This is a genomic window from Streptomyces sp. NPDC087844, from assembly GCF_044742785.1.
Classification (GTDB): Bacteria; Actinomycetota; Actinomycetes; order Streptomycetales; family Streptomycetaceae; genus Streptomyces.
On sequence record NZ_JBIUVD010000015.1, the window covers coordinates 171,761 to 229,178 of the forward strand.

The 57,418-nt window shown below is 71.9% G+C and carries 46 protein-coding genes and 2 pseudogenes; 23 read left to right on the forward strand and 25 right to left on the reverse strand.

Annotation, left to right across the window (positions count from 1 at the left end; all coding sequences use genetic code 11):
* Positions 1-159: 159 nt before the first annotated feature.
* Positions 160-387, forward strand: a pseudogene (locus ACIOKD_RS27160) (hypothetical protein); the annotation flags it as partial.
* Positions 388-510: 123 nt separating this feature from the next.
* On the opposite strand, the gene rbsD reads toward ACIOKD_RS27160, so the two are convergent.
* Genes rbsD through ACIOKD_RS27185 form a run of 5 tightly spaced genes read right to left on the reverse strand, consistent with a single transcriptional unit; the run spans position 511 to position 6,454 of the window.
* Positions 511-903, reverse strand: a complete 393-nt coding sequence (rbsD, locus tag ACIOKD_RS27165; RefSeq protein ID WP_402089106.1) for a D-ribose pyranase — start codon at positions 901-903, stop codon at positions 511-513.
* Entirely contained in the window at positions 900-1,799 is a 900-nt protein-coding gene (locus tag ACIOKD_RS27170; protein WP_402089108.1) for a ribokinase, read from the reverse strand. Before ACIOKD_RS27170 ends, rbsD begins: the two co-directional genes overlap by 4 nt.
* A gap of 50 nt (positions 1,800-1,849) precedes the next feature.
* Positions 1,850-3,820 carry a substrate-binding domain-containing protein gene (locus tag ACIOKD_RS27175; protein ID WP_402089111.1) on the reverse strand — a complete coding sequence of 657 codons (1,971 nt, stop codon included), beginning with the start codon at positions 3,818-3,820 and terminating at the stop codon, positions 1,850-1,852.
* The gene (locus ACIOKD_RS27180) at positions 3,810-5,414 is read right to left on the reverse strand and encodes a sugar ABC transporter ATP-binding protein (RefSeq protein WP_402089114.1); all 1,605 of its coding nucleotides are present in this window, start codon (positions 5,412-5,414) and stop codon (positions 3,810-3,812) included. The genes ACIOKD_RS27175 and ACIOKD_RS27180 overlap by 11 nt, the downstream gene beginning before the upstream one ends.
* The gene (locus ACIOKD_RS27185; protein WP_402089117.1) at positions 5,411-6,454 is read right to left on the reverse strand and encodes a LacI family DNA-binding transcriptional regulator; all 1,044 of its coding nucleotides are present in this window, start codon (positions 6,452-6,454) and stop codon (positions 5,411-5,413) included. The genes ACIOKD_RS27180 and ACIOKD_RS27185 overlap by 4 nt, the downstream gene beginning before the upstream one ends.
* A 268-nt stretch (positions 6,455-6,722) precedes the next feature.
* Between ACIOKD_RS27185 and ACIOKD_RS27190 the strand changes: the two genes are divergently transcribed.
* The gene (locus ACIOKD_RS27190) at positions 6,723-7,934 is read left to right on the forward strand and encodes a helix-turn-helix domain-containing protein (RefSeq protein WP_402089120.1); all 1,212 of its coding nucleotides are present in this window, start codon (positions 6,723-6,725) and stop codon (positions 7,932-7,934) included.
* Entirely contained in the window at positions 7,931-8,473 is a 543-nt protein-coding gene (locus ACIOKD_RS27195; protein ID WP_402089123.1) for a hypothetical protein, read from the forward strand. Before ACIOKD_RS27190 ends, ACIOKD_RS27195 begins: the two co-directional genes overlap by 4 nt.
* A 43-nt stretch (positions 8,474-8,516) precedes the next feature.
* On the opposite strand, the gene ACIOKD_RS27200 is transcribed toward ACIOKD_RS27195, so the two are convergent.
* From ACIOKD_RS27200 to ACIOKD_RS27210, 3 genes are all read right to left on the reverse strand, one after another.
* Entirely contained in the window at positions 8,517-8,651 is a 135-nt protein-coding gene (locus ACIOKD_RS27200; RefSeq protein WP_402089126.1) for a hypothetical protein, read from the reverse strand.
* 176 nt (positions 8,652-8,827) lie between these two features.
* Complete coding sequence (locus ACIOKD_RS27205; protein ID WP_402089129.1) at positions 8,828-9,022, reverse strand: hypothetical protein; 195 nt, start codon at positions 9,020-9,022, stop codon at positions 8,828-8,830.
* Between the two features lie 8 nt (positions 9,023-9,030).
* A complete protein-coding gene (locus ACIOKD_RS27210; protein ID WP_402089132.1) occupies positions 9,031-9,882 on the reverse strand; it encodes a helix-turn-helix domain-containing protein in 852 nt (283 codons plus the stop codon).
* 242 nt (positions 9,883-10,124) lie between these two features.
* Here ACIOKD_RS27210 and ACIOKD_RS27215 point away from each other — a divergent pair, with 242 nt between their 5' ends.
* From ACIOKD_RS27215 to ACIOKD_RS27235, 5 genes are all read left to right on the forward strand, one after another.
* Positions 10,125-10,604, forward strand: coding sequence for an ATP-binding protein (locus ACIOKD_RS27215; RefSeq protein ID WP_402089135.1), 480 nt, complete (start codon positions 10,125-10,127; stop codon positions 10,602-10,604).
* Between the two features lie 55 nt (positions 10,605-10,659).
* Positions 10,660-11,457 (forward strand): SAM-dependent methyltransferase, encoded by a 798-nt coding sequence (locus ACIOKD_RS27220; RefSeq protein WP_402089138.1) that lies wholly within the window; start codon positions 10,660-10,662, stop codon positions 11,455-11,457.
* Between the two features lie 137 nt (positions 11,458-11,594).
* Positions 11,595-12,785, forward strand: coding sequence for a DUF4765 family protein (locus tag ACIOKD_RS27225; protein ID WP_402089140.1), 1,191 nt, complete (start codon positions 11,595-11,597; stop codon positions 12,783-12,785).
* Positions 12,786-12,945: 160 nt separating this feature from the next.
* Positions 12,946-15,216 carry an ATP-dependent RecD-like DNA helicase gene (locus ACIOKD_RS27230; RefSeq protein WP_402089143.1) on the forward strand — a complete coding sequence of 757 codons (2,271 nt, stop codon included), beginning with the start codon at positions 12,946-12,948 and terminating at the stop codon, positions 15,214-15,216.
* 506 nt (positions 15,217-15,722) lie between these two features.
* A complete protein-coding gene (locus ACIOKD_RS27235) occupies positions 15,723-17,012 on the forward strand; it encodes a citrate synthase (RefSeq protein ID WP_398285917.1) in 1,290 nt (429 codons plus the stop codon).
* Between the two features lie 668 nt (positions 17,013-17,680).
* Here ACIOKD_RS27235 and ACIOKD_RS27240 read toward each other — a convergent pair.
* Both ACIOKD_RS27240 and ACIOKD_RS27245 read right to left on the reverse strand, forming a co-directional pair.
* A complete protein-coding gene (locus tag ACIOKD_RS27240) occupies positions 17,681-20,056 on the reverse strand; it encodes a heavy metal translocating P-type ATPase (protein ID WP_402089147.1) in 2,376 nt (791 codons plus the stop codon).
* 103 nt (positions 20,057-20,159) lie between these two features.
* The gene (locus ACIOKD_RS27245; protein ID WP_402089150.1) at positions 20,160-20,399 is read right to left on the reverse strand and encodes a heavy-metal-associated domain-containing protein; all 240 of its coding nucleotides are present in this window, start codon (positions 20,397-20,399) and stop codon (positions 20,160-20,162) included.
* 160 nt (positions 20,400-20,559) lie between these two features.
* Here ACIOKD_RS27245 and ACIOKD_RS27250 point away from each other — a divergent pair, with 160 nt between their 5' ends.
* Positions 20,560-21,615, forward strand: a complete 1,056-nt coding sequence (locus tag ACIOKD_RS27250; RefSeq protein ID WP_402089153.1) for a zinc-dependent alcohol dehydrogenase family protein — start codon at positions 20,560-20,562, stop codon at positions 21,613-21,615.
* 80 nt (positions 21,616-21,695) lie between these two features.
* Here the strand turns inward: ACIOKD_RS27250 and ACIOKD_RS27255 are convergent, their stop codons facing one another.
* Positions 21,696-21,896 (reverse strand): helix-turn-helix transcriptional regulator, encoded by a 201-nt coding sequence (locus ACIOKD_RS27255; protein WP_402089155.1) that lies wholly within the window; start codon positions 21,894-21,896, stop codon positions 21,696-21,698.
* 310 nt (positions 21,897-22,206) lie between these two features.
* On the opposite strand from ACIOKD_RS27255, the gene ACIOKD_RS27260 reads away from it, so the two are divergent.
* The 3 genes from ACIOKD_RS27260 to ACIOKD_RS27270 all read left to right on the forward strand — a co-directional run bounded on the left by ACIOKD_RS27260 (position 22,207) and on the right by ACIOKD_RS27270 (position 24,858).
* A complete protein-coding gene (locus ACIOKD_RS27260) occupies positions 22,207-22,878 on the forward strand; it encodes a TetR/AcrR family transcriptional regulator (RefSeq protein ID WP_402089158.1) in 672 nt (223 codons plus the stop codon).
* A gap of 7 nt (positions 22,879-22,885) precedes the next feature.
* Entirely contained in the window at positions 22,886-23,707 is an 822-nt protein-coding gene (locus ACIOKD_RS27265; protein ID WP_402089160.1) for an SDR family NAD(P)-dependent oxidoreductase, read from the forward strand.
* A 110-nt stretch (positions 23,708-23,817) separates the two neighbouring features.
* On the forward strand, positions 23,818-24,858 hold the full coding sequence (locus tag ACIOKD_RS27270; RefSeq protein WP_402089162.1) for an NAD(P)-dependent alcohol dehydrogenase: 1,041 nt from the start codon (positions 23,818-23,820) through the stop codon (positions 24,856-24,858).
* A 136-nt stretch (positions 24,859-24,994) separates the two neighbouring features.
* Here ACIOKD_RS27270 and ACIOKD_RS27275 read toward each other — a convergent pair whose 3' ends face one another.
* Together ACIOKD_RS27275 and ACIOKD_RS27280 are read right to left on the reverse strand one after the other, a co-directional pair.
* Positions 24,995-25,510 (reverse strand): putative immunity protein, encoded by a 516-nt coding sequence (locus ACIOKD_RS27275; protein WP_402089165.1) that lies wholly within the window; start codon positions 25,508-25,510, stop codon positions 24,995-24,997.
* Positions 25,511-25,630: 120 nt separating this feature from the next.
* Positions 25,631-25,810: pseudogene (locus ACIOKD_RS27280) on the reverse strand (2-keto-myo-inositol dehydratase); the annotation flags it as partial.
* Positions 25,811-25,932: 122 nt separating this feature from the next.
* Between ACIOKD_RS27280 and iolC the strand changes: the two are divergent.
* From iolC to ACIOKD_RS27310, 6 genes are all read left to right on the forward strand, one after another.
* The gene (gene iolC, locus ACIOKD_RS27285; RefSeq protein ID WP_402089168.1) at positions 25,933-26,907 is read left to right on the forward strand and encodes a 5-dehydro-2-deoxygluconokinase; all 975 of its coding nucleotides are present in this window, start codon (positions 25,933-25,935) and stop codon (positions 26,905-26,907) included.
* Between the two features lie 373 nt (positions 26,908-27,280).
* Positions 27,281-29,176, forward strand: coding sequence for a 3D-(3,5/4)-trihydroxycyclohexane-1,2-dione acylhydrolase (decyclizing) (gene iolD / locus ACIOKD_RS27290; protein WP_402089171.1), 1,896 nt, complete (start codon positions 27,281-27,283; stop codon positions 29,174-29,176).
* Between the two features lie 34 nt (positions 29,177-29,210).
* The gene (mmsA, locus tag ACIOKD_RS27295; RefSeq protein ID WP_402089174.1) at positions 29,211-30,722 is read left to right on the forward strand and encodes a CoA-acylating methylmalonate-semialdehyde dehydrogenase; all 1,512 of its coding nucleotides are present in this window, start codon (positions 29,211-29,213) and stop codon (positions 30,720-30,722) included.
* Between the two features lie 334 nt (positions 30,723-31,056).
* The gene (locus ACIOKD_RS27300; protein ID WP_402089177.1) at positions 31,057-33,867 is read left to right on the forward strand and encodes an alpha/beta fold hydrolase; all 2,811 of its coding nucleotides are present in this window, start codon (positions 31,057-31,059) and stop codon (positions 33,865-33,867) included.
* The gene (locus ACIOKD_RS27305; protein WP_402089180.1) at positions 33,864-34,727 is read left to right on the forward strand and encodes an ABC transporter permease; all 864 of its coding nucleotides are present in this window, start codon (positions 33,864-33,866) and stop codon (positions 34,725-34,727) included. Before ACIOKD_RS27300 ends, ACIOKD_RS27305 begins: the two co-directional genes overlap by 4 nt.
* A 221-nt stretch (positions 34,728-34,948) precedes the next feature.
* Complete coding sequence (locus ACIOKD_RS27310) at positions 34,949-36,649, forward strand: VWA domain-containing protein (protein WP_402089183.1); 1,701 nt, start codon at positions 34,949-34,951, stop codon at positions 36,647-36,649.
* 460 nt (positions 36,650-37,109) lie between these two features.
* Here ACIOKD_RS27310 and ACIOKD_RS27315 read toward each other — a convergent pair whose 3' ends face one another.
* Positions 37,110-38,870, reverse strand: a complete 1,761-nt coding sequence (locus tag ACIOKD_RS27315; protein WP_402089186.1) for a hypothetical protein — start codon at positions 38,868-38,870, stop codon at positions 37,110-37,112.
* Positions 38,871-39,014: 144 nt separating this feature from the next.
* Here ACIOKD_RS27315 and ACIOKD_RS27320 point away from each other — a divergent pair, with 144 nt between their 5' ends.
* The gene (locus tag ACIOKD_RS27320) at positions 39,015-41,006 is read left to right on the forward strand and encodes an AMP-dependent synthetase/ligase (RefSeq protein WP_402089189.1); all 1,992 of its coding nucleotides are present in this window, start codon (positions 39,015-39,017) and stop codon (positions 41,004-41,006) included.
* 59 nt (positions 41,007-41,065) lie between these two features.
* On the opposite strand, the gene ACIOKD_RS27325 is transcribed toward ACIOKD_RS27320, so the two are convergent.
* Positions 41,066-41,458 (reverse strand): rodlin, encoded by a 393-nt coding sequence (locus ACIOKD_RS27325; RefSeq protein WP_402089192.1) that lies wholly within the window; start codon positions 41,456-41,458, stop codon positions 41,066-41,068.
* 248 nt (positions 41,459-41,706) lie between these two features.
* On the opposite strand from ACIOKD_RS27325, the gene rdlA reads away from it, so the two are divergent.
* From rdlA to ACIOKD_RS27340, 3 genes are all read left to right on the forward strand, one after another.
* On the forward strand, positions 41,707-42,096 hold the full coding sequence (gene rdlA / locus ACIOKD_RS27330; protein WP_402089195.1) for a rodlin RdlA: 390 nt from the start codon (positions 41,707-41,709) through the stop codon (positions 42,094-42,096).
* Positions 42,097-42,375: 279 nt separating this feature from the next.
* The gene (locus ACIOKD_RS27335; RefSeq protein ID WP_402089307.1) at positions 42,376-42,567 is read left to right on the forward strand and encodes a chaplin; all 192 of its coding nucleotides are present in this window, start codon (positions 42,376-42,378) and stop codon (positions 42,565-42,567) included.
* 104 nt (positions 42,568-42,671) lie between these two features.
* Positions 42,672-43,436, forward strand: a complete 765-nt coding sequence (locus ACIOKD_RS27340; protein WP_402089198.1) for a chaplin — start codon at positions 42,672-42,674, stop codon at positions 43,434-43,436.
* A gap of 78 nt (positions 43,437-43,514) precedes the next feature.
* Here ACIOKD_RS27340 and ACIOKD_RS27345 read toward each other — a convergent pair whose 3' ends face one another.
* Positions 43,515-44,774 (reverse strand): NAD(P)-binding domain-containing protein, encoded by a 1,260-nt coding sequence (locus tag ACIOKD_RS27345; protein ID WP_402089201.1) that lies wholly within the window; start codon positions 44,772-44,774, stop codon positions 43,515-43,517.
* On the reverse strand, positions 44,774-46,108 hold the full coding sequence (locus ACIOKD_RS27350) for an ATP-grasp domain-containing protein (RefSeq protein ID WP_402089204.1): 1,335 nt from the start codon (positions 46,106-46,108) through the stop codon (positions 44,774-44,776). The genes ACIOKD_RS27345 and ACIOKD_RS27350 overlap by 1 nt, the downstream gene beginning before the upstream one ends.
* Before the next feature lie 158 nt (positions 46,109-46,266).
* Between ACIOKD_RS27350 and ACIOKD_RS27355 the strand changes: the two genes are divergently transcribed.
* Complete coding sequence (locus ACIOKD_RS27355; protein WP_402089207.1) at positions 46,267-47,562, forward strand: glycoside hydrolase family 26 protein; 1,296 nt, start codon at positions 46,267-46,269, stop codon at positions 47,560-47,562.
* A 28-nt stretch (positions 47,563-47,590) separates the two neighbouring features.
* Here the strand turns inward: ACIOKD_RS27355 and ACIOKD_RS27360 are convergent, their stop codons facing one another.
* From ACIOKD_RS27360 to ACIOKD_RS27395, 8 genes are all read right to left on the reverse strand, one after another.
* Positions 47,591-48,709, reverse strand: coding sequence for a GNAT family N-acetyltransferase (locus ACIOKD_RS27360; protein ID WP_402089209.1), 1,119 nt, complete (start codon positions 48,707-48,709; stop codon positions 47,591-47,593).
* A 35-nt stretch (positions 48,710-48,744) separates the two neighbouring features.
* The gene (locus ACIOKD_RS27365; RefSeq protein ID WP_402089212.1) at positions 48,745-49,407 is read right to left on the reverse strand and encodes a lipopolysaccharide biosynthesis protein; all 663 of its coding nucleotides are present in this window, start codon (positions 49,405-49,407) and stop codon (positions 48,745-48,747) included.
* Positions 49,404-50,540, reverse strand: a complete 1,137-nt coding sequence (locus ACIOKD_RS27370; protein ID WP_402089215.1) for a glycosyltransferase — start codon at positions 50,538-50,540, stop codon at positions 49,404-49,406. The genes ACIOKD_RS27365 and ACIOKD_RS27370 overlap by 4 nt, the downstream gene beginning before the upstream one ends.
* The gene (locus tag ACIOKD_RS27375; RefSeq protein WP_402089309.1) at positions 50,537-51,274 is read right to left on the reverse strand and encodes a polysaccharide deacetylase family protein; all 738 of its coding nucleotides are present in this window, start codon (positions 51,272-51,274) and stop codon (positions 50,537-50,539) included. The genes ACIOKD_RS27370 and ACIOKD_RS27375 overlap by 4 nt, the downstream gene beginning before the upstream one ends.
* Positions 51,275-51,362: 88 nt before the next feature.
* Complete coding sequence (murJ, locus tag ACIOKD_RS27380; RefSeq protein WP_402089218.1) at positions 51,363-53,243, reverse strand: murein biosynthesis integral membrane protein MurJ; 1,881 nt, start codon at positions 53,241-53,243, stop codon at positions 51,363-51,365.
* Between the two features lie 77 nt (positions 53,244-53,320).
* A complete protein-coding gene (locus ACIOKD_RS27385) occupies positions 53,321-54,673 on the reverse strand; it encodes an O-antigen ligase family protein (protein WP_402089221.1) in 1,353 nt (450 codons plus the stop codon).
* Between the two features lie 4 nt (positions 54,674-54,677).
* On the reverse strand, positions 54,678-56,180 hold the full coding sequence (locus tag ACIOKD_RS27390; RefSeq protein WP_402089224.1) for an exopolysaccharide biosynthesis polyprenyl glycosylphosphotransferase: 1,503 nt from the start codon (positions 56,178-56,180) through the stop codon (positions 54,678-54,680).
* The gene (locus ACIOKD_RS27395; RefSeq protein ID WP_402089227.1) at positions 56,177-57,376 is read right to left on the reverse strand and encodes a glycosyltransferase family 4 protein; all 1,200 of its coding nucleotides are present in this window, start codon (positions 57,374-57,376) and stop codon (positions 56,177-56,179) included. The genes ACIOKD_RS27390 and ACIOKD_RS27395 overlap by 4 nt, the downstream gene beginning before the upstream one ends.
* Positions 57,377-57,418: the final 42 nt, after the last annotated feature.

Genomic DNA, 57,418 nt, shown 5'->3' on the forward strand with positions numbered 1-57,418 from the left:
GGAAACTAAGCAGAGACAATGTGGCGGAGCCGGTGGGGATGAATATGCGGGAATCGCGGCTCGAAGCGTTCACGGATCCGCTCGGAGGCACGGGCGAGGACCGTGGGCCACGCGGTGAACGGGCCGCCGTCCGGACGCACGGCCAGCAGCATCGAACCGCCGTCGTGCGCCACCAGCCACCCTGACGGCTACCTCTGGAAACGCGACTACGCCGACACGTGGCTCGGCGACGCGCCCGCGATCTGGATCGACGACGACTTCACCGGCCTCGACCACGAATGGGCGGCGGAACGCACCGCCCAAGGCCGGGCGACCGCCCTCGTCCAGCCCGACCCCCATGTCGGACTGCTGGCCGAGCACCTGGTCGAAGTCCTGACCTGGGCGGCCATGGACGCCGTGCTCGGCGGACTGCGGACTGCGGACTGCGGACCGGGCGCGGACCGGAAGACCTGGCGACCAAGGAAACCGCAGCTCAAACGACATGATCGAAGATCAAGCCTTCTTCGTCCCCTAGAAGAACACCCCGCACCGCAGCAGCACGTTCGCGTAAGGCCTGGCCTCGCCGGTCCGTACGATCAGGCGGGCGTCCGCCGAGAGGGTCTTCAGGTCCTCGTGGGAGACGTGGGTCAGCGAGCCGGGGAAGCGGGCCGTCAGCAGGGCGGACGCCTCCGGGTTCGCCTCCCGTACCTCCGTCGCCGCCGTCGCGCCCTCCACCACCAGCTCTTCCAGCAGGCCCTCCAGGACCTCCTGGAAGGACGGCACCCCGGCGCGGAACGCCAGGTCCACCACCCGCGGGCCGGCCGGGATCGGCATGCCCGCGTCGCAGATCAGTACGCCGTCGCCGTGGCCCAGTTCGGCTGTCGCGCCCGCGAGGTGACGGTTCAGTATTCCGGCCTTCTTCATACGGCGGCGACCTCTTCGGCAGTGGGGAAGGACGCCTGCGCGCCCTGACGGGTGACGGCGACGGCGCCCACACGGGCCGCGTACGCGGCCGAGTCCGCGAGGGACTCCCCGGCGCCCAGCCGCCATGCCAGCGCCGCGGTGAAGGAGTCGCCGGCGCCGGTCGTGTCCACGGCGTTCACCTTGACGGCGGGGACACGGACCGGACCCGAGGCGTCGGCGACCAGCGCGCCCTCCTCGCCCAGGGTGACGACCACCGAACGCGGGCCGAGGGCCAGAAGCGCACCGGCCCACTCCTCGGGCGTGCTGCCCGCGTCCGCGCCGAGCACCACCCGCGCCTCGTGCTCGTTCACGATCAGCGGGTCGCAGGCGGCGAGGACCGCCGCGGGCAACTCCCGCGGCGGGGACGGGTTCAGTACGAAGCGGGCGCCGGGTCGCAGGGCGCGTACGACCTCCTCGACCGTCTCCAGCGGGATCTCCAGTTGTGTCGAGACGACCCTGGACGTGGAGAGGAGGGCCGATGCCCCGCGGATGTCGTCCGGGGTGAGACGGCCGTTCGCGCCCGGCGACACCACGATGCTGTTGTCGCCGGACGGGTCCACCGTGATGAGCGCGACCCCGGTGGGAGCGCCGCCGACGAGGACCCCGGACGTGTCGACCCCGGCCGCCCGCTGCGAGTCGAGCAGCAGCCGGCCGTGCGCGTCGTCGCCGACCCGGGCGAGGAGCGCCGTACGCGCCCCCAGCCGGGCGGCGGCGACGGCCTGGTTGGCGCCCTTGCCGCCGGGGTGCAGGGCCAGGTCGGAGCCGAGCACGGTCTCCCCGGCGCCCGGCCGCCGCTCGACACCGATGACCAGATCGGCGTTGGCCGACCCGACGACCAGCAGGTCGTACTCGAACATGGACTGTCTCCCTGTAGGGCCCGTAGTGGTGCGGGGTATGGCGTTCGGTGTCAGCCGGTGAAGTCGGCCACGTTCTTCGACGTGACCACCTTCACCGGGACCTTCACCGTCTGCTCGGTCTTCTTGCCGTCGGCCGCCCGCAGCGCGTTCTCCACGGCGATCCTGCCGAGTTCCTTCGGCTGCTGCGCCACGGAGGCGTACATCGTGCCGTCCGCGACGGCCTTCAGTCCGTCCGGCGTGCCGTCGAAGCCGATGACCTGAACCGACTTCCCGGCCTTGGAGCCGAGTGCCTTGAGCGCGCCGAGCGCCATCTCGTCGTTCTCGGCGAAGACGCCCTGGACGTCCGGGTGGGCCTGGAGCAGGTTCGTCATGACGTCCAGCCCCTTCGTACGGTCGAAGTCGGCGGGCTGCTTGGCGACGACCTGGATGCCCGGGTAGGCCTTCAGACCCTCGGCGAAGCCCGCGCCGCGCTCACGGCTGGCGGAGGTGCCGGCCTGGCCCTGCAGGATGACGATCTTGCCCTTGCCGCCCAGCTTCTCGGCCAGCGCCTTGGCGCCGAGCTGCCCGCCCTCGACGTTGTCGGAGGCCACGAGCGCGGCCGTCTTCGCCTTGTTGACGCCCCGGTCGACGCCGACGACGGGGATGTCGGACTTGTTGGCGGAGCGCACCGAGGGGCCCGCCGCATCCGAGTCCACCGGGTTGACGATGATCGAGTCCAGGCCCTCGCTGGTGAAGTTCTGCAGCTGGTTGGCCTGCTGCGAGGCGTCGTTCTGCGCGTCGGTGACGGTCAGATCGGCCCCGAGCCTCTCCGCCTCGGCCTGCGCACCTTCCTTGATCTGTACGAAGAAGGGGTTGTTCAGGGTGGAGAGGGACAGGCCGACCTTCGGCTTCGCGGACGACGAGCCGTTGTTGAAGATGCTCAGGCCTCCCACGACCGCCGCCACGAGGACGACGGCGAGCCCGTACTTGACTGCCTGCGGCCCCTTCCTGCCCGCCGCGCCCCCGGCGCCGGACGTCACCGGGGTCGCCCCCGCCTTGCGGCGCACGGTGTCGAGCAGCACCGCCAGCGCGATGACCACACCGATGACGACCTGCTGCCAGAACGCCGACACGGAGAGGAGGTTGAGGCCGTTGCGCAGCACCGCGAGGATCAGCGCGCCGATCAGCGTCCCGGACGCCTTGCCCGTGCCGCCCGCGAGGGAGGCGCCGCCGATGACGACCGCGGCGATCGCGTCCAGCTCGTAACCCTGCGCGGCCTGGGGCTGCGCGGAGGACAGCCGGGAGGCGAGCACGATGCCCGCGGCGGCGGCGAAGAGTCCGGACAGCGCGTAGATGGCGAGCTTCTGCCGCTTCACCCGCAGCCCGGAGAGGCGGGCGGCTTCTTCGTTGCCGCCGATCGCGTACATGGAGCGCCCGATGTACGTACGCCCGAGGATCACGGCCGTGACCAGGCCCAGGACGATCATCACCAGGACCGGGACCGGCAGCCAGCCGCCGAGCGTGTCGCCCAGGTGGGCGACCGAGTCGGGGAAGGCGATCGGGGAGCCCTGCGAGATCACCAGGGACAGACCGCGGCCCACCGACAGCATGGCGAGCGTCGCGATGAACGGCGGCAGCTTCCCGTACGAGATCAGGACGCCGTTGACCAGTCCGCAGGCTATGCCGGTGGCGATCGCGAGGATCACCGCGATCCAGACCGGTACGCCCTCCGAAGTGGCCGTCCAGGCCAGGACGGTGGCCGACAGCGCGGCGACGGAACCGACCGACAGGTCGATGCCCGCCGAGACGATCACGAAGGTCACACCGAAGGCGAGGATGGCGGTCACGGCCGCCTGGACGCCGATGTTGAGCAGGTTGTCCGTCGTCAGGAAGTCGCCGGACAGGGCCGACATCGCGATGACGAGAATGATGAGCGCGGTGAGCGCGCCGTTGTCGAGCAGCAGACGGCGCAGGCCGCCCGGGGCGCCACCGCCCGGAGCGCCACTCGCGCCCGTTGTGCTCTTGAGCGTGTCAGTGGCCACGGGGGTCCTCCACAGCGGTATCAGCGGTATCAGCGGTATCAGTGGTAACGGAGTTGATGGTGGGTGTGCTGACGGCGAGGGCCATCACGGAGTCCTGGGTCGCCTCGTCGGCGGAGAGTTCACCGACGATCCGGCCCTGGGCCATCACCAGCACCCGGTCGCTCATACCGAGCACCTCGGGCAGATCGCTGGAGATCATCAGGACGGCGTGGCCGGCGGCCGTGAGTGCGTTGACCAGTTGGTAGATCTCGACCTTGGCGCCCACGTCGATACCGCGGGTCGGCTCGTCGAGGATCAGCACCTTGGTGTCGGCGAGCAGCCACTTGCCGATGACGACCTTCTGCTGGTTGCCGCCGGAGAGCGTGCGCACGTGCTGCCCGAGTCCGGCCATCCGTACGCCCAGCTGCTCGGCGATCCGCGCGGCGGCCGTCCGCTGGCCCTTGAGGTCGACGAGTCCGCCGCGGGTGGCCGCCCGCAGGGTGACGAGTCCGAGGTTCTCCTCCACGGAGGCGTCGAGCAGCAGGCCCTGACCCTTGCGGTCCTCGGGGACGAGCCCGATTCCGGCGGTCATCGCCGCGTTGACGTCGTGGCGCGGCAGCCGTTCACCGGCGACCGCGACGGAGCCCCTGTCGTACGGGTCGGCCCCGAAGACCGCCCGGACGACCTCGGTCCGGCCCGCTCCCACGAGGCCCGCGATACCGACGACCTCACCGGCCCGCACCTCGAAGCCGACGTCGTGGAAGACACCGTCGCGGGTGAGTCCTTCCACGGTGAGCAACGCGGTGCCGAGGGCGGTGCCGGTGGCGGTGGCGCCGTTGCCGTTGCCGTTGCCGTCGGGCCGTTCGCGCGGGTACTGCAGCTCGATGGAGCGGCCCACCATCATGCGTACGAGATCGTCCTCGGGCGTGGACGCGGGCACCTGGCCGACGCTCCGGCCGTCCCGGATGACGGTGACCCGGTCGCCGAGGGCGGCGATCTCCTCCAGGTGGTGGGTGATGAAGACGATGCCCACGCCGTCCTCGCGCAGCTTGCGCACGATGGCGAAGAGCTTCTCCACCTCTCCGGAGGTGAGCACCGCGGTCGGCTCGTCCATGATCAGCACGCGGGCGTCCAGACTCAGCGCCTTCGCGATCTCGACCATCTGGAGGCGGGCGATGCCGAGTTCGCGGACCCGCGCGCGAGGCGACACGTGCACGCCGACCCGCTCCAGGAGCACGGCGGCGTCGGCCTCCATCCTCTTCCGGTCGATCATCCCGAGGCGGCGCGGCTGGCGGCCCAGGAAGATGTTCTCGGCGACGGTGAGATCGGGGACCAGGTTGAACTCCTGGTAGATGGTCGCGATCCCGAGGCGCGCGGCGTCCTGCGCGCCGTGGATGCGGACCTTCTCGCCGTCGACCACGATCTTCCCGGCGTCCGGCCGGTAGGCGCCGGACAGCATCTTGATGAGGGTGCTCTTGCCGGCGCCGTTCTCACCGAGCAGTACGTGCACCTCGCCGCGGCGCAGGTCGAAGTCGACACTGTCGAGCGCGACCACACCGGGGAAGGTCTTGCGTATCCCTTCGATACGCAGCAACTCGTCCGGGCTGCTGCTCACGGGTTGCTCCTTTGAGTGACGTTCGTGTGGGGGGAGCCGGCGGCCGGCGGGGGTTCGCCGCAGGAGCGGCGGACGACGAGGGTGGCCGGGAGGGTGACCGACTGCGGGGGCCGTCCCTCGATCAGGTCGACGACGGCGCGTACGGCGGCCCGGCCCAGTTCGGGGGTCGGCTGGGCGATCGCCGTGATCGGTGGATCGGTGTGCACGAACCACGGGATGTCGTCGAAGGCGGCGAGCGCGATGTCGTCGGGCACGCGCAGTCCACGCGCCCGTACGGCGTCCAGGGCGCCCAGGGCCATCAGGTTGTCGGCCGCGAAGACGACCTCCGGCGGCTCGGCCAGGTCGAGGAACTCCTCGGTGGCCCGCCGACCGCTGGCCGCCTGGAAGTCGCCCTGCCCGATGTACGCGTCGGGCAGCGGCAGGCCGTACTCGCGCAGGGCGTCCCGGAAGGCGTCGACGCGCTCGCTGCCGGTGGTGGTGGCGGCCGGGCCCGCGATGATCGCGAGCCTGCGGTGGCCGAGGCCGTGCAGGTGGGCGACGAGATCGCGCACGGCGGCCCGCCCGTCGGCCCGGACCACGGGCACCTCCACGCCCGGTATCCAGCGGTCGACGAAGACCATCGGCGTCCCCGAGCGCGCGGCGTCCAGCATCAGCGGGGAGCCGCCGTCCGTGGGGGACACGAGAAGGCCGTCGATACGGCGGTCGAGGAGGGTGCGGACGTGATGGTCCTGGAGGTCGGGACGCTCGTCGGCGTTGCCGATGATGACGCTGTAGCCGAGGGCGCGGGCCTCCTCCTCGACGGAGCGGGCCAGTTCGGTGAAGTACGGGTTGAGCACGTCGCTGATGACCAGGCCGAGGGTGTGGGTCTGGTCGGTGCGCAGGGAGCGGGCGACGGCGTTCGGGCGGTAGCCCAGCGCCTCGACGGCGGCCAGCACGCGGGTGCGGGCGTCCGCGCTCACCGACGGGTGGTCGTTCAGGACCCGCGACACCGTGGCGACGGAGACACCCGCCTCGGCGGCGACGTCCTTGATGCTCGCCATCGACGCTCCACCTCCTTGTGGATCACCTTGTGGTTCATGGCGTGGTTCATGGTGTGGTTCATGGCGTGGAAACGATTACACGCATGTTGCTGAAGCGATTGGAATCGATTACATCGACGTAGACAACCCCCTGAGACCGGATCGTGATGTGGAGGGGGTGGGGCGGCGGGAGGGGGTGCGCCCGCGGAGTGCGGGGCGCGGGGTGCGGGGTGCGTGAGGCTCTGGGTAGGGCGTTGCGATATTCGCAATGCGCGGTTACGGTGAGTGTATGTCTGATTCTGTAATCGACCGTGTGCGCAGAGTGATAGAAGCGGCCTCGATGAGTCAGGCCGCGTTCGCGGAGAAGGTGGGGCTCACGCCTGACAAGCTCTCCAAGTCCCTGGCGGGGGTGCGCCGTTTCTCGTCGCTCGAACTGGCGCTGATCGCGGAGGCGGGCGGCAGGACCGTGGACTGGCTGCTCACGGGGCGCGAGCCGCTGCGTCCGGCGTTCGCGGCCAGGACCAGTGCCGGAGCGACTCCGCGGCGGGGCCGCGTCAGCGATGCCGCGGACCGTTTCACGGCGGCGTACGAGGTGTTGGAGCTGCTGGGCAGGCCGCCCAAGCTGCCGCCGATGCCCTCGGTGCGTCCGGACATCAAGCGTTTCGTGGACCAGGGGAGGCAGTTGGCCCAGGACGCCGTCGGCGCGCTCACGGCGGCGGACGGCCACCGGACCGTGGCCGCTCTGGAGACCGACGTGCTGATCACGGCCTGTACGCAGGCGTTCGGCGTGGACGTCGCGGTCACAAGTCTTCCCGACGCCGTGGACGGGCTCACCTGGCAGACGGACACGTTCCGGCTCATCCTCCTCGGGCCCACGGAGACCTGGACCCGGCAGAGGTTCACCCTGGCTCACGAGCTGGGACACATCCTGGCCCGCGACGCCCAGGAGCTCGTCGTGGAGTCGCATGTCGCCCCGGGGCGGCAGAAGGACCTGACCGAGGTGCGGGCCAACGTCTTCGCCGCCGGCCTGCTGATGCCCGCACCCGAGATCCGCGACCGGTTCCGCCAGGTGGCGGACAGGCACGGCAGGCTCACCGTCGAGGCGTTCTCCGAGCTGGTCGTGGCCTTCAAGGTCTCGCCCAGCGCGCTGAGCGCACGGTTGAGCCAACTGCGCCTCATGGACGCGAAGTCGGAGCCCGCGGTCCACTACAGGGCTCTGACCACCGAGATCTGTCACCTGCTCGCCGGTGCGACGGACGCCTTCCAGCGGCAGCTCGCCTGGGCCGCGGCCCAGCGCTTCCCCGTACGTCTCGTGGCCGCCCTCTACAAGTGCTACGCCGAGGGGGAGACGACGCTCCGGCCCCTCGCATCCCTGCTCGGCATGGACGTGGACCACCTGCACGACCTTCTCGACCCGGCCGAGCCCGACAGTCCGGAAGCCGCTGTCGGTGAAGTGGAAGGCAGTGAAGTGGAAGAAGGGGACCTGATCTTCCAGCCATGAGACTCTGCTGGTTTCCGGACAACACCGTCCTGTGCAATTTCGCGGTCGTCGACCGCGTGCCCCTGCTGGAGAAAGTGCTCGACGGGCGCGGCCGTTGGACCGAGGCCGTGGCACACGAAGCCGAGCGGTCCGCTCGCCACATCCCCCGATTACGGGACGTCGTGTCGCTCGGCATGCTCGGCGACCCGATCGCCATCACGGACGTCGAGGAGATCGCCGCGGCCGACCGCCTGCGCCGGGCGGTCTTCGGCGGCGTCGCGTCCATGCCCACCAAGCATCTGGGCGAGGCCGAGACCTGTGTACTGATCACCATGCGCACGGGCTTCCGCGATTCGGTGTGGATCACCGACGACCGGTCGGCCGGCTCGTACGCGCGGCGGCAGGGCATCACCACCAAGGAAACCTTCGACCTCATGAACGAGGCCGTGGTCGGCGGACTGGTCAGTGCCGTGGACGGCCATGACCTGCTCCACCGGATGGTGGCCGCCGACCGTCATCTGCATCGAGTTTCCGTACGTCCCGATGAGTTGACGCGCTGAGTGCATGCGGGCGGCGCATCCGGCCAACGCGTCAGGCCGGTGCCTACGCCGCGACCGGGATCAGCTCGCACCATACGTACTCTCCCCGCTCGCCGAACCTGGCCGACGGCATCCAGCCCCAGTGCTCCGCGCAGGCCATGACGAGACCGAGCCCTCGTCCCTCCTCCGCCTCGCCCACGTACTCCAACGGCTTCGGGGGGTCCGCCGAATCCGGGGATTCCGGGGACGCGGCGACGACAAGCTCGGGGGAGCCGGCACCAACGTGATCGTCCAGGACTGACGATTCCCCACCGTCCGGTGCGAGGGCTGCGCGGTCACTTCGCACAGCCCTCCCCGCGGCGGCGCGCGCGAGCCTCAGAGGAGGTGGTCCGCCTTGCCGGCTTTGATGTCGAGGATGAGGGTGCGGAGGGCTTCGCGGGTGTCGGTGAGGGGGGTGTCTTCGGCGCCGGTGACGGCTATGTAGGCGTTGCCGTCGGGGTCGGTGCCGAGGCGAAAGCAGTTGTTGCCCTCGCCGCAGAAGGGGGCTTCCCAGGTGATGCGGTCGGTCACGACGTCTCCTACAGTTCGCGAGCAATCTTGTGGATGAGGCCGCGAGATGCTGCTGAGGCCATTGCCGCGCCGTCCATCCAGTGCAGATGGGAACGGTACTTCGTGAGCTGAGCCTCGGCGTGGGTGAATTCCGGTCCGTGTGCCGAGTCCAGTTGCACGGTGTCGAGCGAGGGCACCTCCCCGTCCGCGTAGAGCAACGCATGCCCCGCTCCAGGGAATCCGCCCACGGATGTGGGAATCACACGGACATCGACGTTCTCCCGCTCGGACTGGGCGGCCAGATGCCGGAGTTGCTGCCGGGCGGCATCCGTGCCGCCGTAGGGCATGCGCAGGGCGGCTTCGTGGACGTAGGCGATGTACGGGAGCGGGTCCGGTCCTTCGAAGACCTGCTGACGCTCCATGCGATGCGCGACGCGCAGTTCGACTTCGAGTCGTGTCAGCGGGGGCAGTACCGCTGCGAAAACAGCGCGGGCGTACTCCTCGGTCTGCAGCAGTCCCGGCGCGTGCATCACCTGAGCGGTCCGGACGCGGGCGGCATGCCACTCCAGCTCGGCGATGTCCAGCAGGCCGGAGGGCAACGTGCCGCGATGGCGCTCCCACCATCCGCGTTCCTTGTCGGCGGCCATGGCCACCAGTGCCTCGACGTAACTGTGTTCCGCGCACGCGTAGTTGCAAGCCAGAGTGCGGACGCGTTCTGGCGAGAAGGGGCGGATGCCCGACTCCATGTTGGAGAGCCGTGTCCTGTCTATGCCGAGGAGACTCGCGGCGTACTCCGTGGTGACATCCGCCGCCAGTCGCATCTTGCGCAGCTCGGAACCGAGTCGCTTCTGCCGTTGCGTCGGGGTGGTTCTGGTTGGCATTCGGACAGTCTGCCTGTGTGGAAGGGCGAGGTCCATGCACGAAGGGGGTAATTATCTCCAGCTGGATGGACTCAGTGACTCCGGTGAACCTACTTTCTGTAGTGCACCGCTCACGCACGGCGCGGTCGGCAGTGCATCACGCGAGCTTGCCCGCACCCCCTGCCCTGGGAGGGGTCGGCCCGTGTCAGGGAGACGAGCCACCGGCCGCCGTGCAGCATCCACGAAACGATGAGGAGTACCCCGTGCCCGAGACCACCTCCGCCTGCCCTGTCCCACCCCTGCCCACCACCTGGAGTTGCCACCTGCACCTCACCAACGACCCCCGAGCCCCACGCATCGCCCGCCACACCATCCGCACGGCCCTTCTCGGTTACGCCTGCGCGGCAGAACTCGTGGACACCGCTGAGCTGTTGACCTCGGAGCTGGTCTCGAACGCCGTGCAGCACTCCGACGGCCTCGTTACCGTCAGACTCCGTACCCGCGGCGGAGTCGTCCGGATCGGGGTCATGGACAACCACCCCGAACTCCCCGATCCCCTGCCCTGCACCACCGGTCAGGACTTCGGCCGGGGCCTGTTCCTCGTCGACGCCCTGGCCGACGCCTGGGGCCGCTACCCCCTCACCGCCCGCTCCCGAACGGCAGGCTGGAAGGTGGTGTGGTTCGAGTTGGCCGCACAGCCGTCAACTGCGGTTATGCGCAACCGAGTTGATATGGAAGGCTGACGCCAACCGTACGCAGGCAAGAGCCTTGGTGGTCGGCGGTCGAGAGGAGTGCAGCGTGAGTCAGGACGGCTTCCGTGCCGAGGGGATCGACACCAGCAGGCCGCACCCCGCGCGGATCTACGACTACCTGCTGGGCGGCAAGGACAACTACGAGGTGGACCAGCGGGCAGGCGACCAACTTGCCGCTGTCGCCCCCGAGGTGTGGAAGTCCGTGCGGGCCAACCGCGCCTTCCTGCGGCGTGCCGTCCGGTACGCCGTCGGCAGTGGCGTCCGCCAGATTCTCGACATCGGCACCGGGCTGCCCACCTCGCCGAACGTGCACGAGATCGCTCAGGAGATGGCACCGGACGTGCGCGTCGCGTACGTCGACAACGATCCGATCGTGAAGGCGCACGCCGACGCTCTGCTCGGCCACTTCGGCGAGACCAGCATCGTGCTCGCCGACCTGCGCGACGCGCGGGCCGTCGTGGACCACCCCGACGTCCGCCGGGTCATCGACTTCGACGAGCCGGTCGCCGTGCTCCTGGTCGCCATCCTCCACTTCCTCACCGACGCGGAGAAGCCCGAGCAGGTCGTCGCCACCCTGCGTGACGCGCTGCCTGCCGGGAGCTTCCTGGTGCTCTCGCACGCCACTGGCGATTTCGCCGACCGCGGCGAGGCCCAGGCCGTGTACAACAACGCGACCGCCTCCATGAACCTGCGGTCCCGCGCCGAGGTCGAGCGGTTCTTCGACGGCTTCGAACTGGTCGAACCCGGGCTGGCCCAGGTCCCGTTCTGGCGGCCGGAAACCCCGCCGCCGGCCGGATCGGGCGAGATCGGCTTCTACGGGGGCGTGGCACGCAAGACAGGCTGAACCACCTGCTCGGCCGGTGTCCGTGAGTGCCTGCAGAGGCAAGAACCCTGTACTGGAGTGCAGAGTTCGGGCCAGGTGGTTTCACACCCTCGCCGAGCATGGTTGAGTACCGCGAAAATTGCCGAGAGGGCTCAGCGATGCGTCACAGCGAACAGACCGATACGAAGAACGCTCACGGGAACCCGTCGAAGTTGCTGCCCAAGGCGGCGTCTCGGACGCCGCTCGCCGCCGGTGCGGCGGGCCACCGGTCCGCCGCCGACATCCCGGCTCTGCAGCGCGCCGTGGGCAACGCCGCCGTGGCGCAGATGCTGACGGCGCAGCGATCCACGGAAGAACACGAGCACGGCGCCGGCTGCGGGCACCAGTCGGTGCAGCGTTCCATGGCCGACGAGGTCCTGCGTTCCGCCGGAAGCCCGCTCGAACCCGGCAAGCGTGTGGAGATGGAGGCCCGACTGGGGGCCGATTTCTCGAACGTCAGGGTGCACTCCGACACGGTGGCCCAGCGTTCCACCGCAGAACTCGGCGCCACGGCCTGGACCTCGGGCAATCACGTCGTCGTCGGCCAGGGCGGTGTCGACGACACGACCCTGGCTCATGAGCTCACGCATGTGATCCAGCAGCGCTCGGGCCCGGTCGACGGAACCGTCGGGGCCGACGGCGTGAAGGTCAGCGACCCGAGCGACCGTTTCGAGAAGGCCGCCGAGGCCAACGCCGCCCGCGTCATGTCCCAGCCCGTCCCCAGCGTCCAGCGGGCGCGGTCGGACGAGGCGGCCACGTCGGCCGAGGCGACCACGTCGGCCGGCGGGGAGACGTCCGTGCAGCGGGCTCAGTACGCGACCACCAAAACGGATCGGGACCCGGACAGCGACAACTACGACTCGGACGAAGACAACTTCGACACCGTGGCGCAGAGCCTGACGTATCCCACGTCCTACAGCACCGTCGCCTCCCTGGTGGAACAGCAGTCCGAAAGCGGTGTCTATCTCTGGCGCGGTACCACGGCGTCCAAGGCCGACCAAATGATGAGGAAGGGGAGCGCGGGAGGCAGGACGGCCGACAGCGGTGTCGCGGCCCCGGACCGTGAAAGCAGCCAGTCCCAGGTGGGACATGGGGGTCAGCTCCCGGAGTTCACGACGAGTCCGGGGGTCGCCGAAGGCTTCAGTTACAAGAACGTGCTGGTGGTCGTGTACATCGCGGCGAAGTACCTCTCGAAGGGCAGTAGCAGCGAGCAGGGCTGGATCGCGAACCCCAAGGCGCCGCTCATGGTGGTGGACATCGTCGACCGCACGCGTGGAGCATCTCCCAGGCGCCACGGGAACGCGTCCTGAACCGGCGGCCCCGACCGTTCACCTGTTGCCCGCGGAGCCGCCCGGCGTGGCGGGTGGGGCCCGGACAGCAGGGTGGCCCCGTCCGTCGGGCTCGGTGAACGGGCACCGCCGACGACGGGCCCGTACCCGCGCTGTCAGTCCTGAACGGTAGCGTCGGATCATGCCCAATCAGACGGGGACACAGGCGGAGAGCGGGGCGCGGAATCTCGCGGTCCTCGAAGGTGTCCTGGAGCGGATCACGTACGCCAACGAGGAGAACGGGTACACGGTCGCGCGCGTCGACACCGGGCGCGGCGGTGGTGATCTCCTCACGGTCGTCGGCGCGCTGCTCGGCGCCCAGGTGGGGGAGTCCCTGCGGATGGAGGGCCGTTGGGGTTCCCATCAGCAGTACGGGAAGCAGTTCACCGTCGAGAACTACACGACCGTGCTGCCCGCCACCGTCCAGGGCATCCGCCGCTATCTCGGGTCCGGCCTGGTCAAGGGCATCGGGCCGGTCTTCGCCGACCGCATCACCACGCACTTCGGGCTGGACACGCTCCAGATCATCGAGGAGGAGCCGAAGCGGCTCGTCGAGGTGCCGGGGCTCGGTCCCAAGCGCACCAAGAAGATCGCCGAGGCCTGGGAGGAACAGAAGGCGATCAAGGAGGTCATGCTCTTCCTCCAGACCGTCGAGGTGTCCACGTCCATCGCGGTGCGTATCTACAAGAAGTACGGCGACGCGTCGATCTCGGTCGTCAAGAACCAGCCCTACCGCCTCGCGTCCGACGTCTGGGGCATCGGCTTCCTAACCGCCGACAAGATCGCCCAGTCCGTGGGCATCCCGCACGACAGCCCGGAGCGGGTGAAGGCCGGCCTGCAGTACGCCCTTTCGCAGTCCAGCGACCAGGGCCACTGCTTCCTCCCGGAGGAACGGCTGATCGCTGACGCGGTGAAACTGCTGCAGGTGGACACGGGGCTGGTCATCGAGTGCCTCGCGGAGCTGGCGGCCCCGGCCGAGGAGGGCGAGGACCCCGGTGTCGTACGGGAGCGGGTGCCGGGCACGGACGGCGGGGAGCCCGTGACGGCCATCTACCTCGTCCCCTTCCACCGGGCCGAACTGTCCCTGTCGGCACAGTTGTTGAGGCTCCTGCGCACCGAGGAGGACCGGATGCCGGGGTTCGGGGACGTGGCCTGGGACAAGGCCCTGGAGTGGCTCAAGGGGCGTACGGGGACGGAGCTGGCCCCCGAGCAGGAGCAGGCCGTGCGGCTCGCCCTCACCGAGAAGGTCGCGGTGCTCACGGGCGGGCCCGGCTGCGGCAAGTCCTTCACGGTCCGGTCGATCGTGGAGCTGGCGCGGGCCAAGAAGGCGAAGGTGGTTCTCGCGGCGCCGACGGGCCGGGCGGCCAAGCGGCTCGCCGAGCTGACCGGGGCGGAGGCATCCACCGTGCACCGGCTCCTGGAGCTACGGCCAGGGGGCGACGCGGCCTACGACAGGGACCGTCCGCTGGACGCCGACCTGGTGGTCGTGGACGAGGCGTCGATGCTGGACCTGCTGCTGGCCAACAAGCTGGTCAAGGCGGTGCCGCCGGGTGCGCACCTGCTGTTCGTGGGGGACGTGGACCAGTTGCCGAGCGTCGGCGCGGGTGAGGTGCTGCGTGACCTGCTGGCGGACGGCGGCCCGGTGCCGGCGGTCCGCCTGACGCGGGTCTTCCGGCAGGCCCAGCAGTCGGGTGTGGTCATGAACGCCCACCGGATCAACGCGGGGCAGCAGCCGCTGACGGAGAACGTCAAGGACTTCTTCCTCTTCGTGGAGGACGACACGGAGGAGGCGGGGCGGCTCACGGTGGATGTGGCGGCGCGGCGCATTCCGGCGAAGTTCGGGCTCGACCCGCGCCGTGATGTCCAGGTCCTGGCCCCGATGCACCGGGGTCCGGCGGGAGCCGCCGCGCTCAACGGACTGCTCCAGCAGGCCGTCACGCCGGCCCGCCCCGACCTTCCCGAGAAGCGGTTCGGCGGCCGGGTCTTCCGGGTCGGCGACAAGGTGACGCAGATCCGCAACAACTACGAGAAGGGGGAGAACGGGGTCTTCAACGGCACGGTGGGCGTGGTGACTTCGCTCAACCTCGACGATCAGCGGCTGACGGTGCTGACGGACGAGGACGAGGAGGTGCCGTACGAGTTCGACGAGCTGGATGAGCTGGCGCACGCGTACGCGGTGACGATCCACCGCTCCCAGGGGAGCGAGTACCCCGCTGTTGTCATTCCGGTGACGACGGGGGCGTGGATGATGCTGCAGCGCAACCTCCTCTACACGGCGGTCACGCGGGCGAAGAGGCTGGTGGTGCTGGTGGGGTCGCGGAAGGCCCTGGGGCAGGCGGTCCGCACGGTGTCGGCCGGCCGCCGCTGCACGGCCTTGGCCTTCCGCCTGGCCGGCACCCGCCTCCCCGCATGATCCCGACCGCGGCCCGGCGAGGACTTGTCGCGCAGTTCCCCGCGCCCCTGTGCCCCTGAGGGGGTGGGGCTTCGGTTGCCTGTTGGGCGCGGCCCCGGTGGGGGCCGGCCGCGACGTTCCCCGCGCCCCTGGATGCCTGGGGGCGCGGGGAACTGCGCGCTCAGCCCCCACCGGCCCGCGCTCGGCGTGCAACGCGAACCCCTCCTTCCCCGGGCCCGGGGGAGTTCAGCCGCGCCCACCGAGCCGCGCCCACCGAGCCGCGCCCGCACAAGCCGGTCGTGCGCCATGACGGTCAGCGGGGAAAAATGATCGATCAAACGAGTCGGAAACGTCACACGGCACTTTCGGAAGGCGGGGGAAGCGGGCAGGATGAACAGGTTGGCGGCACTGAGTGCCGCCAATAGGCCCAATGGTCGACCCCGAGTGCACCCTCCTGCGCCAAATGGGGGATGGTAAAGACAGTCAGGGCACCTCGAAGAAGAGGCACAAAGTCGGTGAGGGATGACGTGAGCGACAACTCTGTAGTACTGCGGTACGGCGACGGCGAGTACACCTACCCGGTGATCGACAGCACCGTCGGCGACAAGGGCTTCGACATCGGAAAGCTCCGCGCCCAGACCGGTCTGGTGACGCTGGACAGCGGTTACGGGAACACCGCCGCCTATAAATCCGCCATCACCTATCTCGACGGCGAGCAGGGCATCCTCCGCTACCGCGGGTACCCGATCGAGCAGCTCGCCGAGAGCTCCACCTTCCTCGAAGTGGCCTCGCTGCTGATCAACGGCGAGCTGCCCACGGTCGACGAGCTCTCCACCTTCCAGAACGAGATCACGCAGCACACCCTGCTGCACGAGGACGTCAAGCGGTTCTTCCAGGGCTTCCCCCGTGACGCCCACCCGATGGCGATGCTGTCGTCGGTGGTCTCCGCGCTGTCGACGTTCTACCAGGACAGCCACAACCCGTTCGACGAGCAGCAGCGCCACCTCTCCACGATCCGGCTGCTCGCGAAGCTTCCGACCATCGCGGCGTACGCGTACAAGAAGTCGATCGGTCACCCGTTCGTCTACCCGCGCAACGACCTGGGCTACGTCGAGAACTTCCTGCGCATGACCTTCTCGGTCCCCGCGCAGGAGTACGAGCTCGACCCGGTCGTCGTCTCCGCGCTCGACAAGCTGCTCATCCTGCACGCGGACCACGAGCAGAACTGTTCGACCTCCACCGTCCGTCTGGTGGGCTCGTCGCAGGCGAACATGTTCGCCTCGATCTCCGCCGGCATCAGCGCCCTCTGGGGTCCTCTGCACGGCGGTGCCAACCAGTCCGTCCTGGAGATGCTCGAAGGCATCAAGGCCAACGGCGGCGATGTCGACTCCTTCATCCGCAAGGTGAAGAACAAGGAGGACGGCGTCCGCCTGATGGGCTTCGGCCACCGGGTGTACAAGTCCTTCGACCCGCGCGCGAAGATCATCAAGGCTGCCGCGCACGACGTCCTCTCGGCCCTCGGCAAGTCCGACGAGCTGCTGGACATCGCGCTCAAGCTGGAGGAGCACGCGCTCTCCGACGACTACTTCGTCTCGCGCAACCTCTACCCGAACGTCGACTTCTACACCGGTCTGATCTACCGGGCCATGGGCTTCCCGACCGAGATGTTCACGGTCCTGTTCGCCCTCGGCCGGCTGCCGGGCTGGATCGCCCAGTGGCACGAGATGATCAAGGAGCCCGGTTCCCGGATCGGGCGTCCGCGGCAGATCTACACGGGTGTCGTCGAGCGGGACTTCACTCCTGTCGAGGAGCGTTAGGGCTCCGCTCGGCCGCGGATCGTCGGCGGCGGATCGTCGTCCGCCGGTCCGGTGGGGGCTGGTCGCGCGGTTCCCCGCGCCCCTCACGGGTCGGGGCGCTTGCGACCAGCCCCCACCGCATACGCGTGGAGCAACGTGGAGCAATAAAGAAGGCGCCCCGCTGCCGGTCCCCCCACGGGCCGGAGTCGGGGCGCCTTCCCATGTCCCGGTGCGGATTCCCCCCACGGGATCCGGCCGGGCGTCTGAAGGCAGCGCCTGAATCGCTGCGAGCAAAACGAGCAGAATGAACAAGAACTCTGCCTACTGCGTACTACCTACCGCGTACTGCCTCCTGCTGTGCGGTCTGCCGGGACCCGTACGTACGGGAGGGCCGCTCAAAGCTCCCCGCCGCACGTGTCCCGGCAACGCGTTTCCAGGAACGTCCCCCAAGACATCCCCAGATGCCAGAAACGCCCCCCAAGACGTGTCTGACATCGTCAATCTAGACTCACGAACCCCTTCGAGGGTTACGTTCACACCACTGTGACCTGCGTCTCTTGCGTATGTCCTGAAGATACGCAAGAGCCCCGATATGACTATCGGAGCCCTAGCGTAAGGATGATGCGCGAGCCTTGTGAAGAGCTTATGTGAAGACGTGTGCCGGACTCTAGGGGACTCCTACCTCTTCGTCATGAAAATGCCCTGAGACGCAGGCTGTTCGTGACCACGAACACCGAGGAGAACGCCATGGCGGCGCCCGCGATCATCGGGTTCAGCAACCCCGCCGCGGCGAGCGGCAGTGCCGCCACGTTGTATCCGAAGGCCCACACGAGGTTCCCCTTGATCGTGGACAGCGTCCTGCGGGACAGCCGGATCGCGTCCGCCGCCGCCCGCAGGTCCCCGCGGACGAGCGTCAGATCGCTCGCCTCGATCGCCGCGTCCGTACCCGTGCCCATCGCCAGCCCGAGATCGGCGGCGGCGAGCGCGGCCGCGTCGTTGACGCCGTCGCCCACCATCGCCACCGCCCGCCCCTCGGCCTGCAGGCGCCTGATCACGTCGACCTTGCCCTCGGGCAGCACCTCGGCGATCACCTCGGCGGGGTCGATGCCCACGGAGCGGGCCACGGACTCGGCGACGCTCCTGTTGTCCCCGGTGAGCAGCACCGGTGTGAGCCCCAGGGCGCGCAGCGCGCGGACGGCCTCCGCGCTGGTCTCCTTGACCGCGTCGGCGACGGTCACGACACCCTGCGCCACGCCGTCCCAGGCGACGGCCACGGCGGTACGCCCCTCCTCCTCGGCCCGCGTCCGGAGGGCGGCGAGCGAGTCGGGCAGCGTGATCCCGGCCTCTTCGAGGAGACGGGCGCGGCCCACGAGCACCGCGTGGCCCTCGACCGTGCCGCGGACACCGAGTCCCGGCACGTTCTCGAAGCCGTCCACGGCCGGCAGGGGCCCGGTCCGCTCCTCCGCGCCCGCCGCGACGGCCCGGGCGATCGGATGCTCCGAGGCGTGCTCCAGGGCGCCCGTGAGCCGCAGTACGCGCGTCGTGTCGGTGCCGTCGGCCGCGTACACCTCCTGGAGGGTCATGCGGCCGGTCGTCACCGTGCCGGTCTTGTCCAGGACGATCGTGTCGACGCGGCGGGTGGACTCCAGGACCTCGGGCCCCTTGATGAGGATGCCGAGCTGGGCGCCGCGGCCCGTGCCGACCATGAGGGCGGTCGGGGTGGCAAGACCCAGGGCGCACGGGCAGGCGATGATCAGCACGGCGACGGCCGCGGTGAACGCGGCGGCCGTGTCGCCGGTGACGCCGAGCCAGACCCCGAAGGTGGCGACCGCGATCAGCAGCACGACGGGTACGAAGATCCCGGAGACCCGGTCGGCGAGCCGCTGCACCCGCGCCTTGCCGTTCTGGGCGTCCTCCACGAGCCGCGCCATCCGGGCGAGTTGGGTGTCGGTGCCGACCCGGGTCGCCTCGACGAGCAGTCGCCCGCCGGCGTTCACGGTCGCGCCGGTGACGGCCGAACCCACCGTCACGTCCACCGGCACGGACTCGCCCGTCAGCATCGACGCGTCGACGGCCGAGGTTCCCTCGACGACCGTGCCGTCGGTGGCGACCTTCTCACCGGGCCGTACGACGAAACGGTCGCCCACGGCCAGCGCGCCCACCGGAACGCGGACCTCCCGGCCCTCCCGTACGACGGAGACGTCTTTCGCGCCCAGTTCCATCAGGGAGCGCAGGGCGGCGCCCGCCCGGCGCTTGGAGCGGGCCTCCAGATAGCGGCCGAGGAGGATGAGGGCCACGACCCCGGCGGCGACTTCGAGGTAGATCGCCGAGGCGCCCTGCTCACGGGAGACGGTGAGGGAGAAGCCCTCGTCCCGCATGCCCTCCATGCCCGCGTCGCCCCGGAACAGCGCCCACAGGGACCAGCCGAACGCGGCCAGCGTGCCGGTCGAGACGAGGGTGTCCATGGTGGCGGCACCGTGCCGGGCGTTCGTGTACGCGGCCCGGTGGAAGGGCAGCCCGCCCCAGACGACGACCGGCGCGGCGAGGGTCAGCGCGAGCCACTGCCAGTTGTCGAACTGGAGCGCCGGGATCATCGACAGCAGCACGACGGGGGTGGCGAGGAGCGCGGAGACGACGAGGCGTTCGCGCAGCGCGGCCAGTTCGGGATCACGCTTCCGCGCCGGGTCCTCGCCGGCGGAGGCTTCCCGGTACTCCGAGGACTCCGAGGACTCCGAGGACTCCGAGGACTCCGAGGACTGAGGGGGCTGCGGCGGCGGGGGTTCCTCGGCCGTGTAGCCCGTCCTGACGACGGTGGCGATCAGGTCGGGGACCCGTACCCCGTCCGCGTACGTGACCTTCGCCTTCTCCGTCGCGTAGTTCACCGTGGCGGTCACGCCGTCCATGCGGTTGAGCTTCTTCTCGACCCGGGCCGCGCAGGAGGCGCAGGTCATCCCGCCGATGGTCAGCTCTACCTGCGACTCGACGTGTGACTCGACGTGTGACGCGGAGCCGGAGGGAGGGGCTTCAGTGGTGCTGGTACTGGGACTGGTACCGGTGCTGGTCATTCCTGCTCCAGGGCTCCAGGGAACGAACCGGGCCGTGCGGAGCCAGTATCAGCTGGTCGGTACGGCCCGGTGCGGTGGTGAGAGGGAGGGGTGCCGGAGTGCCTCAGGACTGGCCGGCGAGTTCGAAGCCCGCCTCGTCGACGGCGGCGCGTACGGCCTCCTCGTCGAGCGGTGCGGCGGAGATCACGGTCACCTCGCCGGTGGAGGCGACGGCCTTCACCGAGGTGACGCCCGCGATCTGGGAGATCTCGCCGGAGACCGAGCCTTCACAGTGTCCGCAGCTCATCCCGCTCACCTGGTAGACGGTGGTGACGGAGCCCGGGGTGTCGGTGTGGGCGGTCATGTCGCTCTCCTCGTCGAGACGTGTGGGGCGTGTGGGGCATGTGCGGCGCTTGCGTCGTGGGATACATGAGACGTGTGTGGCCCACGGGCTTTCACGGTACCCACTGTATACCCCTAGGGGGTACATTCACAGTGCTGGCGACAGCGGAGGGGTGACGGGCATGCGGGCAGTGGTGTTCGAGCGGTTCGGCGAACCGGCCGAGGTACGGGAGGTGCCGGACCCGGCACCCGCGCCGCACGGAGTGGTGGTGCGCGTCGAGGCCACCGGGCTCTGCCGCAGCGACTGGCACGGCTGGCAGGGCCACGACCCGGGCATCGAGCTGCCGCACGTGCCCGGACACGAACTCGCCGGCACCGTCGAGGCCGTGGGCGCCCTGGTGACCCGCCACCGCCCCGGCGACCGCGTCACCGTGCCCTTCGTCTGCGCCTGCGGAAACTGCGCCTCCTGCGCGGCGGGCGACCAGCAGGTGTGCGAGCGCCAGACCCAGCCCGGGTTCACGCACTGGGGGTCCTTCGCCGAGTACGTCGCCCTTGACCACGCCGATGTGAACCTCGTCGCCTTGGCGGACGAGCTGTCCTTCGGTACGGCGGCCTCGCTCGGCTGCCGGTTCGCCACGGCGTTCCGCGCGGTGGTCGCGCAGGGGCGGGTGGCGCCGGGGGAGTGGGTGGCCGTGCACGGCTGCGGAGGGGTCGGGCTGTCCGCGGTGATGATCGCCGCGGCGGCCGGGGCGCGCGTCGTCGCGGTCGATCTCTCACCCCGGGCGCTGGACCTGGCGCGGCGGTTCGGCGCCGCGCACCGCGTGGACGCGTCCCGCGCCGACGACACGGCGGCGGCGGTCCGCGACCTGACCGGCGGCGGCGCCCATCTCTCCCTCGACGCCCTCGGCTCCCCGGTCACCTGCGCGGCCTCCGTCGCCGGTCTGCGCCGCCGCGGCCGGCACGTCCAGGTGGGGCTGCTGCCCGAGGACCCGAAGGTGCCGATGTCCCGTGTGATCGGCCTCGAACTCGAACTCCTCGGCAGCCACGGGATGCCCGCGCACGCCTATCCGCCGATGCTGGAGTCCGTACGGGCCGGACTGCTGCGCCCCGACCTTCTGGTGACGTCCACGATCGCCCTGGAGGCGGCTCCCGCTGCTCTGGCGGCGATGGGGGTGGCGCCGGGAGCGGCGTCGGGGGCCGGCGTCACGGTTGTCGAACCCTGGGCGTGCGGGCCGTGAACCGGTGCGGACGAGAACGAGGGGGTCCCGCACGGTGGACGTGCGGGACCCCCTCTCGTGACGGGCGCCGTGACGGGCGGTCAGCCGTCCCGGCGGCCTCTGTTGCCCGGCCGGGAGGCGACCCACGCACGGACGGTGTCCGCGTACCAGTACGGTTTGCCGCTCTCCACGTGGTCGGGCGCGGGGAGAAGCCCGTGTTTGCGGTAGGACCGCACAGTGTCCGGCTGCACCCTGATGTGCGCCGCGATCTCCTTGTACGACCAGAGCCTTCGGTCGGTCATCCGTAGCACCTCCCTGCGCGCGCCACAGCGGCGGCCGGGGGGTGGCCGCAGGGGGAGCCGGGCACTGCGCTGGCGATCACAAGCCTGTGCTCGGTGAACGACGCGGAGTGACAACACGGCAGGGGCTGTCGCGCGGGTGTGACACAAGATCCGTGTAGGCGTGACATGTGTGACAGTTGGAGGTCTTTTGTGACACGGGTGACGCATTGGACCCCGTCGGGAACATGTCCCGTCGGGAACATGCCCCACCGGCGAACGTGTCCCATTGGGAAACGTGTCCCATTGGGACATGAAGGAGTATTCTGAGGGTATGGAGGCAACGGAGCCCAGCACCACCACCGAGGACCGCCGGCAGCGCAAGGCCCGGCAGACCCGCGACGCCCTGGCGACCGCGGCCGTCGACCTGATCCTGGAGCGCGGACTCGCCGCCACCACGGTCGAGGCGATCGCGGAGCGGGCGGACGTCACACGCCGCACCTTCAGCCGGCTCTTCGTCGGCAAGGAGGACGCGGCCCTCGACTTCGTACGAGGTGACGGCGACCGCATCAACGCGCTGCTGCGCGAGAGGCCCGCCGCCGAGCCGCCGCTGCTCGCCTACCGCCGGGCCGTGCGCGACTGGCTCGCCGACCGGGACGACCCGGCCTGGCACCTGCGCCCCCGGATGAGGCGGCTGCTGGCCCTGCTCGACAGCGAGCCGGCCCTGTTCGCGGCGTACGAACGCATCAGGGTCGACGCCCAGGAGGAGTCGATCCGGATCCTCGCCGACCGGCTCGGCACCGACGACGTGCTGGACGTGCGTCCCGCCGTCGTGGTCGACGCCGCCGCCGGAGTCCTCAGCGCCGCACTGCGCATCTGGGCGCGCGGCGCGTCCGGCGCCGACGGCTCGGCGGCCGAGGACCTCGCCGCCCTGGTGGAGCGGGCCTACGACGCCCTGACCCAGGAGGCCGCATCCGCGGTCTCGTACGACACCCCCGAAAAGTGAGAGCACCATGAGCACCACCGGCACCACCCCTGTCACCGGCACCACTCCTGTCACCGGCAACGCCCCCGTCGCCGACTACGCCACCGAGTTCGCCGGGAAGACCGCGCTGGTCACCGGCGCGGCCTCCGGCATCGGTCTGGCCACCGCCCGCCGCCTCGGCGCCGGCGGCGCCGACGTCGTGATCGCCGACTACAACGCCGAGGGCGCCGAGAAGGCCGCCGCCGACCTCCGTGCGGAGGGCATCGAGGCCGCCGCGGTCGAGGTGGACGTGACGAGCCCCGACTCCGTGGCGGCGGCCGTCGCCTTCGCCGTCGACACCTTCGGCGGGCTGCAGCTGGCCGTGAACAACGCCGGCATCGGCGGCCCGAGCGCGCCGACCGGCGAGTACGACATCGCGGCCTACGACCGCGTGGTGCTCACCAACCTCAACGGCGTCTTCTACTGCCTGCGCCACGAGCTGCCCGCCATCGAGGCGGCCGGCGGCGGCGCCGTGGTGAACGTGGCCTCCATCCTCGGCTCGGTCGGCTTCGCGGGCTCCTCCGCGTACGTGGCCGCCAAGCACGGAGTGGTCGGACTGACCAAGACCGCTGCAGCCGAGTACGCCGCCAAGGGCATCCGCGTCAACGTGGTCGCCCCCGGCTTCATCGAGACCCCGCTGCTGCGGACCATGGACAAGGAGGCCTACGACGGCCTGGTCGCGTTGCACCCCGCCGGCCGGCTCGGCAGCCCCGACGAGGTCGGCGAACTGATCGCCTTCCTGCTGTCCGATCGCGCCTCGTTCGTGACCGGCGGCTACCACCTGGTCGACGGCGCCTACACGGCCGTCTGAGCACCGAGGAAGCACAGGAAGCCGCAGAGCAGCCACAAAGCAGTAGCAGAGCAGTAGCAGAGCAGTAGCAGAGCAGCAGCAGAGCGAGACAGAGAGAAAGAAGCCGGGCCATGAAGGCACTGCAGTACCGCTCCATCGGCGCAGCCCCCGAGGTCGTGGTCGTCCCCGACCCCGAACCCGGCCCCGGACAGGTCCTGTTGAAGGTCACCGCCGCCGGCGTGTGCCACTCCGACATCGCCGTGATGAGCTGGCCCGCCGAGGGATTCCCGTACGAGCTGCCGCTCACCCTCGGGCACGAGGGCGTGGGCACGGTCGCCGCGCTGGGCGCGGGTGTGACCGGTGTGCGCGAGGGCGACGCGGTCGCCGTGTACGGCCCCTGGGGCTGCGGCGGCTGCGCCAAGTGCGCGGAGGGCAAGGAGAACTACTGCCTGCGCGCCGACGAGCTCGGTATCCGGCCGCCGGGGCTCGGGGCGCCGGGTTCGATGGCGGAGTACCTGCTGGTGGACGATCCCCGGCACCTGGTGCCGCTGGACGGGCTCGACCCGGCCGCGGCGGTCTCGCTGACGGACGCGGGACTGACGCCTTACCACGCGATCAAGCGGTCGCTGCCGAAACTGGTACCTGGTTCGACCGCGGTGGTCATCGGCACGGGCGGGCTCGGGCATGTCGCCATCCAGCTGCTGCGGGCCATGACCCCGGCCCGGGTGGTCGCCCTCGACGTGAACGAGGAGAAGCTGCGGCTGGCCCGCGAGGTCGGCGCCCACGAGACGGTCCTGTCCGACGCGCAGGCGGCCACGAAGGTGCGTGAACTCACCGGCGGCGTCGGGGCGGAGGCGGTCTTCGACTTCGTCGGGGCGCAGCCCACCCTGGCCACCGCGGGAGCCGTCGCGGCGGTCGAGGGCGACATCACGATCGTCGGCATCGGCGGCGGAACGCTCCCCGTCGGCTTCGGAAAGCTGCCCTTCGAGGTGTCGGTCAGCGCCCCCTACTGGGGCACCCGCGGCGAACTCGTCGAGGTCCTCGCACTGGCCCGCTCCGGCGCCGTGTCGGTGCACACCGAGACCTTCTCCCTGGACGAGGCACCGCTCGCCTACGAGCGCCTGCACGAAGGCAGGATCAACGGCCGAGCGGTGATCCTCCCGCACGGCTGAACGAGCTCGACGGGGTTGTCGGCCAGGGCGCGGCGACGGGCGTGCCGGTTGGACGTGACGGCCGTGCCGGTGCCGGTGCCGGTGCCGGATGGATGTGACCGCCTGTCCGATCGGCTCGGTCGGCGTGGGAAGCCGGTCAGGCCGTGAACACCGACCAGCAGATGTCGTCGCGCAGCCGCTGGTCGTCGAGTACGAGCTCGCGGATCTCCGGCGGGAGCCGCTCGCGCTGCCACTGGCACTCAAGTCGGCCCGTGGGCTCGCTCTCGCCCTCCGGGGCGGCGGCACGGGCGGCCTTGATCGCGTAGGCGGCGGCGCCGAGTTCGTGGGCGGCCACGTGGGCGACGGCCCCGGCCTGCCCGGCGGCGTACGCGGCGTGTCGTGCTGCCCCGCGCAGGTCTCTGGCCGCCCCCATCGCATGACCGCCCGCCGCGCGTGCCCGCGTCATCTGGACCTCGCCGCGAACCCAGCCCCGGGCGTGTTCGATCGCCTCGCGCGGTCGCGGGTCCGCGGGCCGGGCCGCCTCGAAGAGATGAAGGACGTGCTCCGCGCACGTGGCGGCCCAGAGGGCAAGGCGACGGTGATCCGCGTCGGTGAGAGTCCCACCCCGGCGGATCGTCACGAAGCGGGGGTCCCGGACCTTCGGGAGGATCATGACCGCGCCTCCTCGGATGACACCGGACGGAAGCGACGGTACCGGACACCATCAGGCAGCAGCAGCAGCGGGCGGCGCCGCCCGGACGCCCCAGGGGCGGCCGTCGCGGCGCGCCGGAGAGCCGTACGGGCCCGGCTCGATCCATGCGTATCCGGACTCGGCGACCTCGTCGAGGAAGCGCGGCCACGGGACCTGCTGGGGATTGTCAGGAACCACACACCCCAGGGAGTCGGGCGCCGAACCGACCCGGATGCGCGACAGCGAGGCCGCGGAAGAGGCCTGAGGCGGCAACGACGTCATGCGCGTCAGCTTCGGGGCGGCCGGGGGAGGTGTCAAGACTTGGTCAGAATGTCCGGACAACCAATTGACAGGGCTCTATCGGCGCCGCTAGACCTGGGGTCCACCGATACGGAGGGAACTCGATGGTCGAGTCAGCGGAGTCCAGTGCGTACGACCTCATCACCATGGGGCGTATCGGCGTGGACCTCTACCCGCTGCAGACCGGGGTGCCCCTCCCGCAGGTGACGTCCTTCGGGAAGTTCCTCGGCGGCTCGGCGACCAACGTGGCGGTCGCGGCGGCCCGGCTCGGACGGCGTACGGCCGTGGTGTCGCGGACCGGGGACGACCCCTTCGGCACGTATCTGCACGAGGCGCTGCGGGACTTCGGCGTCGACGACCGCTGGGTGACGCCGGTCCCCGGGCTGCCCACGCCGGTCACCTTCTGCGAGGTGTTCCCGCCGGACGACTTCCCGCTGTACTTCTACCGGCAGCCGAAGGCGCCCGACCTGGAGATCGACGCCCACGAACTGGACCTGGACGCCATCCGGGACGCCCGGATCTTCTGGGTCACGGGTACGGGCCTGAGCGAGGAGCCCAGCCGTACGGCGACGCTCGCGGCGCTGGCCCACCGCGCCAGGTCGGGCGCGACGGTCTTCGACCTGGACTGGCGGCCCATGTTCTGGACCGACCCCTCCGAGGCCCGCCCCTTCTACGCCGAGGCCCTGCGCCACACCACGGTCGCCGTCGGCAACCTCGACGAGGTGGAGGTCGCGACGGGCCTGCGCGAACCGCACGCGGCGGCCCGCGCCCTCCTCGACGCGGGCGTGGAACTGGCCGTGGTCAAGCAGGGCCCCAAGGGCGTCTTGGCCGTGCACCGCGACGGCGACTTCGCTGAGGTCCCCCCGCTCCCGGTCACGGTCCTGAACGGCCTCGGCGCCGGTGACGCCTTCGGCGGTGCCCTCTGCCACGGCCTGCTGGCCGGCTGGGACCTGGAGCGCGTCATGCGCCACGCCAACGCCGCGGGCGCCATCGTGGCCTCCCGGCTGGAGTGCTCCTCCGCCATGCCGACGCCCACCGAGGTCGAACAGGCCCTCGCCGCGGGGGCGGTGCCGCGGTGAGCGAGAGTGCCTGCTTCCACCGGGCGGTGGTTGTACGGTGCGCACAGAGGGGAACAAAGAGGGCAAAGTGTTTGAACACCTGGGCGAGGAGCGCGTGTTCGTCGAAGCCACCGGCTTCGGTCACGCCCCCGTGGTGCCCGGGCACAGATCGCCTCCGGCGCGGAAGTCCGCTTCGCCCTGGCAGGAGCGAAGTGCGAGCGACGACTCCCCGCCCGCTACGGCTCCGCGCCGGAGGTTCCCGACTCCCCTGTACGCGGTTCGGATTGGCGGGCCGGCCGTAGAGACGTAGGGGCCCGTTCGGACGTATGACGTGGCGGATCAGCTTCAACCCGTGATCCGACCCGCGACACGTAGAGAGCACAGAGGGCTACCGATGACAGAGCCGACGTCAAGGACGACAAGGCTGACGGTCGCGCAGGCGCTGGTGCGGTTCCTCGCCGTCCAGTACACCGAGCGCGACGGCGTGCGGCGCCGCCTGATCGACTCCACCTGGGGCATCTTCGGCCACGGCAACGTCGCCGGACTGGGCCAGGCGCTCGTGGAGTACGGCGACGACATGCCGTACCACCAGGGCCGCAACGAACAGTCCATGGTGCACGCGGCGGTGGGCTACGCGCGTCAGTCCAACCGCCTCTCCGCACAGGCCGTCACCACGTCCATCGGCCCCGGTGCCACCAACCTCGTCACGGGCGCCGCCCTCGCCACCGTCAACCGCCTCCCGGTGCTCCTCCTGCCCGGTGACGTCTTCGCGACCCGACCCGCCGACCCGGTCCTCCAGCAGCTCGAAGTGCCGTACGCGGGCGACGTGTCGGTCAACGACTGTCTGCGCCCGGTGTCGAAGTACTTCGACCGGATCACCCGCCCCGAGGCACTGGTCCCGGCCGCCCTCCAGGCGATGCGCGTGCTCGCCGACCCGCTCGACACGGGCGCCGTCACCCTCGCGCTTCCGCAGGACGTCCAGGCCGAGGCCTTCGACTGGCCCCACGAGTTCTTCGCCGAACGCGTGTGGACCGTACGCCGTCCGGTCGCCGACCCCGTGCAACTGGCCGCTGCCGTACGGGCCGTGCGGACGGCCAGGCGCCCCCTGCTCATAGCCGGCGGCGGGGTCCACCACAGCGAGGCCGAGGACGCGCTGCGGGAGTTCGCCGACCTCACCGGTGTCCCGGTCGCCTCCACACAGTCCGGCAAGGGCTCGCTCGCCTGGGACCATCCGGCGGACGTGGGCGGGATCGGGCACACGGGCACGGCGACCGCCTGCGAACTCGCCCGCACCGCCGACCTGGTGATCGGGGTCGGCACCCGCTACACCGACTGCACCACCGCCTCCGGCACCCTCTTCGCGGCCCCGGGCGTGCGCTTTCTGAACATCAACATCGCCTCCTTCGACGGCCACAAGATGGCCGGGCAGCCGCTGGTCGCCGACGCGCGCACCGCGCTGGAGGCCCTCACCGCGGCCCTCGCCCCGCACGGCCACCGCGCCGGCCCCGCGTACGTCACCGAGTACACCGACGACAAGGAGCGCTGGGAGCACCGCGTCGACGCGGCCTTCGAGGCGGAGGACCCCTACGCGCGGCCCACCCAGCCACAGGTTTTGGGGGTCCTCGACGAACTGGTCACCGGCGACGACATCATCGTCAACGCCGCCGGCTCCCTCCCCGGCGACCTGCACAAACTCTGGCGCGCCCGGTCCCGCGACCAGTACCACGTCGAGCACGGCTACTCCTGCATGGGCTACGAGATCCCGGCCGCGATCGGCGTCCGCCTCGCGGCCCCGGACCGGCCCGTGTGGGCGCTGGTCGGCGACGGCACGTACCTGATGATGCCCACCGAGATCGTCACCGCCGTGCAGGAGGGCATCGCCATCACGGTGGTCATCCTGCAGAACCACGGGTACGCGTCCATCGGCGGCCTCTCCGAGAAGGTCGGCGGCGAACGGTTCGCCACCGCCTACCGCCACCGCGCCGCGGACCGGACGTACACGGGGCGCCCCCTCCCCGTCGACCTGGCCGCCAACGCGGCGAGCCTCGGCATGCGGGTGCTGCGCGCCAAGACCGTGGACGACCTGCGGACCGCCCTCGCCGAGGCACGGGCCGCCGACACTCCCACATGTGTCTACGTGGAGACCGAAACGGCAGACACAGTGTCGGGCGCGCCCCCGGCGCAGGCCTGGTGGGATGTTCCTGTGGCCGAGACCGCGACGCGACCGTCGGCGGTCAAGGCACGCGCGCTGTACGAACGGCTGGCCTCCACCCGGCGCCGCCATCTGTGACGTAGTTCCTGGGCATGACAAGGAGTTCTCGGGCATGACGAAGATCGTCAACCACTGGATCGGCGGCAAGCTCGTCGAAAACGCTGCGGGCGCGTCGGGTACGTACGGGCCGGTCACCGACCCCGCGACCGGCGCCGTCACCACGAAGGTCGCCTTCGCGAGCGTCGAGGAGGTGGACGCCGCGGTCGCCGCCGCGAAGGCCGCCTACGCGACCTGGGGCACCTCCTCGCTCGCCAAGCGGTCCACGATCCTCTTCACGTTCCGGGCGCTCCTCGACGCCCATCGCGACGAGATCGCCGGGCTGATCACCGCCGAGCACGGCAAGGTGCACTCGGACGCGCTCGGCGAGGTCGCGCGCGGCCTGGAGATCGTCGACCTGGCGTGCGGGATCACCGTCCAGCTGAAGGGCGAGCTGTCGACCGAGGTGGCCTCGCGGGTCGACGTGGCCTCGATCCGCCAGCCGCTCGGGGTCGTCGCGGGCATCACGCCGTTCAACTTCCCGGCGATGGTGCCGATGTGGATGTTCCCGCTGGCCGTCGCCTGCGGCAACACCTTCGTGCTCAAGCCGAGCGAGAAGGACCCGTCGGCGGCCGTCCGGCTCGCCGAGCTGTTCGCGGAGGCAGGGCTTCCGGACGGCGTGCTGAACGTCGTGCACGGCGACAAGGTGGCCGTCGACCGCCTCCTGGAGCACCCGGACGTCAAGGCGGTCTCCTTCGTCGGCTCCACCCCGATCGCCCGGTACATCCACACCACCGCCTCCGCCAACGGCAAGCGCGTCCAGGCCCTCGGCGGCGCCAAGAACCACATGCTGGTCCTGCCGGACGCCGACCTGGACGCGGCGGCCGACGCGGCCGTCTCCGCCGCCTACGGTTCGGCGGGCGAGCGCTGTATGGCCATCTCGGCCGTCGTCGCGGTCGGCGCGATCGGCGACGAACTGGTCGACAAGATCCGCGAACGCGCCGAGAAGATCAAGATCGGCCCCGGCAACGACCCGGCCTCCGAGATGGGCCCGCTGATCACCGCGGCCCACCGCGACAAGGTCGCCTCGTACGTGACGGGCGCCGCCGCCCAGGGCTCCGAGGTCGTCCTCGACGGCACCGGCCACACGGTCGAGGGCCACGAGAACGGCCACTGGATCGGGCTCTCGCTGCTCGACCGGGTACCGACGGACTCGGACGCCTACCGGGACGAGATCTTCGGCCCGGTGCTGTGCGTGCTGCGCGTGGACACGTACGACGAGGGGGTGGCCCTCATCAACGGCTCCCCCTTCGGCAACGGCACCGCGATCTTCACCCGGGACGGCGGCGCGGCCCGCCGCTTCCAACTGGAGATCGAGGCGGGCATGGTCGGCGTGAACGTCCCCATCCCGGTCCCCGTCGGCTACCACTCCTTCGGCGGCTGGAAGGACTCCCTCTTCGGGGACCACCACGTCTACGGCAACGACGGCACGCACTTCTACACCCGCGGCAAGGTCGTCACGACCCGCTGGCCGGACCCGTCGGAGGGCCCGGCGGGCGTGGACCTGGGGTTCCCGCGCAACCACTGACGGCAGCGCGGCCGGCGGCCCGTCCTCCCCCCGGGGAAGGCGGGCCGCCGACGCGTCCGGGGCGTGCGCGGCGGTCCGCGATCGCACTGGCGCAGGCCCTCCCAGGGGCGCGGGTTCAGGGGCGCGGGGAACGGCGCAGTCTTTTCGCTTTTGCCTTCAGGGGCGCGGGGAACGGCGCGACCAGCCCCCACCGACCCGCACCCACCCGCCGGCGGAGCCCTCCCCGCATACCGCACACGCGGTACACGCGGAGGCCCCCGTACTCCTACGGGATACCGCCGGGCTCCGCCCACCGACTGCACCCCCGCCCCCCAGGGCCCCGTACCGTTGAACCATGGATCTTCGAATGCCCGCAGCACCGCGACGGTGGTTGCGAGGGCCGCGCCGGTGGACCGCCGCGGCCCTCGTCGTCGTGCTCGCCGGCGCCGGGACATGGACCGCGGTCGCCTCCGACGGCGCACCCGCGGTGCACCGCGCCGACCGCGTCCTCCCCACGGCGGACGGAGTGAAAATCGACACGTCGTACTTCACCTCCGACTCCGCCGGTTCCGGCGACCGCCGCCCCGCCGTCCTCCTGACCCACGGCTTCGGCGGCGACAAGGAGGACGTACGCAAGCAGGCGGAGAACCTCGCCCGCGACGGATACGCGGTCCTGACCTGGTCGTCGCGCAGCTTCGGCAGATCCACGGGCAAGATCGGCCTGAACGACCCGAAGGGCGAGGTGGCCGACGTCTCCCGCCTGATCGACTGGCTCGCGAAGCGCCCCGAGGTCGAGCTCGACAAGGCCGGCGACCCCCGGGTCGGCGTCGCCGGAGCCTCGTACGGCGGCGCGGTCTCCCTGCTCGCGGCCGGTTACGACCAGCGGGTGGACGCCATCGCCCCGGCGATCACGTACTGGAACCTCGCGGACGCCCTCTTCCCGAACGGCGTCTTCAAGAAGCTCTGGGCCGGGATGTTCATCAACTCCGGCGGCGGCTGCGACACGTTCGAGGCCCGGCTCTGCGAGATGTACGAGCGCGTAGCGGAGTCCGGGAAGCCCGACGCCGCGGCCGTGAAACTCCTGGAGGAGCGCAGCCCCTCCGCGGTCGGCGACCGCATCAAGGTCCCCACGCTCATCATGCAGGGCCAGACCGACTCCCTCTTCCCGCTCGGCCAGGCCGACGAGATCGCCAAGGCCGTCAGGGCCAACGGCGCCCCGGTGGACGTCGACTGGATCGCCGGCGGCCACGACGGCGGCGACATGGAGACGGACCGCGTGCAGGCACGCGTGGCCTCCTGGTTCGACCGCTACCTCAAGGACGACAAGAACGCCGACACGGGACCCGCGTTCCGGGTCACCCGAACCGGCGGCATCGACTCGACCGACGGCGGCGCCCAGTTGCGGGGCGCCGACGGAGCCACCTACCCCGGCCTGACCGGCGGCGACCGGAAGGTGGCGCTGAGCGGACGCGAGCAGGAGTTCTCCAACCCCGCGGGCGCCAGCCCGCCCGGCATCTCGGCCCTGCCCGGTCTCGGCGGCGCCGGCGGCCTCTCCCAGCTGTCCTCGCTCGGCGTCGGGGTGTCGCTCGACTTCCCCGGGCAGTTCGCGCGCTTCGACTCCAGGACCGTCACCCGAGACCTGCGGATCACCGGCTCGCCCAGCGTCACGGTGAACGTGAAGTCGACGACCGGCGAGGCCGTCCTCTTCGCCAAGGTGTACGACGTCGGTCCCGGCGGCCGGCAGCAGGTCCTGCCGTCCCAGCTGGTCACCCCGATCCGTGTCGACACCGGCGAGAACGGCAGGAGCGGTGGGGGTGGCAAGGACGTCCGGCTCACCCTGCCCGCCATCGACCACGAGGTGCAGGAGGGCCACCACCTGCGCCTGGTCCTCGCCTCGACCGACCTCGGCTACGCGTCCCCGACGGCCCCGGCCACGTACACCGTCTCCCTGAAGAGCGACCTCGCCGTGCCGACCGCGCCCGCCGTGACGACCGCGGCGGCCTCGCTGCCCGCCTGGGTGTGGTGGCTGCCGATCGCCGGCGCGCTGACCGCGCTGGCCCTGCTCCTCACGGGCCGCCGCCGGACCACCGCGACCCCGGCCGAACCGGCGCTCGCCGAAGTCCCCCTCCAGATCACGGACCTGAGCAAGCGGTACGCGAAGTCCTCCGACCGCTACGCCGTACGGGACCTGTCGTTCCGCGTGGAGAAGGGCCAGGTACTCGGTCTGCTCGGCCCGAACGGCGCGGGCAAGACCACCACCCTGCGCATGCTCATGGGCCTCATCAAGCCCGACGGCGGTGAGATCCGCGTCTTCGGGCACGCGATCCGGCCGGGCTCACCCGTCCTCTCCCGGGTCGGCGCCTTCGTGGAGGGCGCGGGCTTCCTCCCGCACCTATCCGGCCGCGAGAACCTCGACCTGTACTGGCAGGCCACCGGACGTCCGGCCCAGGACGCCCACCTGGAGGAGGCGCTGGAGATCGCGGGCCTCGGAGACGCGCTGTCCCGCGCGGTCCGCACGTACTCCCAGGGCATGCGGCAGCGCCTGGCCATCGCCCAGGCCATGCTCGGCCTCCCCGACCTGCTGATCCTCGACGAACCGACGAACGGCCTCGACCCGCCCCAGATCCGCGAGATGCGCGAGGTCATGATCCGTTACGCCGCCGCGGGACGCACGGTCATCGTGTCCAGCCACCTCCTCGCCGAGGTCGAGCAGTCCTGTACGCATCTGGTCGTCATGGACCGGGGCCGACTCGTCCAGGCCGGCCCGGTCCACGAGATCATCGGCTCCGGCGACACCCTGCTCGTCGGTCTCGCGACCGACATCGCGGACCCGCTGGTGGAGAAGGTGGCGGCACTCCCGGGCATCGACTCGGCGGTCCGCACGAACGACGGACTGCTGATACGGCTGACCGCGCGGGGCGCGGCGGCTGTGGACTCCGGGACGGCGGGTCCCGGGACGGCGCGTTCGAAGACGGTGGGTCCCGGGACGGCGAGTTCGGGCCCGGCGAGTTCGGACCCGGCGGGTTCCGCAACGGCCGTCGAAGACTCCGCGGCAGCCGCTCGGCTCCTCGTGGAGCTGGTCCGGCTGGAAGTACCGGTGGCCTCCCTGGGCCCCCACCGCCGCCTGGAGGACGCGTTCCTGACCCTGATCGGAGGCTCCGCGTGAGCACACTTGTAGAGCGTGCCGAGGTGGCGGACGGCTACCGGGCCGGGCGGACCCTGCCGTTGCGCGTCGAGCTGATGCGTCAGTTGAAGCGGCGCCGCACGCTGGTCATGGGGGCGATCCTCGCCGCCCTGCCGTTCGTGCTGGCCGTGGCCTTCGCGATCGGCGGCCAGCCGGAGGGCCGCGAGGGCCGGGTCACCCTCATGGACACGGCCACGGCGTCGGGCGCCAACTTCGCCGCGACGAACCTCTTCGTCTCGGCGGGCTTCCTGCTGGTCATCCCGGTCGCGCTGTTCTGCGGTGACACCATCGCCTCGGAGGCCAGCTGGTCCTCCCTGCGCTACCTGCTCGCCGCACCCGTGCCAAGGGCCCGCCTCCTGTGGTCCAAGCTCGTGGTCGCGCTCGGCCTCAGCCTCGCCGCGATGGTGCTGCTGCCGGTCGTCGCGCTGCTGGTGGGCTCGGTCGCGTACGGCTGGGGTCCGCTGGAGATCCCCACCGGCGGCACCCTGTCCGCGGGCACGGCGGCCCAGCGCCTGGTGATCGTGATCGCGTTCATCTTCGCGTCCCAACTGGTCACCGCCGGGCTCGCGTTCTGGCTGTCGACGAAGACCGACGCCCCGCTGGGCGCGGTGGGAGGCGCGGTCGGCCTGACGATCGTCGGGAACGTACTCGACGCGGTCACCGCCCTCGGCGACTGGCGCCACTTCCTGCCCGCGCACTGGCAGTTCGCCTGGGCCGACGCGGTGCAGCCCAACCCCGAGTACGGCGGCATGATCCAGGGCACGGCGGTCTCGGTCACGTACGCGCTGGTGCTGTTCGCGCTGGCCTTCCGCGGGTTCGCCCGCAAGGACGTGGTGTCGTAGAACCCCCGTGAGGCGGCTTCCGCCCGATCCTCGCGGGACCCTTCGGACCCTTCGGACCCTCCGGACACCCTCAGGTCTCCGGAGGGTCACCCACCGGTCTCGACTGCCGCCCACCGTGGCCGCATCGAGATCCATCCGCAACGCCTCGGGCCGCTCCTTCCGCCCGCCTCGGCCGTCACAGTCACAGACGTCGGCTCACAGCGGTCACCGAGGGGACACACATGAGGCGCAGCGAACGGCACAGGACAGAGCGGCCGGACACGTGGGGAGGGCCGCCGGGCTCGCGGCGGCTGCTACGGCTGCTGCGACTGCGACTGCGACTGCGACGGCAGCGTGTGCGCGGCGCGTTCGTCGCCGCGACCGTCTCCCTCGGCCTCCTGCTCACCGCCTGCGGCGGCGGGATCGGCGAGGACTCGAACGACCGCGGCGGCAGCAAGGCCCGGGAGGACAACGGCTTCCCGGCCCCCGCCCCGGGCCAACCGACGGGCCCGCCGGACACGGGCGGGGAAACCGGCCGAGGCGAGGGAGACGAAGGGAAGGGCGAACTCCGGGAGACCGCGCCCTCGGCCGACCTCCTCTCTACGTTCGCCCTGGACGTCGACACCGCGTCGTACGGCTACGCGCGCCGGACTCTGCGGGAGGGCCGGCGGCCCGACCCGTCGACGGTCCGCCCCGAGGAGTTCATCAACAGCTTCCGCCAGAACTACGAGCGCCCCGACGGCAACGGCTTCACGGTCACGATGGACGGCGCCCGCACGGCGGCCCCCGAAGACGGTTTCGGCGAGGAGAACCGGGACTGGCGCCTCCTTCGCGTCGGCCTCGCCACCCGTCCGGCCGAGGACAGCCGCGAACGGCGGCCCGCCGCCCTGACCTTCGTCATCGACGTCTCCGGTTCCATGGCTGAACCGGGCCGGCTCGACCTGGCCAAGGAATCCCTGGACGTGATGACGGACCGGCTGCGCGACGACGACGCGGTCGCGCTCGTCGCCTTCAGCGACGAGGCGAGGACCGTGCTCCCGATGACGCGCCTGGGCGACCACCGGGGCCGCGTCCACGAGGCGATCGACACCCTCGAACCCACCGACTCGACCAACCTCGGCGCGGGCGTCACGGTCGGTTACCGTACGGCCGTCGAGGGGCTGCGGGAGGGTGCCACGAACAGGGTCGTGCTGCTCTCCGACGCCCTTGCCAACACGGGTGAGACCGACGCCGACGCCATCCTCGACCGGATCGCGGACGCCCGCCGCGAGCACGGCATCACGCTCTTCGGGGTCGGCGTGGGCAGCGACTACGGCGACGCCCTGATGGAACGCCTCGCGGACAGGGGCGACGGCCACACCACGTACGTGTCGAGTGCGGAGGAGGCCCGCAAGGTCTTCTGCGACGAGCTGCCGCGCAACATCGACCTCACGGCTAGGGACGCCAAGGCGCAGGTGGCCTTCGACCCTCGTACCGTGGACCAGTTCCGGCTGATCGGCTACGACAACCGGCGGGTCGCCGACGAGGACTTCCGCGACGACCGGGTGGACGGCGGTGAGACGGGTCCGGGCCACACGGTGACGGCGCTGTACGCGGTGCGGGTCAAGCCGGGGGCGCGGGGGCACGTGGCCACGGCGACCGTGCGGTGGCTGGATCCCTCGACCCGTGTCCCGCACGAGGAGACGGGAGGGGTGGAGGCGGACTCCCTCGACCGGCCGCTCTGGGGTCCGGCGACCGCGCGCAGCGGACTCCAGGTGACGGCGGTCGCCGCGTACTTCGCGGACGCGCTGCGCTCGGGCGACGGCCGCTGGAGTGCGCTGCCGGGGGCGCTGCCGCTGCGTGAACTGGGCCGCCACGCGTCCGAACTGGCATCGACCACACAGAGCCCCCCGATCCACCAACTATCAACCACGATCACCCAGGCGACGACCCTGGCCCCCTAGCCCCGAAGGCGCCTGACACAGACGAGCAAGTGCGGGCCTGCGGGGGCTGGCCGCGCCGTTCCCCGCGCCCCTGGGTGGGTGGGTCTGGGGCTGAGGGAAGGGTGCGGGTGGGTGGGGGTTGAGCGCGCAGTTCCCCGCGCCCCTGGGTGGGTGGGCCTGAGGCCGAGCGAAGGGTGCGGGCAGGTGGAGGCCGGCCGCGCAGTTCCCCGCGCCCCCAGACGGCCGACGGCCAGCCACGGCGCCACACCCCCGCCCCTCCAGGGGCGCGGGGAACGGCGCGCTCGGCCTTCACGTACGCGCACTCGATTTCCGACGGGAGGTCATCCCACCTCGGGGGCGCGGGGAACGGCGCGCTCAGGTTTCACGTACGCGCACTCGATTTCCGACGGGAGGTCATCCCACCTCAGGGGCGCGGGGAACAGCGCACCCGCACCCCCACGCACCCACCCCCGACCGGAGGTCACCCGCACAGTTCCCTCTCCGCCCGCCCCGGCTCATTCGGAAAGCGGAACGACGTCCGCTCCCACGCCCCGGCGACGTTCCGCAGGAAACGCCCCGCCGTCAACGGCCCCCGCACAGCCGCGCCCAGCTCGGCCAGAGCCCCGCACCGCAACGCCCGCCGCGCCGCGCCCACCTCGGCGGGGGAGACCCACGCCGGCACCCCCACCCCCCGGTCGGCCGCCAACCAGGCCGCCGGCAGGTGCTTGTCGTGGCCCACCCGCCCCGCCCCCACCCGCTCGGAATGCGCCGCCAGGGGATACGCGAGCCCGATCGGATCCAGCGCGGCCCCGTCCAGCGGAACGACCCAGCCGTTGAACCCCAGGACCACGTAACTCGCCGTCACCCCGCCCGAGGAGCCCCGCACCCGCCCCTCCTTGCCCAGCACCAGCACAGGCGCCCCCGAGCGACGGGCCGCCGCCACCTGACGCGCGTACCGCACATGGTGCGGCGCCCCCGCGAAGGTGTGCCGCACGGGATGCGGATCGGCGTTGTGACGCACGTACACCCCGCGCTCGTCCGCGATCCCCGCCGGCCCGATCTGCCCGCCGTACGGCATCCGCAGCCACCCCGCGCAGACCACCGCCCACAGGCCGACGCCGACTGCCGCCAGCGTGCCCACCCGGGTCACCGGGACGACGAAGACGGGCAGCAGCATCAACAGCAGACCGGGCAGCAGCATGCGCCCGTGCATGAAGTCACCGCCGACCTTCACCACGTACAGCCAGCACAGCAGCCCGGCGACGACGGGCGCGAGGGCCGGAACGAGCCGCACCACCCCCGGCCCGCGCCGACCCCCGTACAGGCCCCCGCGCGTGGGCAGCACGGCCGCCGCCACGAACAGCGCGGGCACCCACAGCAGATAGGGATGCGCGAAGTCCCCCAGATAGATCAGCCCCCGCCCCCACAGGCTCTGCGAGGCCTCCTTCGTCACGGCGGGCAGCGGCACCAGGTGCCCGTAGTACCCGGCCCGGAACACCTCGTACGCGACCGGCAACGCCCCCGCCGCCCCCGCCCCCGCGAACACCCCCCGCCACGACGGCCGTACGAGCAGCCACTGGGCGCCGAGGAACACCACGGTCACCAGCCCCAGATCGGGCCGCACCAGGGGCCCGAGCCCGATGACGAGAGACGTCACGAGCGAGGCGGGCCTCGTCGTCAGCGCCAGCCACGCCCCGGCGATCCAGCACGTGGCGAGCCCCGTCTCCAGCCCCGAGGTCGCGAAGTCCCACACGGGAGGCAGCCCGAGCAGCACCAGCGACCCCAGCGGCACGGCCACCCGCCCGCCGTACGTCCGCAGCGCGCCGATCCCCGCCAGCGCGAACCCGGCCGCGGTCAGCAGCAGCCCCCCGTACACCGCCGCCGTCGCCGGATCGACCCCCACCGCCCCGGCCGCGACGAGCAGCCACTGCCACAGGGTGCCGGTCGACGACTCGACCCGCTCACCCGCGTTGAACACGGGCCCGTTCCCCGCGAGCACCTGCCGCACGGTCCGTACGTAGATGTAGGCGTCGTCGGACATCCACCGCCGCCGGAACCCCGCGTACGCGATCAGGAGCGCGGGCACGCCCCACACCGCCACCCGCGGCACCACCCGCAGCCGGTCCGCCCACGCGGTACCGGGACCGGACCCGGGCGGCGGCGACGGGACAGATGACGAGGGCGGACGGCTCCTGCCGTAGGAGAGGTACGGGAGGCGGGCGGGGGAGTGCGTCGACGTCATGATCCGTTCATCGGCCCACGTCCGGCCGAGCTTGACGGGCCTGTTGAAAATCCCCTACGCGTGAGTAAGTTTACTCTGCAGTAAGTAAGCGTCACCGCAACGAGCAAGCCCCCACCGCACCGCGAGCCGCCACCGGGAGCCTTCATGGGCGTACGCAGGGAACTGAAGCAGGCGAAGAAGCGCACCGATCCGAGGGGCCGTGTCCAGGTCGACCTCACGAAGGACGGGAGCGGGGCGGTCCGTGAGGCGCGGATGCCCGCCCTCGCGCCGAGGACCACCACCGGCAGCATCGCCGATCTGCCCTTCACCAACGCGGCCGAGGCCCCCGACGCCGTGGTCCTGCGCCGCCGCGAACGCGGCACCTGGCAGCCGGTGACCGCCGCCGCCTTCGCCCGCGAAGTCACCGCCGTCGCCAAGGGGTTGATAGCGGCGGGCCTGGAACCGGGCGGTCGTGTCGCGGTCATGTCCCGTACCCGCTACGAGTGGACGCTGCTCGACTTCGCGATCTGGGCCGCGGGCGGTCTGTCCGTCCCCGTGTATCCCACGTCCGCGCCCCAGCAGATCGAGTGGATCGTCCGGGACTCCGCCACCCGTCTCGTCGTCGTCGAGACACCGGAGAACGCGGCGGCGGTCACCACCGGCACGGCCGGCCATCCGGCACCCCCGCACGTCTGGCAGCTCGACGCCGAAGCCGCCGAAGCCGACGGGGCCGACGGGGCCGACGGGGCCGGCATCGGTGGGACCGTTCGCGGCGGAGCCGTCGCCGAACTCATCGCCCGGGGCCGCGAGATACCCGACGAGGAGGTCACCAAGCGCCGCACCGCCCTGACCCCCGACACCGTCGCGACGATCTGCTACACCTCCGGCACCACCGGCCGCCCCAAGGGCTGCGTCCTCACCCACGCCAACCTGTACGCCGAGGCCGCGAACACCGTCGAACTCCTCCACCCCGTCTTCAAGGAGGTCACCGGCCAGCAGGCCTCGACCCTCCTCTTCCTCCCGCTCGCCCACATCCTGGGCCGCACCCTCCAGATCTCCTGCCTGATGGCCAGGATCGAGCTGGGCCACTTCCCGAGCATCAAGCCGGACGAACTACGCCCGGCACTCCGCGAGTTCCGGCCCACCTTCCTGGTCGGCGTGCCCTACCTCTTCGAGAAGATCCACGGCACCGGCCGCGCCACCGCCGAACGCATCGGCCGCGGCGCCTCCTTCGACCGCGCGCACCGCGTCGCCGTCCGCTTCGGTGAGCTGCACCTGGACAGGTTCCTGGGCCGCGGCAAGGGTCCCGGCCCCGGTCTCTACGCCGCCTGGGCCCTCTACGACCTGCTGGTCTACCGCCGTATCCGCAAGGAGATCGGCGGCCGTACCCGCTACGCCATCAGCGGCGGCTCCCCGCTCGACCGCGACCTCAGCCTCTTCTTCTACGCCGCCGGGATACTCGTCTACGAGGGCTACGGTCTGACGGAGACCACCGCCGCCGCGACGATCGTGCCGCCCCTGCGGCCCCGCCCCGGCACGGTGGGCCTCCCCGTACCGGGCACGGCCGTCCGTGTCGCCGACGACGGCGAGGTGCTCATCAAGGGCGGCATCGTCTTCGGCGCCTACTGGAACGACCCGGCCGCCACCGACGCCGTCCTGACCGACGAGTGGTTCGCGACCGGCGACCTCGGCTCGCTCGACGAGGACGGCTACCTCACCATCACCGGCCGGAAGAAGGACATCCTCGTCACCTCGGGCGGCAAGAACGTCTCCCCGGCCGTCCTGGAGGACAGACTGCGCAGCCGGCCCCCGGTCGGCCAGTGCGTGGTCGTCGGCGACAACCGCTCCCACATCGCCGCCCTGATCACCCTGGACCGCGAGGACCTCACCCACTGGCTGTACGTCCGCGGGATGCCGGCCGACACCCCGCTGTCCGAGCTCATCCACGACGCCCGGCTGCGCGCCGACGTCCAGAAGGTCGTGGACCACGCGAACCAGGCCGTCTCCAGGGCCGAGTCGATCCGCGACTTCGCCCTGGTGGAAGGCGAGTTCACCGAGGACAACGGCCTGCTGACCCCGTCCCTGAAGGTGAAGCGCCACGCGGTGACGGAGGCGTACGCGAAGCAGATCGAGGCGTTGTACGCGTCCGGGCGCTGACACACGAGAAGGGCGGTACCACCGAGGAGCCCCCGGGTGGTACCGCCCTTCTGCCGGTCTCAGCCCTCGCCGTTGGCGGAGAGGATCGACACGTCTTCCAGGAGGTGCGCCAGCGCGCCGTCGCGCTTGACCTGGGTGGAGTTCTCGGTGCACTGCTGGTTCATGTCGTCCGACAGGATCGGGACGTCCTGGATCGGGATCAGGTTGACCACCGGAACGTTGATGTCGTTCAGGCCGATGCAGGGCTTGTTGAAGGAGCCCTGGATGAGCGCCATCTGCGGGCTCATGTTGCCGTACGTGGCGGAGTTGCCGTAGTACTGCGCGGCCGCGTTGCCGTTCGCGGTGTTCGGGCCACTGTCGTCACCGATCGCCATCGCCTGCGGCGCCAAGGCGGCGGAAGCACCCACGACGGAAGCAGCGATCGCCGCGGTGGCAAGAACCTTCTTGATCATTGGTTAGTCCTCTCTTAGGAAACCCCGTCCACCGGAGCGCTCTGGTTCAACTGCATGGGCGAGACATAGTTCCTCCGATTCACTCCGTCGGCCCACACCGGAGCGGTTCGTGAGAGGGCCGCCCATCGCCATTCCCATCTGCCGGCGGATTCAATGCGAGCCAACCGGGTGAACGACCGCAACCAATCGCGACGCCGCCGGTTGATGAGGCAGTACGACATGCGTCGCTACTAGGAAAGGAACGCGAAGTGCTTAAGAAGGCAATGTTCGCCGCGGCGGCTGCCGCTTCTGTCATCGGTATGTCGGTGGCGGCCGCCCCCCAGGCGCTGGCCATCGGTGATGACTCCGGGCCGGCCGTGGCCAACGGCAACGGTGCCTCGTCGGCGTTCGGCAACTCGGCGACCAAGGGCGACATGAGCCCCCAGCTCTCGCTGGTCGAGGGTTCGCTCAACAAGCCGTGTGTGGCCCTTGAGGACATCAACGTCGCCGTCGTGAACATCGTTCCGATCCAGGACGTCCCGATCCTGTCGGACGACCTCGCGCAGCAGTGTGCGGACAACTCCACCGAGGCGAAGCGCGACGCGGCCCTGTCGCACATCCTGGAGGACCTGTCCGTCCTGTCGGCGAACGGCGAGTAGCCGAACCTGGCACCGCCCGGGCTGTCCGCTGTACGAGTGTGCGGACGGCCCGGGCTTTTCTCCGCGTAATTCCGCCTGTTCGGTGCGTTCGAGTGAATTACCAAGCGGTTCACCTTACGTAGTTTCTTCGGACCTCCGTTTCTCGTTTACAACCCGAGGTCGTGCTGCGAGCCGTTCAAAACGCGCTCGCTCGGTTTCGGCCGGTACAGGGGCATGACCGCAGAGAAGGGAAAGCACGTGAATCACAAGAAGAGCGCAGCCGTCATCGCCGGAGCCATCATGGCCCTCGGAATGGCGGCCCCCGCCTTCGCCGACTCCGAGGCCGAGGGTGCCGCCGTGGGCTCGCCCGGCGTCCTCTCCGGCAACGTTCTCCAGGTGCCCGTTCACGTTCCTGTCAACGTGTGCGGCAACACGATCAACGTGATCGGCCTGCTGAACCCGGCGTTCGGCAACGAGTGCGAAAACGACTGACGTCGTAACGCACCGACCGAACGGCTGAGTCAGGCCGGCCTTGGACCGCATCCCGGTGCCAAGGCCGGCTTTTCCCACTTCTACCAGCAGAGAAGACAACACAGTTGCGACAGACCCTGAGCAAGGGAATGGTCGCGGCCGCCGCCGCGACGAGCATCTTGTCCCTGTACAACTCCCAGGCGTTCGCGGACTCGGACGTGCACGGGGTGGCGGCGGACTCGCCCGGAGTGCTGTCCGGCAACAACGTGCAGGCACCGGTGGGCGTGCCCGTGAACGCGTGCGGCAACTCCGCGAACGTGGCGGCCGGCCTCAACCCGTCGTTCGGCAACTCCTGCGCCACCCCCACGGGCAAGCACCGCAAGCCGGACGGGCCCCGCCACGGAACCCCGGCCGGATACGGCTCGGACCACGGTGTCGGGTCGGGCACCACCGACGAGGCCCCGGTTCACGTTCCGGCGAACGAGTGCGGCGACACCGCGGACGCGGGCGGCCCGCTGAACCCCGCGTTCGGCGGCAAGTGCGGGCACGACGGACCGAAGGGCTACGGCGACGACGACACCCCGCCGTCCGGGCCCCCGTCCGGTCCTCCGCACACCACGCCTCCGCACACCACCCCGCCGCGGACGACGCCCCCCGAGACGGGTCCGCCGACGGTGCCGCCCAGCACGGGACCCTCGCCGACGGTCCCGCCCACCACGGGTCCGCCGCGAGCGCCGCATCCGTCCCCGCCCTCCGCGGGCACCAGCCCCTGGCCGGAACTGGCGCACACCGGCGTCGACGGGATGCTCGCGGCCTCCGCCGCCGGCACGGGTCTGCTGCTCGGTGGAGCGGTCCTGTACCGACGTAACCGGGCCGCGTCCCGCCGGTGACGACGCGCCGGGTGCCGGACGCCACACGCCCGGCACCCGGCACCCGGCACCCTCATGGGGTGGTCGGCATCCGGACGGTCAGCGTCCCGCCGCCCCCAGCACCCCGCGCCGCTCCCGCGCGCCGGGCACGGGCAGGAGGGCCGGTCCCGTACGGAGCCGGCGCCGCACCCCCCGTACGAGGGTCCGGGCCGTGAACGAGGCGCCGTGCACGAACCGCATGGCCGGGCCGAAGCCGGCCGCCGTGACCAGGCCCGCCATGAAGAGCCCCGGCCAGGACGACTCGAACTCCCGGCCCACGTAGGGGGATCCGTCGGGTGACGCGGTCAGGCCCTCGTGCACGTCCGCCGTCAGGATCCCCAGGCGTTCCCGGGTCGGTCTGAACCCCGTGGCGGCGATGACGTGTCCGGTGTCCAGGGACGTCGGCCCACCGGTCGGGCCGAGCAGGTCGAGGCGTACGCCGCCTCCGGACCTGTGGGCCGCCGCGATCTCGTGGCCCAGCAGCAGGTCGACGGACGGCTCGACCCGGTCGCGGATCCACCAGGCGCCCGCGGGGCCGAGGGCCGTGGTGGCGATCCGGGCGCGGGTGGGCGCGGGAAGGCGGCGGAACGCGCCGGGGCGCTCGGCGTAGAGCCAGTTGCGCCAGCCGGGGCCGAGGCCGCTGTGCGGGGCGCGGGCCGACTGCCACCACGGGCGCTCCCAGGGCGGCGGCACGTCGTTCCAGGAGAGGCCGGGGGCCCGGGCCACGATCCGGACGCGGGTGCCCTGTTCGGCGAGCAGGGCCGCCGTCTCCAGCGCGGCCTGGCCGCCGCCGACCACGGTGACGTCCTTGCCCGCGAAGCGGTCCAGATCGCTGTGGTGACTGCTGTGCGAGACGAGTTCGGGCGCCAAGCCGCGCAGACTGGCAGGGATTTCGGTGAAGGGGAGCACGCCGACCGCCAGCGCGACCGTCCTCGCGCGCACGGTCCCGCCGTCCTCGGTGACCGCCTCGAAACCGCCCGGGCAGGGGTGGATGTGCGCGATCGCGCGCTCGTCCACCTCCGGGACCGAGTGCCGCGCGAACCACAGCCCGTACGAGGCGAACACCTCGACCGGGATGGGCGCCCCGTGCCGGGCCTCCACGCCCTGCTCCGCGCAGTAGGCGGCCAGGCTCAGGCGGCCCTCGGGATCCGAGAGGTTGGAGGCCCACGGCTCGGACTTGAGGAACATGCCGCGGGGCATGTGGTCGCGCCAGGAGGCCATGGGCCGGCCGAACACCCGCAGGCGCAGGCCGGCCGCCGCGGCGTGGGAGGCGATGGACAGGCCGTAGGGACCGGCTCCCACCACCAGCAGGTCGTACATCAGAGACTGCTCGCTTTCTCGTCGTCGGACAGGGGATCCACGGACAGGGGATCCACGGACAGGGGGTCCACGGGCAAGGGATTTGCGTCGGAAGGTGCGGGCGGTCGTACCGGGCGCGCGTCGGCGGCCGGCGCGGCGGTCGGCGTGAAGGCCGTCCGGCGGACGCGGTCCAGCAGCCGCCGGGCCGCTCGCCTGCCCAGATGCCGGGACCACAGCGCCCACAGGGCGGCACCGGGCGCGAGGTCGTCCCGGGCGTGCCAGGCCGGCTCGGTCCCGCGGCGGAACGCGGCCGACAGCGGCGCGTAGTTCTCCACCACGAAGGTCCGGCCCGGGAGGGGGACGGGCGCAGGCAGCGGACGGTGGGTCAGGTCCAGGTGCAGGGCCCGCACCACGTCGAGCCCCGCCCCGTCGGCGAACAGCCGGAACTGCGCGCCGGGCCGCGGATTGAAGTCGAGGAGGTGGTACGCGCCGGTCACACCGTCGCGGCGGAAGTCCAGGTCGAGGATGCCGCGGTAGCCGAGTTGCGAGACCAGCCGTTCGGCCGGCGTCCGCACGGCCGTATTCGGCGTCCAGCGACCGACCGCGGTCAGGCCCGCGCCGCGCGGCCAGGCCAGCTGTTTGCGGCCCGCGCCGCCCCCGCGCACCGCCCCGGACCGGTCCACGTACCCGTGGAAGAACCAGTCCCGGTCGGGACCAGGCGGCAGGAACGCCTGGAGCAGCAGGCGGCTGCCCGCCTCCTCGGCCCGCCGACACAGGGCCCGCGCCTCCTGCGCGGAGGTCAGCACCGTCGTACTGCGCAGGTCCGAACCGGCGGGCAGCAGCCAGGGACGGCTCCACTTCGCCACCACCGGCAGCCCCAGCCGCCAGGCCGCCGAGGCCGCCTGCGCGGGACCGTCCGGGATCAGCGTCACCGGGTGCGGGATACCCGCGGACTCGCACACGGCGGCCAGTTCCGCCTTGTCCGCGACCCGCTCGGCGAGACCCGCGGGAGCGGGGGGCAGCAGAAAGCGGGGGGAGAGCTCGGCCCGCAGCCGGTCCACGGCCACGGCGCTCGCGTCATCCATGGGGATCAGTACGGCGGGCCGGCCCACCCGTGCCGCCACTCGGCGCAATGTCGAAGCGATCTCGGACGGCGGGGCCCCGGGAGCGGGCGGCGGATGCATCCGGTAGACAAAACGGGAAGCGCGCACCGGACTTCCGGTGGAATCCGCGACCAGGTGTACGTCGATGCCGGCCCGGCCGAGGGAGCGTACGGCCCCCAGCGTGCCGTGGTGAAAGGGATTTCGGTCGGTGCGCAGCAGTACGGCGGGCACGCGGATGTCGAAGGACGGCATGGGTTTGTTTCCTTGGGATCGCTTCTGATTCTTCGCTTCTGGTTTCTCACCCGTGCGGGTGATCGGGCATTTCCCCGGCGCCCGGCCTCGGTTGGCGCAATGCGCATTCATATGACTGAGTGTCAGTGGACGGTGGAAATGAAGCGCGAGGAGTGGACATGGCCCCACTGCAACGGACCCGAACCAGACGGCCGGCATGCGTCGCCGCCGTACTCACCGCCGGACTCTTCGCCTCGGCCGCCCTCGCGTCCGGGACGGGGTACGCGACGGCGACGAGGGCGGGCGAGCCGCCCGCCCCGCCGCCGACCGCGCCCACCGGTGTCGCGGCGCCGGCCGCCGCGCCCGCCCTCCCCGGGCAGGCGAGCCCGCAGCCCGCGCCGCCGCGGGGCCCCGAGAACCCGGCCTTCGGCGCCTACCTGGACTACGGGCCCCGCGGAGTGGCCCGGATCGCCGAACTCAGCCGCTGGCTGGGCGGGGCCGACCTGCGCGTGGCGCACACGTATCTGCCGGGCGACCGCTGGAGCAACATCGAGGGCCTGCCCGGCTTCCTCGACGCCTGGGCCCACTGGCGGCGGGAGGAGGCCGACCGCCTCTTCGTCCTCAACGTGCCCATGCTGGAGCGCAACGAGGAGGGCGTCTCCGACCGGGAGGTCCGCGGTCTGCTGCGGCGCGGCGCGGACGGCGAGTTCGACCACCACTTCCGCAAGCTGGCCGAGCGGCTCGTCGAGCTGGAGGTGCCCGACACCGTCATCGTGCTCGGCTGGGAGATGAACGGCATCACGTACACCCATCGCTGCGGGCCGGACCCGGAGGCCTGGAAGAGGTACTGGGACAGGATCGTCACCGCCATGCGAGCGGTGCCGGGGCAGAAATTCCGCTTCGACTTCACTCCGAACCGCGGCCGGGACGCCATTCCCTGGACCCAGTGCTATCCGGGCGACGAGACGGTCGACATCATCGGCATGGATTCGTACGACCAGCCGCGCGGACAGTCATTCGACGAGGCGGTCTCCGAGCCCTACGGGCTCCAGGCGCACGTCGACTTCGCGAAAGCGCACGGAAAGCCGATTTCCTATCCTGAATGGGGGCTCTTCCGAAACGGCGACAACGCGACCTACATGAAGCGCATGCTCGCCTGGCTGGACGAGCACAAGCCGCTGTACAACACGCTCACCGACTACTGCCCGCACGGTGTGTGGCAGTGCGACGACAACCCCGAGGCCTCCGAGATCTACCGGTCCGTGCTCTTCGGCCGCACCGACCCGGCACCGAAGCCCACCGACCCGGCGCCCAGGCCGACCGATCCGCCCAGGCCGACCCATCCGCCCAAGCCCACCGACCCGACGCCCGAGCGGCCGTCGAACTGCTCGCCGGTGGCCCTGGGCGACTGGGTGGAGTACTGGCTGGGCGGGAAGCTCTGCCTGCGCTTCGACTGGTGGTCGCGCAACCGCTGACCCGAGGGCAGAGGAGGCGGCGGGCCGGTCACGGCCTGCCGCCACCGCGTTCCCTCCAGCCGAGGAACCGGTCGAGCAGCTTCTTGCCCCGGCTGCGGGCGGCCACGTCACAGACGGCGGCGGACATCAGCGGTGCCGTCCGCCGCCGGGCCAGCAGGAAACGCTGGTTGACGACGGGCTGCGGGCGCCAGTGGTGCTTGTAGGGCTCGTTGCCGCGCAGCAGACTCAGCACCCGGCGCCCGCCCGCTCCGGTGTGCTGGGCGCAGGCGTGCAGCAGCATCGTCGCCACGTCCGCCTTGCGCTCCCGCAGCTGCGGATGCGCGCCGTACAGATAGCCGCCCGCCAACCGCTCCGACAGGAGCGTCAGGTCGACCGCCACCACGGTGCCGTCCACCCGGAACTCGGTCACCACCGCGTCCCCGGCACGGACCATCGGCCCCACCGAACGGATCAGATGTTCGGCGAAGCGATCCTGCAGATGCTCGGTGGTCACCTTCCGGCCCTGCCACTGCAGCCGGTGCAGCTCCAGAAGCCTGCGCAGTGCCGTGTCGACCTCGTCGGGGCGTACGGCCCGCCGTTCGACGCCCAGCGTGGACAGCTTGCGCAGCTTGGCGCGGACCCGCTGCTGGGCCTTGGCCGTCGCCAGCCGTCCGATCAGGTCGTCCATCGGCACGGCGGGCAGCTCCAGGCACAGCGAGTCCGGCACGCGCCGCCGGGGCCCGCGCCAGCTCGCGTACACCCGCTCCACCGCACCCCCGGGCCGCACCTCACGGAAGTCGATCAACGCGGTGCGCGCGGCGGCGGCCAGCCCGTCGGCCAGGGCGGCGGCGGCGCGGTCGGCGCGCTCGCCGTCCTCGATCAGCACGTCCCCGAAGTCGGAGATCGACCCGCCCAGCGGCACCAGGGCCGGCCACGGCTGCCGTACGAGCATCAGCGGCGCGGCGGCCACCAGGTCGGCGCCGTCGCGGACGAGCACGAGACGGAGCCTGCCGGGCGTGCCGTACGAGAGCCACCACGAGTGCAGCCACGCGTGGCTCTGGAACGGGGTCGCCGTGCCGCAGTGCCGGTACAGCCGCCCCCACTCCTCGGCCAGCCGGCCGAACTCCCGCTCGTCGGTGCAGAGTTCTGTACGCAGGTCGGTACGCACGCCGGTACGTGGGTCCGTACGCGGGGCGGCGGCTGTCACAGTTGCCCGCGGAAGACGGCGGCGGTGGCGGGGCCCGGCACCGAGGCCGTGGGCGCGGGCGCGGGCTCCGGGGTCCGGCGCGGCCGGACCAGCAGCGAGAGCCCGCCGAGCAGGCCGCCCGCGCCGGCGCCGACGAGCCCGGTCACCGCCGCGGACGCCGACGAGGCCCCGGTGGGCTCGATCGCCCGGGAGAACCGCAGCAGTTTCACATGCGTGCTGTCCTTGGTGGCGTTCGCGTGCCGGGTCAGCGAGCGCGACACGGCGTTGGCGATGTCCGCGGCCAGGTCGGGCCGGGTGGAGGTGGCGGTCACCGCGACCATCGGCGCGTCCGGCGAGGTGGCCGTCCGCACGCTCTCGCGCAGGGTCGACACCGGTACGCCCGCCCACACCTGGGCGTCTCCGAGCACCGCGAGCTGGGTGGCGACCCGCCCGTAGGCCTGCGCGAAGCCGAGCGCCGCCGCCGGGTCCGACTGCTCGGTGGGGACGGCGATGACGTAACTCGTGGCGGTGTACTGCGGAGTCCTCAGGACGCCGTACGTGCCGCCGAGCACTCCGCCGAGGAGGGCGCCCGCGGCGAGCAGGGACCACGGCGGCAGCGCCCTGGCGCGCGCGAGTGCCGTGTCCGGCCGCCAGGTGATACGGAGGGGGTTGTCGGTCATGTGGAACTCACTCCCAGAGTTGCGGCCGCGTAGATGTCCATGAGCCGGTCGGCGCTGCGGGCGATGCTGTAGTGGTGGGCGGCGTCCGGCGCGGAGCGCGGCCCGGGGCCCTGCGCACGGGCCTGCCGCACGGCCCGTACGAAGGAGTCCGCGCCGCCCTGCACCCGCCGGGCGAACGGCGCCGCGTCCCGGGGGAGGTCGTCGACGGCCGGACAGGAGACGTAGAGCACGGGCAGACCGGCCGCCAGGGCCTCCACGACGGCGAGCCCGAAGGCCTCCTCCGCGGACGGCGAGGCGAGCAGGTCCATGGCTCCGGTCAGGGACGGCAGATCGAGGCCGTCCGCGGCGCCGTGCGGCGCGGGCCCGTTCGGGCGCTCGCCTGTGAAGAGCACCCGGTCGGCGACCCCCACGTGCTGTGCCGCCCGCCGCAGCACGTTCTCCTGCGGGCCTGAGCCGACCAGCAGCAGCCAGACGTCGTCCGGGAGTTCGGCCAGCGCCCGGACGAGCACCTCGAACCGCTTGCCGGCCGTCAGCCGCCCGACACCTCCGACGACGTACGCTCCCGGCGGCAGCCCCAGCCGCCGCCGGGTGTTCTCGCGCCGGGCCGCGTCGAAGCGGAAGCGGTCCACGTCGATGCCGTTCGGCACGACCTCGATGCGCGGGCCCGGCACTCCCCAGCGGCGCAGCCGTTCGGCGACCGTGGGGGAGACCGCGACCGTCGAGCGGCCGAGGCGCTCGCTGGCCAGATAGAGCGCCCGGACGCCGGGGGTGAGGCGGCGGCCCTCCATCTGCGAGTCGCCGAGCGAGTGCTCGGTGGCCACGACGGCCCGCACCCCGGCGAGCCGTGCGGCGGCCCTGCCGTACACGCAGGCCCGGTAGAGGTGGGTGTGGACGAGGTCGTAACGGCCGCGGCGGATCAGCTGGGCCAGGCGCGGGAGCGCCGCGAGGTCGCGGTTGCCCTGTATGCCGAGGTGGGTGACGCGCACACCGTCCGCGGCGAGGCCCTCGGCGACCGCGCCCGGGTTGGTGAGGGTCACCACGTCACAGTCGACGGGCAGGTTCCGCACCAGCAGCCGCAGTTGCTGCTCGGCCCCCCCGACACCGAGCCCGGTGATGACGTGCAGGGCCTTCACCGGGTCTCCGCCTCCGTCTCGGTGTCGGCGCCGGAGTCGAGGTCGGTCAGGGGCACCGGGCGTCGGCGCAGCCGGGCCAGGCGGTACTTCAGCCGCAGCCGCCAGGAGGTGTCGTTCTCCCCGATGTGGACCCGGGGCAGGGCGAAGACGCCGGTGAGCGGGCCGGGGTCGATCGCGCACGCGTAGCCGTAACCGGCGGCCCGGGCGGCGTCGGCGACCCGCCGGTCGACCGTCCCGTACGGGTAGCACAGGCCCTGGACCTCACGGCCCGTCAGCTCGGAGAGCAGGGCCCGGCTGCCGCCGATCTCGGCGCCGAGCAACGCGTCGTCGGCCAGGGTGAGGTCGACATGGGTGAGGCCGTGCGAGGCGATCTCCAGGCCCTCGGTGTCCGCGAGCCGGCGGATGCCGTCGGCGGTGAGGAGGGGTTTGCGGGGGCCGAGCGGGTCCCACTCGTTCGTACCGCCGAGCCGGCCCGGCAGGACGAACACGGTGGCGCCGAAACCCCAGCGCCCGAGTACGGGGAGGGCGTTGTCGGCGAAGTCGGCGTAGCCGTCGTCGAAGGTGAGGCCGACCAGGCCCCGGCCCTCGCCCCGGGCGCGGGCCGCGAGCAGGTCCGCCACGCCCACCCCGCGCAAGCCCCGGCGGTGCAGCCAGCCCAGCTGCCGGTCGAGGCGGTCGGGGGAGACCGTGACGCGGTACGGGTCGTCGGAGCAGTCGCCCACCGAGTGGTACATCGCCACCCACAGGGGCGCCGCGGCCGGGCGGGTGCGGGTGCGGCTCTCGGTACGGGTGGCGTCGGCCGGGCCGATCGGGTCGGCCGGGTCAGCGGAAACGGGCATGCGGCAGCCTTCGGGTGACGGAGCGGAGGGCGGTTCGGAAGGCGGGTGCGACGGCCTGGACGCCGAGCAACCGGAGCAGCAGTACGTAGACGAGGGTGACGGTCAGACCACCGGTGAGCAGGGCGAGTGCGGGCGGGTCGAAACGGCTCGCGCACAGGGCGCCCGCCACGGCAGCGCACCCGGCCGCGCGGAGCGGCTTGGTGAGCTCGTGGACGACCCGGCGGGTATGGATCGGCACGCTGCGCCGCTCGTTCATGCCGGACAGCAGCAGCGCCGCGGTGAGGGTGATCCCGATCGCGTTGGCGGCGGCGATCCCGGACACCCCCCAGGCACCGACGGTCGCGGCGCCGATCCACGAGGTGGCCACGATGCCCGCGGTCATCGCCGCGAGGGGGTACCAGGTGGGACGGCCGGCCGAGAAGTACGTCCGTACGAGCGCGCCCACGAGGGTGTGGCCGAGCAGCCCCACCGAGTAGACCCGCATGACGGTCGCCGTCGCCGCCGTGTCCCGAGCGGTGAACGCGCCCCGCTGGAAGAGGAGTTCGATGATCTGCGGCGCACACGCGAAGACCGCCGCGGCGCCCAGCAGGACTATGCACGCGGCGACCGCGACATCGCGCTCGACCCGGTTGCGGGCCCGCTCGGTGTCGCCCTCGGCGAGCGCCTGCGCCAGCACCGGGAAGGTGACCGTGCACAGCATCAGCGAGAGGGTCATCGGGATCTGGGCCACCTTCTGCGCGTAGTTCAGGTGCGAGATGGCTCCGGAGGGGAGGTTGGAGGCGAGGTAGCGCTCGATGAGGACCTGCGACTGCCGGCAGAGGGCGAAGAGCAGGACCGGGGTGACGAGGGCGAGATTCACCGAGTGCGTCACCGACCGCTGCTCGGACTGCTCGGACTGACCGGGCTGCACGGACTGACCGGACTGCTCGGGCACGGGGCCCGCGGTGCCGGCGCCGGGTGCCTCCGGGGTGTGCGCGAGGGCGGCTTCCGGAGCCGAGGCCGGGGTCCCGGACCGGTGGCGGCCGAAGAGCTGCCGTACGAGGGCGGGAATCTGCGCCGCCACCATCAGGCAGCCGCCCAGCGCCACGCCGATGGCCGCGGACCGCACGCCCCAGTGGCCGCCGAGGACGAACATCGCCGTGATGATGCCGGTGTTGTAGGCGACGTAGATGGCGGCCGGAGCCAGGAAGCGACGGTGCGCGCGCAGCGCCGCGCTGCAGTAGCCGGCGAGCCCGAAGCTCAGGACGCAGGTCGCCGTCAGCCGCGTGCAGTCGACCGCGAGCCCGGGGTCGGGCAGTCCCGGCGCGAGTCCCGCGACCAGGTAGGGCGCCCCGGCGATCAGCAGCGCGGAGACCCCCACGAGGACCAGCGCGATGCGGGGCAGTGTGGAGGCGACGAGTGCGCGGACGGGGTCCCCGCCGCTGCCCCTGGTTCCGCGTGCCCGCCGTGCCACGGCCAGGCTGAACGCCGGGACCAGCACGAAGGCCATCCCGTCCTCGATCAGCAGCGTCGCCGCGACCTCCGGCACGGTCCACGCGACCAGGAAGGCGTCCGTCTCGGTCCCGGCCCCGAAGAGGTGCGCGAGCGCCTGGTCCCGGCCGAGACCGAACAGGGCGCCCGCGATGGAGAGGGCGGCGGTGACGAGCGTGGCCTTGGCGAGGAAGCCACGGGTGGGCGGGGTGACTTCGGCGGGCGCGGCCTCGGTGGGCGCGCTGCGGGTCGAGGCGGCCCCGCCGGGTGCGGCGGCGTCGGAGGTCGCCACGCGGGCGCCGGGCAACTGGACCTCGTCCTCGCTCCCGCCCCCGGCCGGGGCATCGCCGGGCTTCTCGGCTCCGGTCGCGGCTCCGGTCCCGGCTCCGGTCACGGCTTTGGCTCCGGTACGGCGGTGGCGACCCCTTCGCGCCGTCGTCCCCTCGTCCCCGGCCCGGGAAGGCGTCACCGTCATCGCTCCCCAGCCTTCTCGTGGGCATCCCCGCGGGGGCCTTCGTCGGCGCCCTCGTCCGCCAGCGCCCACCACGCGGCGAAGCCGAGGACCAGCGCGGACAGCACGGTCGAGGGGCCGCCGATGTCGGCGTACACGAAGTCGACCAGCTGCCAGACCAGCAGCCCGCAGGCGACGAGCGCGCAGTCCGTGCCGCTCGCGGAACGCCGTGCGCGAAAGAGCTTCCGGAGCCCGAGAACCAGCAGCGCCAGCCAGCTTCCGGCCAGCGCGAGCAGCCCCAGCAGACCCTGCTCGCTGAGGATCAGCAGATACATGTTGTGCGGTGACAGCAGCGGCTGGCGGTGGAAACCGGCGCCCGCCCCGTCCGTGTCACTGCCCGAGGACAGCGCGAGCGAGGCGTGCCCGTCGCGATGGTCGGGGAATCCCTTCAGCCCCACCCCGGTCAGCGGCCGGCCGCTCCACATGTCGACGGCGGCCGTCCACATCGTGTACCGGTCGGTCACCGACTGGTCCGGCGCGTCCGCGACCTGCGTGATGCTGCTGATCCGCTCCTGAAGCATCGCGGAGCCCACCCCGAGCCCGCCCACCAGGACCACCGCGGCCGCCACCACCGCCGCGAACACCTGTACGGCCCGCCGCAGTCCGGCGAGTACGAGCTGCGCCCCGCACGTCACGGCCGTCGCGATCCACGCGCCCCGGCTGAACGACAGCGCGAGCGGCAGCAGCAGCGCCAGCGCGCACACCGCCGCCGCGGTCCGCTGCCGCGCGGGCCCGGACCCGAGCGCCAGACCGAGCGCGCACACCAGCCCGAACGCCACCACGGCCGCCATGCCCATGATGTCCGTCGCCCCGAACGTGCCCACGGCCCGGATCATCTCGCCCTGGTACGAGGCCCCGGTCCCGGTCACGAACTGCTGGACCCCGAGCGCCCCCTGCCACAGCGCGAGCCCGACGAGGGACCAGGCGACCAGGCGCGCGTCACGGCGGTCGCGTACCAGCAGCATCACGGCCGTCGGCACCAGCACGAAGATCTGCAGATAGCGCACCAGCCCCTCGGCCCCCACCCCGGCCGAGGACGCGCCGGCCGTCGCCACAGCGATCCCGACGACGGGCAGCCCGAGCACGACGGCCGCGGTACGGGACAGGGGGCGCCGACGGCCGCGTACGAGACGCAGCGCGCAGCACACCACGACCAGTCCGGACACGGCGTCGGCGAGGGTGCCGCCGCCGTCCCCGGAGACCGGCAGCGCGAGCATCGCGATCAGCGCGGTCACCGGCAGCACGGGAAGGAAGCGGCGGGGCGCCGCGGCCACGACGGCGACCAGCGGCGGGGCGGGCAGGACCTGGGTCACCGGTTCAGCTCCCCGTCGGACGCACGAGCGAGACCGCGGTGCGCGCCAGGATGCAGACGTCCTGCCAGAGCGACCAGTCGTCGATGTAGGCGTTGTCGAACCGGCAGCGGTCCTCGATCGAGGTGTCGCCGCGCAGTCCGTGGATCTGCGCGAGCCCGGTGATCCCGGTGCGCATCCGGTGGCGGGCCGCGTAACCGGGGTACGTCTGGCTGAACTGGCCGACGAAGAAGGGCCGTTCGGGGCGCGGTCCGACCAGGCTCATGTCGCCCCAGAAGACGTTCCACAACTGGAGCAGCTCGTCGAGCGACGTCCGCCGCAGGAAGCGGCAGAACCAGACCATCTCGTGCTCGTTCGCCACGCTCCAGCGGGTCGCCGCCTCGTGCGCGTCGACCGGCCGGTGCGTACGGAACTTAAGGAGGGTGAACGGCCGCCCGTCCTTGCCGATCCGCTCCTGCCGGAACACCACACCGGGACCGCCGACGGCCCGCAGCACGACCGCGCACACCAGCAGCACCGGGCTGACCAGCAGGAGCAGGGCCCCGGAGACCAGCACGTCGAGCAGTCGCTTCCCGGCGCTCCCGTACCGGCGGCCCAGGGGCAGCCGACGGCAGGCGAACCCGGCGAGCCGCTCGGCCCGCCCGTACGCCGGCGCGTCCGGACGCACCTCCCACACGGCGCAGCCCGACTCGCCCAACGCCCGCAGCAGCGAATCCTGTTCGGGCCACCCGGACCCGCCCACGGCGAGCACGTCCTGTACGCCGTTCTGGATGAGGGCCCGCTGGACCTCCTCGCCGGTGATCAGTACCGGCAGCCCCTCGCCGTCGCTCGCCTCGTCGGCGACGACGCCCACCGGCCGTACCCCGCAGCCCGGATGCCGCAGGAAGGCGGCGGCCACGCGCTGCGCGTCGACGGTGCGGCCGACCACCAGGGCCGCACGCGGGCGCCGCAGCAGCGCCCGGCGCCGGTGCCCGTGCACGACGCCCCGGCCCGCGCAGCTCACCAGCGACTGCACCGCGCAGCCGAGGACCAGGACGCGGGCGGACAGCGCGTACTCCGGGGAGTACGCCGCCAGCAGGGCCGCGAGCGCGCACCAGCTCACCGCGATCCGGGCGCAGACTGCGGGCAGTTCGTCCAGTGGAGCCGGCACGGCGGGTGTGGACGCCGTCCGGTACAGCGACGCGTGCGCGTTGAGCCGGAGCACCGCGAGCACCAGCAGGGCGAGCGGAAGCGGATGCGGCCAGGGCAGTGCCAGGGCGCCGCCGGCCAGCGCCGCGCCGATGTCCACGGCGGGCAGGGGCAGCGGTGAGGGCCGCCGGGCGAAGGGCCGTCTGCCGCTCGGGAATCTGAAGCCGCCGATGGCCCCGCGCGGCGGGATGACCGAGACGGGCGAGCCGGACGGGACGGATGAGTGGGGCGTGACGGACGAGATGGGTGAGACGGACGTGAATCCGTGGTCCGCCGCCCGCGGCCGGCCGCCGGGGGAGGGAACGGTACTTTCCGCAGTCACGTGTGGATGGACTCCCTGTACTCGGTGTGGTCCACGCCCGTGTCCCGCCCGGTCGGCCAGGTGCCGATCAGATCGCGGTACACGTCGGCGACGGCCGCGGCCGTGCGCCGCACGTCGTGCGTGGTCGTTACGTACCGGCGTCCCTGATGACCGAGCGACTCGCGCAGCAGCGGGTCGAGAAGCAGCTCGGCGACGGTCCCGGCCAGCGCGTCCGGCCGCTCGGACGGCACCAGGCAGCGTGCCCCCTGGCTTGGCGGCAGGCTCTCGCGCGCCCCGTCCACATCGGTGATCACGACGGGCCGCCCGCAGGCCATGGCCTCCAGCGGCGCCAGCGCCATGCCCTCCCAGCGGGACGGCAGGACGACCAGATCGGCGGCCTGGTACCAGGGCGTGGCGTCGGCGACGGCCCCGGCGAACAGCACGGACGGGGGAGCCCCGGCCCGCAGCGCCCGCGCGTCCGGCCCGTCGCCGACCAGCACGAGCCGCGCGGCGGGCACCCGCCGGGTCACCTCGCGCCACGCCTCCAGAAGGACGTCCTGCCCCTTCTGCCGGCACAGCCGCCCGACGCACACCACGAGGGGCGCCGCCGCGTCGACCCCTTCGAGCAGCTCGATCCCGGCCCGTACGGTCTTCGCGGGCGCCGGGTGGAAGCTCTCCGTGTCGATGCCGTTGGGGATGACGCTCCACCGGCCCTTGATCCCCGACCGCTGCCCGGTGCGCCGCTCGGCCTCGCTGACGCACACCATCCGCGAAGCCCAACGGGCGCCCAGCCGTTCCCAGTCGCGGGCGAGGAGGCCGGTGGCCCCGCCGACGGCCTCGAACGACCAGGCGTGCGGCTGGAACACGGTCGGCACCCGCCCGCGCACGGCGAGCCGTGCCGCGAGCCCGGCCTTGGCGCTGTGCGCGTGCACGACGTCCGGCCGCACCTCCCGTACGAGCCGACGCAGACTCCGTACCTCCTGGGCGAGCCGCGGCCCCGGCGAGCGGGTCGCGTGCCAGTGCCGTACGTCCGCGCCCAGGAGTTCGGCCGCCGTCGCGAGGCCGCCGTCCGGCGGACAGGCGACGGTGACGTCGGCGCCGGCGGTCAGCTGGGCCCGCACCAGGTCGGTGACCACACGGCCCACCCCGCCGTCGACGGGCTGGGAGACGTGCAGGACCCGTGGCCTCGGTCCTGGGCCGGTCGGTGACAGTCGCATGCGGGCTTTCCTCGCGGAGTCGGGGACAAGGGCGGGAGGCGG

What these genes read in the sequence shown, in the direction of transcription:
- rbsD (WP_402089106.1), bottom strand. Translation starts at nt 903, where the DNA reads ATGAAGAAGGCCGGAATACTGAACCGTCACCTCGCGGGCGCGACAGCC.
- ACIOKD_RS27170 (WP_402089108.1), bottom strand. Translation starts at nt 1,799, where the DNA reads ATGTTCGAGTACGACCTGCTGGTCGTCGGGTCGGCCAACGCCGATCTG.
- ACIOKD_RS27185 (WP_402089117.1), bottom strand. Translation starts at nt 6,454, where the DNA reads ATGGCGAGCATCAAGGACGTCGCCGCCGAGGCGGGTGTCTCCGTCGCC.
- ACIOKD_RS27190 (WP_402089120.1), top strand. Translation starts at nt 6,723, where the DNA reads ATGTCTGATTCTGTAATCGACCGTGTGCGCAGAGTGATAGAAGCGGCC.
- ACIOKD_RS27195 (WP_402089123.1), top strand. Translation starts at nt 7,931, where the DNA reads ATGAGACTCTGCTGGTTTCCGGACAACACCGTCCTGTGCAATTTCGCG.
- ACIOKD_RS27210 (WP_402089132.1), bottom strand. Translation starts at nt 9,882, where the DNA reads ATGCCAACCAGAACCACCCCGACGCAACGGCAGAAGCGACTCGGTTCC.
- ACIOKD_RS27225 (WP_402089140.1), top strand. Translation starts at nt 11,595, where the DNA reads ATGCGTCACAGCGAACAGACCGATACGAAGAACGCTCACGGGAACCCG.
- ACIOKD_RS27230 (WP_402089143.1), top strand. Translation starts at nt 12,946, where the DNA reads ATGCCCAATCAGACGGGGACACAGGCGGAGAGCGGGGCGCGGAATCTC.
- ACIOKD_RS27240 (WP_402089147.1), bottom strand. Translation starts at nt 20,056, where the DNA reads ATGACCAGCACCGGTACCAGTCCCAGTACCAGCACCACTGAAGCCCCT.
- ACIOKD_RS27245 (WP_402089150.1), bottom strand. Translation starts at nt 20,399, where the DNA reads ATGACCGCCCACACCGACACCCCGGGCTCCGTCACCACCGTCTACCAG.
- ACIOKD_RS27250 (WP_402089153.1), top strand. Translation starts at nt 20,560, where the DNA reads ATGCGGGCAGTGGTGTTCGAGCGGTTCGGCGAACCGGCCGAGGTACGG.
- ACIOKD_RS27255 (WP_402089155.1), bottom strand. Translation starts at nt 21,896, where the DNA reads ATGACCGACCGAAGGCTCTGGTCGTACAAGGAGATCGCGGCGCACATC.
- ACIOKD_RS27260 (WP_402089158.1), top strand. Translation starts at nt 22,207, where the DNA reads ATGGAGGCAACGGAGCCCAGCACCACCACCGAGGACCGCCGGCAGCGC.
- ACIOKD_RS27265 (WP_402089160.1), top strand. Translation starts at nt 22,886, where the DNA reads ATGAGCACCACCGGCACCACCCCTGTCACCGGCACCACTCCTGTCACC.
- ACIOKD_RS27270 (WP_402089162.1), top strand. Translation starts at nt 23,818, where the DNA reads ATGAAGGCACTGCAGTACCGCTCCATCGGCGCAGCCCCCGAGGTCGTG.
- ACIOKD_RS27275 (WP_402089165.1), bottom strand. Translation starts at nt 25,510, where the DNA reads ATGATCCTCCCGAAGGTCCGGGACCCCCGCTTCGTGACGATCCGCCGG.
- iolC (WP_402089168.1), top strand. Translation starts at nt 25,933, where the DNA reads ATGGTCGAGTCAGCGGAGTCCAGTGCGTACGACCTCATCACCATGGGG.
- iolD (WP_402089171.1), top strand. Translation starts at nt 27,281, where the DNA reads ATGACAGAGCCGACGTCAAGGACGACAAGGCTGACGGTCGCGCAGGCG.
- mmsA (WP_402089174.1), top strand. Translation starts at nt 29,211, where the DNA reads ATGACGAAGATCGTCAACCACTGGATCGGCGGCAAGCTCGTCGAAAAC.
- ACIOKD_RS27300 (WP_402089177.1), top strand. Translation starts at nt 31,057, where the DNA reads ATGGATCTTCGAATGCCCGCAGCACCGCGACGGTGGTTGCGAGGGCCG.
- ACIOKD_RS27310 (WP_402089183.1), top strand. Translation starts at nt 34,949, where the DNA reads ATGAGGCGCAGCGAACGGCACAGGACAGAGCGGCCGGACACGTGGGGA.
- ACIOKD_RS27315 (WP_402089186.1), bottom strand. Translation starts at nt 38,870, where the DNA reads ATGACGTCGACGCACTCCCCCGCCCGCCTCCCGTACCTCTCCTACGGC.
- ACIOKD_RS27320 (WP_402089189.1), top strand. Translation starts at nt 39,015, where the DNA reads ATGGGCGTACGCAGGGAACTGAAGCAGGCGAAGAAGCGCACCGATCCG.
- ACIOKD_RS27325 (WP_402089192.1), bottom strand. Translation starts at nt 41,458, where the DNA reads ATGATCAAGAAGGTTCTTGCCACCGCGGCGATCGCTGCTTCCGTCGTG.
- ACIOKD_RS27335 (WP_402089307.1), top strand. Translation starts at nt 42,376, where the DNA reads ATGGCCCTCGGAATGGCGGCCCCCGCCTTCGCCGACTCCGAGGCCGAG.
- ACIOKD_RS27345 (WP_402089201.1), bottom strand. Translation starts at nt 44,774, where the DNA reads ATGTACGACCTGCTGGTGGTGGGAGCCGGTCCCTACGGCCTGTCCATC.
- ACIOKD_RS27350 (WP_402089204.1), bottom strand. Translation starts at nt 46,108, where the DNA reads ATGCCGTCCTTCGACATCCGCGTGCCCGCCGTACTGCTGCGCACCGAC.
- ACIOKD_RS27355 (WP_402089207.1), top strand. Translation starts at nt 46,267, where the DNA reads ATGGCCCCACTGCAACGGACCCGAACCAGACGGCCGGCATGCGTCGCC.
- ACIOKD_RS27365 (WP_402089212.1), bottom strand. Translation starts at nt 49,407, where the DNA reads ATGACCGACAACCCCCTCCGTATCACCTGGCGGCCGGACACGGCACTC.
- ACIOKD_RS27375 (WP_402089309.1), bottom strand. Translation starts at nt 51,274, where the DNA reads ATGTACCACTCGGTGGGCGACTGCTCCGACGACCCGTACCGCGTCACG.
- ACIOKD_RS27395 (WP_402089227.1), bottom strand. Translation starts at nt 57,376, where the DNA reads ATGCGACTGTCACCGACCGGCCCAGGACCGAGGCCACGGGTCCTGCAC.